The organism is Ensifer sp. 22521, assembly GCF_052044795.1.
In the GTDB taxonomy this organism is placed as follows: Bacteria; Pseudomonadota; Alphaproteobacteria; order Rhizobiales; family Rhizobiaceae; genus Ensifer.
In genome coordinates, this window is the sequence record NZ_JBQENM010000024.1 from 38,129 (window position 1) to 94,886 (window position 56,758).

A 56,758-nucleotide genomic window follows, 5' to 3' on the forward strand; every position below is an offset into this window, starting at 1 on the left:
CCGAAGCCGGGGATGGCCTCGAACTTTGCCGGTTCAGATATCGACAGGCCTTTTGCCTTAGCCGCCTGGACGATTGCCTCGGCGATCGGGTGCTCGGAGCGGGTTTCGACGGCGGCGACCAGTGCCAAAACGGTGTCACGATCGAAGCTTGCGGCGGTTTCAAGGTCGGTGAGCTCCGGCCGTCCCTTGGTCAAGGTACCGGTCTTGTCGACGGCGATGACGGCGGCATTGCGCAGCGTCTGCAGTGCCTCGCCCTTGCGGAAGAGCACGCCCATTTCGGCGGCGCGGCCGGTGCCGACCATGATGGAGGTCGGGGTGGCGAGGCCCATGGCGCAGGGGCAGGCGATGATCAGAACTGCGACGCCGTTGACCAGGGCGAAGGTCAGGGCCGGATCGGGGCCGAAGACCAGCCAGATGACGAAGGTCAAAAACGCAATGGCGATGACGGCGGGCACGAACCAGGCGGTGACGCGGTCGACCAACGATTGGATCGGCAGCTTCGCGCCCTGGGCCTGCTCGACCATGCGGATGATCTGCGCCAGCACCGTGTCGGCGCCGACCTTGGTTGCACGGAAGGTGAAGGAGCCGGTCTTGTTGATCGTGCCGCCGACCACCTCGCTGCCGGCGGTCTTTTCGACTGGAACCGGTTCGCCCGTGATCATCGATTCGTCGACATAGGAGTTGCCGTCGATGACGCTGCCGTCGACCGGTACCCGGTCGCCCGGGCGTACGAGTACGGTGTCGCCGGTGGTGACGTCGGAAAGCGAGACTTCGATCGTCTCGCCGTTACGGACGACGCGGGCGGTCTTTGCCTGCAGGCCCACCAGATGCTTGATCGCTTCTGATGTCCGGCCTTTGGCGCGCGCTTCGAGCAAGCGGCCGAGCAGGATCAGGGTGATGATGACGGCCGCCGCCTCGTAGTAGACGTTGGCAGTGCCGTCAGGCACCAGGTCCGGTGCAAAGGTTGCTACGACCGAATAGATCCAGGCGGCGGACGTGCCGATCGCGACCAGCGAATTCATGTCCGGCGCCAGGCGGAAAAGGGCGGGAACGCCCTTTTGGTAGAAGCGCAGGCCTGGGCCGAAGAGCACCAGCGTCGTCAGCACGAACTGCAGATACCAGCTTTCCTGCATGCCGATATTGTTCATGACAAAGTCATGCACGGCCGGGATGAGGTGCGAGCCCATCTCGAGCACGAAAATCGGCAGCGTCAGGACGCCGGCGATCAGCAGGGAGCGTGCGAGCTTGCGGGTCTCCTGTTCACGCTTCTCGCCCTCGCGGTCGACGCTTTCGTCACCGGTGATGTGCTTGGCAGCATAGCCGGCAACGCGGACCGCCTCTTCGAGCGCCGCGGCCGTGGCGATGCCCTTCGTCACGCGGACCGACGCGCGCTCGGTCGCCAGGTTGACATTGGCCTCCGTGACGCCCGGCACGGTCTTCAGCGCCTTCTCGATGCGCGCGACGCAGGAGGCACAGGTCATGCCTTCGATGGTGAGTTCGATCGTATCTTCGGCGGCGCCGTACCCTGCATTTTCGATCGCCTTGACGATGTCGGCGGGCTTGGCGCTGGCATCGAAGCGAACATCGGCGTGTTCCGTTGCGAGGTTGACCGAGGCTTCGGTGACACCGGGTACGGCGCGGATCGCCTTTTCAACGCGGGAGACGCAGGACGCACACGTCATGCCCTCGACGGGTATGCTCGCACTCAGCGCGGCGGCGGAAATCGCTTCAAGATTGTTCGTTCTAATGGGGGTCACAGATCCCATGATCGTGCTCCTTTCGTTGTCTTTTGTCACAAGATGGAGCTTCCAACGATGGGAAGGTCAAGGGCGCTGCCGAACTTTCTGTGCGATGAAGTGAGATGATGGGCCAAAACTAATTTGAAGCGGCGCCAAAAACACACGACACAAACCCAAAAAATCTTGGTGTTTCCGTTCGCGTATGTCCTTGATTTAAAATTGATAAGTCCGCTTCTGGCTAAATCGAGGCCTAGATCGGGTCGGGCGCCAAAGTCGGCGGCGGTCGAAGAGAGCCGTACTTGGCGAGCAACGTCACTACGGCTATTGCGAGTATAGGGCGCATCCGCGCGGTGATTGCAGGCCATTCCGACCTCGCGGGCCGCCGCTGGGTGCAAGGGCGCTAGTAAGACTTCGGGGTAAGAGAGGGATGGATCCCAGAGCGCTTCTTCGCTTGGGGCTGGGAGCGCGCTCTGGGATCACTAGCGCAAACGGTGGTTGGGCCAATGCCAGTTGATGCTTCAGTACCATGGCGGCGGAACGTAGATTCGGCAATGCAACTAGGACCTTTGTCACTCTACTTCAGACCAAAGCCCAGGTTGAATCGTCCTGCCGTCTCATTCCTTCCCATCGACGATAACCCGAAGGATCCGGATCATATCGGCCGCGTCGAGGAGCGCGGCTTTCACGTGGTCATCGGTTCGCCTTTCGATGCCCACCGCGGTGGTCTGCGGATCGATCACAGGATCGGCTGCTATGCGGCTCGGAGGGATTCCGACTTGGGCGAGCATCTGCCGCATGGTGACCACGGCACGCTCGATCAGCCGGCGCTTTTCCAGGGCGGTACCGCCCCGCCTGGCGCTCGGCAATTAGGCTTGCTTTGAGGGTGGCCAGATCGCGGGCCGATGCTCAAAGCAGAACCGATCACGTTCTGGGCTAAAAGGATTGCATAAGGCATCGTCATGAACTCTGATGGCGAAATTGGTTCGGGTCGCTTCCGCTGTGTTCAATGGAAGTCCCGATGCGGGCGCTTTTCTCGCACCTTCGAGAAGGAACCGTCTTGGCAATGCTTCAGACGTCCTTCCCTAGGGAGCCAGCAACAGCTTGCCGATGGTCCCCCGGTTTTCCAAGTCGGCATGCGCACGGGCGGCATCAGAAAGCGGGTAGGTTCCGCCGACGTGCAGCTTGAGAGACCCATCCTCAATCCACCGGAACAGTTGTCTGCTACGGGCGCGAAGAAGGTCCGGAGTGCTGATGTGATCGAAAAATGTCGCGTAACCGATCTTGATGCTCTTCGGCAGGCTCATGATGTCGAGCGGCCCCGGACCGCCAAGCACCGGTCCGTACCAGCAGAACGTGCCGGAGCGACGAAGCGCGGCGAGCGACCCCTGAAACGTCTTGGGGCCTGAACCGTCATAAACAACGCTTACACCTTGTCCGCCTGTGAGATGCAATACCTCATCGGCGAAGGCTCCCTCCATGTCGACGATAACGTGGCTCGCGCCAACTGCCTTTGCGATTTCAACCTTGTCGGTGGACGAAACGCGTCCAATCACCGTTCCGCCCCTCAGCCGGATGATCTGTGTCAGAAGCAAGCCGACACCACCGGCCGCCGCATGGACGAGCGCGGTGTCTCCAGGCTGGACCGAGTAGAAATCGGTGGCGAAGTGGCTCGCGGTCAGTCCTTGCATCATGACGGAGGCCGCCGTCTGGTCATCAATCGTGCCGGGAAGTCGTACGAGCGCGTCCGCTGAAATCAGGACGTGCGAAGCGTAGCTTCCAGGCGCGTAAACCCAGGCGACCCGGTCTCCGATGGCGAAATCACCTACCCCATCGCCAAGCGCAACGATGCGTCCCGCACCTTCGACGCCGAGGACTTTCGGGTTCGGCCTGTCTGTCCATGCCATACCCTCGCGTACTCCGATATCCATGAAGTTCACGCCTGCTGCGGCGACTTCGACCACCACATGGCCCGGTGTGGCGACCGGGTCGGGAAGATCGACAAATTCCATCACATCGGTGCCACCGATTCCATTCATAACCACGGCTTTCATGGTCTTCCTTTCTTGACTAATCATTCCAGAAATGAGCAAAAAATTTTGCCTTATGTCAGCGCCTGAAGCGCGAGGTGGGCGATGGTCTTGAGCGCTCCAGGGTCCGCGCCGCCGCGCGCTGCGATGCGCATACCGGCGATGTTCGCGAAGAGGAAATTGGCGGCTTCCCCCGTGGAAAGCGTCGCATTCAAATCCCCGTCCGCTTGAGCCTCGCTGATGCGTTGCTTGGCAGCATGCTTCAGTCGTCGGTCAGCGACCTGATGAATTGCTGTAAGATCAGGACGGCTCTGACCGAACTCGCAGATTGAGCTCACGCCAAGACACGGCTGGGAGGCATTCTCAGCCACTCGCTCCATCATCTCCCGGATTCCGTCTCGGGCACGCGGCGCGCCATGCAGCATCGCGATGTGGGCGTCCGTTTCCGCGGCGGCGTAGCGCTCCACGGCAAGGCAATAGAGCCTCCATTTGTCGCCGAACGTATCATAGAGACTCTGCCGGCCAATCTTCATTGCCCGTACGAGCATTTCGGTGGACGTGCCCTCGAAGCCATGTTCGCGAAACACCTGGATGGCGTCGTCCAGGGCCTGTGTCCTATCGAATTCCTTTGTCCTTGCCATGTGCGTGATTTAGGTATTCTGGAACGAGCTGTCAAGAAAAACATCGCGAACCGTCGAACCAATATGGGAGCTCAGTGAAGGGATGCTCCATTTGGGATAATCCTCAACATCAGGATGGAATGTTGCTCAATCGCTTTCGCCGGGGACGAGAGCCATGGGCCAGAGGATACGCGCCGACGTCGACGGGTAGATGTCTGCAAAGGCAGGCATCGTTGCGAGCAGAGACTCGGCAAGCGCGATCCCGACGTCGCGTAGCGACAGGCTGAAGGATGTCAGGCGGGGCGACAGGAATTGCGAATGCGGGCTTTGGCGGCCTATGATCGCCATGTCTCGCCCGGGTCTTATCCCGGCTTCCACAAGCCCCCGATAAAGGCCAACCGTGATCGCTTCGTTGATGAGCACGATTGCCGTTGGTCGGTTCGCAAGCGCGCTCAGTTGGCGCGCGATCTGGTATCCTCCCGCCTCGTTCGGGGTTGAACGAAAAACGTGACGCTCGTCGAGGTGAAGCCCGTGTCGGGCTAGGGTCACCCGGCACTGATCCTCGAAAACGTAGCCGAGATTCATGTCGTCGTGTGGTCGTGTAACGGCGATGTGCTTGTGGCCGCGGGAGACGAGCCGATCGATAGACGCCTCGGCCATGCCCTCGAAATCCAGATCGAGCCAGGGCTGACCAACATCGGTCAGGCTTCGTCCCAGTGTGATGAAAGGGATCTTGCGCTTGGCCAACAGTTCGAAGCGAGCGTCGTGGCGCCGGGTCGCCGAAAGGATAATGCCGTCGGCAAACCCACGCGCAACGACGCGTTTCAAATAGTCGTTCGGATCCTCCTCGGAGGAGCACAGCAGGGCGACAAGATCGAGCTTGTGACGGGCAAAGACGGTCTGAACACCGTCGAAGACGCTCATGAAGAACGTGTCGCCCTGACCGGTAATTTCGGAGCCGGTCTGCATCATGAAGCCGATGACGCCGGTCGCACCCTTCCTGAGCGCACGCCCCGATTGATTGGCGACATAACCAAGGAATTCTGCTGCTTCAAGAACCCTTTTTCTCGTCTCCTCGTTGACGTCGGGCTTGCCGTTCAGCGCGCGCGACACCGTACCGATCGAAATATCGAGGTGTTGGGCAAGTTCGCGAATTCCTTTCATTTTTCCGCGTTCCTCCCCAGACCCGCGACTGGTCATATTCACACCTCTTGACATAAAAACCCGTTGCTGCATAGTATCGTAAACGTTTACGGAAGCCAATTGAGGAGTTGGTACTTCCGCGTCTTGGAGGAAATCACGTGAGACACAGGGCCGTTTTGTGCGGGTGCGGAGCTATGGCCAAAGGCTGGCTGAGAGCTCTGACTGAGAGCAGTGTTCTTCGCGAGAAGGTAGAGATCGTCGGCCTTGTCGATCTTGATCAGGCGACCGCAGAAGCTCTCGCCGCCGAATTCAACCTTCGTAACATCCTGATCGGCACGGACCTGCCGGAGGTTCTTCGCGAAAGTCGGGCTGATTTGCTCTTCGACATCGTCGTTCCCGCGGCGCGGCGCGCGGTGGTGGCCGCCGGTCTTGCGCATGGTTGCCACGTTTTGAGCGAGAAGCCGATGGCCGCCACGCTCGATGAAGCGCGCGAATTGCGCGGACTTGCGACCGCGGCCTCACGCATTCATGCCATCGTGCAAAACCGCCGCTTCATCGGCGGTGTCCGCCGCATCCGTCGCCTCATCCAGTCAGGCGCTTTGGGTGAGCTGACAGCTTTGCATTGCGACTTCTTCCTCGGTCCGCATTTCGGAGGATTTCGCGAGCAGATGGACAATGTCCTGCTTTTGGACATGGCCATCCACACCTTTGACGCAGCGCGCTTCATGTCGGGTAAGGAAGCTCTCGCGGTCTATTGCCACGAATCCAATCCACAGGGCTCCTGGTATCGCCACGGCGCAGCCGCGAATGCGATCTTCGAATTTTCCGACAATGTGACCTTCACCTATCGCGGTTCCTGGTGCGCTGAGGGCGCCAACACGAGCTGGGAAAGCGCGTGGCGCATTATCGGTTCCGCCGGAACTTTGCTCTGGGATGGCGGCGATTGCTTTGTGGCCAATGTCGTCACCGGTCGCGAGGGTTTCCTTCGGTCCGTCGCGCCGATCGCGGTGCCTGAGGCCGAAGATCGTACGGATACGGACGGGCACGCGAGCGTCATCGAGCATTTCATCCGCGCGATCGACGCGGGAACCGTGCCGGAAACCGACGGCAGCGACAACATCAAGAGCCTTGCCATGGTCTTCGGCGCGATCGACAGCGCGCGCGACGGCAAACGCGTCACCATTGCAGCCTAGGGAGCCAATTTTGAAGAACCCCAGCAAATCCATCCGCATCGGCACGATGATCTCGGCCACCAAGGGCGGCGCAGACAGGCGTATCAGCCAGATCGCAGACATGGGCTTTGAAAGTTTCGAGCCCTTCTTCTGGCAGACGACCAACGGTCAGGATCTCGCGGAACTTGGCAAGCGTTGCGTGGAGGCGATTGGCGATCGCGACATCACCATCTCTACCCTCGGCATGTTCGGCAATCCGTTGGAGACGACGGAGCTTGACGAGCAGACCCTTAAGGGCTGGCGAGACTGCATCGACAACGCTCACCACTTCGGCGCCACCTGCGTCGCCGGTTTCACCGGCCGCCTTCGCGGCAAGCTTCTGACCGACAGCCTGCCGCGCTATCGGAAAATCTGGTCAGAGCTATCAAAGCGTGCAGCCGACAGGGGCGTGAAGATCGCGTTTGAGAACTGCGCCATGGACGGCAACTGGCAGAGCGGTGACTGGAATATCGCGCACAATCCGGACGCCTGGGAGCTGATCTTCAACGAGACGCCGGACGATCATATCGGGCTCGAATGGGAACCATGCCATCAGATGGTCTACCTGATCGATCCGCTGCCGCAGATCCGCAAATGGGCGAAGAAGATCTTCCACGTGCACGGCAAGGACGCCACCATCCGTTGGGACGTCATCCGCGAGCACGGGATCTTCGGCAAGGAGAAATTCGTCTTAATGCGCACGCCCGGCTTCGGCGACACCAATTGGACCGACGTGATTTCCGAACTTCGGCTGGCCGGCTGGTCCGGTTCGATCGATATCGAAGGCTGGCATGACCCGGTCTATCGCGACGATCTGGAGATGACCGGCCAGGTCCATGGCTTGAATTACCTCAAGACCTGCCGGGGCGGTGACTTTGTCATCGACCCGGCCTGAGACGTGCATGTCGGCCGGCATGGAGGATGCCGGCATGGGGATAACCAAAGGAGGAGAAAATGGCTATCCGCGGATCCGCAATCCTGGGCGCTCTCGCCCTTGCAGGTGTCTCTTTATTCGGACTTTCAGCCAAGGCGGAAGATGTCACGATCAACGTCTGGTCGCTCGATCGCGACATCCAGCCCGCACCCAACCTGATATCGGACTTCAACAAGCTGAACACGGGCATCAAGGTCGAATATCGCCAGATCCAGTTCGACGATGTCGTCAGTGAGGCGATGCGTGCCTATTCGACCGGGCAGGCACCCGATATCATCGCCATCGACAACCCGGAACATGCGCTCTTTTCGTCACGCGGCGCCTTCCTCGATCTGACCGACATGATCGCAAAGTCGAGCGTGGTGAAGATCTCGAGCTATTTTCCGGGACCTCTTGCCTCCACCATGTGGGACGGCAAGAACTATGGCCTTCCCAAGGCCACGAACACGATTGCGCTCTACTATAACAAGGACATGTTCAAGGCGAAGGGGCTCGATCCGAACAAGCCGCCGCAGACCTGGGATGAACTGGTTGATGCGGCCCGCAAGCTGACAGATCCTTCGGCGAACGTTTACGGGCTCGCCTTCTCGGCCAAGGCCAACGAGGAGGGAACATTCCAGTTTTTGCCCTGGGTCCAGATGGCCGGTGGCAGCTACGAGCACATCAATTCGGAAGGTGCCGTCAAGGCGCTCGACATCTGGAAAACCATCATTGCCGAGAAACTGGCCTCGCCGGATACGCTGACCCGCGGCCAGTGGGACTCGACCGGCACGTTCAATTCCGGCAACGCTGCCATGGCGATCTCCGGTCCGTGGGAACTCGACCGCATGGTGAGTGAAGCGAAGTTCGACTGGGGGGTCGCGCTGCTGCCGGTGCCCGAGGTCGGTGCAGAGCGCTCGTCGGCCATGGGCGATTTCAACTGGGCGATCTTTTCCAACACGCAGCATCCTGCCGAAGCGTTCAAGGTGCTGGAGTACTTCGCCTCCCAGGACGACCGCATGTTCAAGGATTTCGGACAACTGCCCGCTCGATCCGACATTGCGATCCCTGAGACTCGTGTGCCGCTGAAGGATGCGGCCCTCAAGGTCTTCATCGAGCAGCTCAAATTCGCAAAGCCGCGTGGACCTCATCCGGAATGGCCGAAGATCTCCAAGGCCATCCAGGACGCAATCCAGGCAGCCCTGACCGGACAGATGACGTCGAAAGATGCCCTCGACCAGGCGGCTGAAAAGATAAAGGCGGTCCTTGGCTAAGACCTATCGCAAGGCGGCTGACGCTAGCCGCCTTGCGATCAAGGGGTGCTGGTTCGCAGGCGCTAGAGCGGAAACCCGCGAAGCATGTCGGCACCTTTCCGGTCATTCTAATGTGCAGGCCGAACAGTGCGACACCCATGTGGCCGTCACCCCGGCGGCGGAGGAGCTCATGAAACGAATCTTGTCCAGCATGATCGACGGCCGTGGGTTCGATATCGGCCTTGTCGGGTTGCCGCTCGCGTTCCTGCTTACGCTTTCCGGTCTTCCGCTACTCTACAATATCGCCATGAGCCTCCAGGAGGTCGACATGTTCAGCCTCGGGAGCTTCTGGCGGCCATTCGTCGGCCTCAAGAACTACCGTGATCTGTTCGCTCAGCCGGAAACGTGGCCGATCCTGGCCAACACTGCGACCTTTGTCGTCGCCTCGATCGCCGGCCAGTTTCTCGTCGGTTTCGGCCTGGCATTGTTCTTCTGGACGAACTTTCCAGGCGCCTCATGGCTGCGGGGCCTTTTTCTGGTGTCGTGGGTGATGCCCGGGCTTGTGGTCGGTGCGATCTGGAACTGGATCCTCTCGGGCGACTTTGGCGTGCTCAACTTTATGCTGCGCGAAGCGGGCCTCATCGACGGCAACATCTTCTGGCGCTCAGACCCCGGCTTCTCGCTCTGGGCCGTGATCATCGCAAATATCTGGCTCGGCACATCCTTCAACATGATCCTTCTGTCCGTTGGCCTGTCGGCCATCCCACGGGATCTTTATGAGGCATCCGAACTGGACGGCGCCAATGTCTGGCAGCGCTTCTGGACGATAACCTTGCCGATGATGCGCTCGTCCATCGGGGCAATTATCGCACTCGGACTCATCTTCACGCTGCAGCAATTCGATCTTTTCGCCGCCATCACCTCGGGAGGGCCGAACAATGCTTCGAACGTCACGCAATACTGGGCCTGGGATTTGTCGTTCCGACAGTACGATTTCGCCAAGGGCGCGACGATTTCCGTGATCATGATCGTCTTCGTGATGATCGCTTCAGTCGTTTACGTGCGCTCCACACGGCACGAGGTGCGCGGATGAGCCATCAAACCCGCGACCGTCTGCTGCTCGCAATTGCGATCATTCTCGCCGGCATTTATCTGTTTCCCCTCTACTGGATGTACATAACCACGATCAAATCGGGATCGGAGATGTTTGCCACCCCGCCGACCTTCTGGCCGACCGATCCCCAATGGCAGATCTTTGGCAACGTCTGGCAAAGCCGCAACATGGGCCGGTACATCTGGAATTCTCTTGTCATCGCTTGCGGAGCGGTCAGTGTCATCACCGTACTCGGTGTCGGCTGCGCCTATGTGCTCGCGCGCTACCGTAACATCTGGGTCGATATCGGGCTCTTCCTCATTCTAATGTTGCAGGTGCTTCCGGCCTCACTGATGGTCACGCCGATCTTCGTCGGCTTTTCCCAGATCGGGCTGCTCAACTATCCCCGCCTTGCGGTGATCCTTGCGATTGCGGCCAAGAGCATGCCGTTCTTCGTCGTTCTGGTGCGTGCGACCTTTATGAGCGTGCCGCAGGAATTGGAGGAAGCAGCCCTTGTCGACGGCAACTCGAGGGTAGGCGCCTTCTTCAACATCGTCCTGCCGCTGGCACGAAACGGTATCCTTGTCAGCGCCATCCTGATCTTCATGCAGGCGTTCGGAGAGTTCGTCTATTCGAAGTCGATGATCCAGGCGGTGGAGCTGCAGCCGGCAAGCGTCGGACTGAATTCCTTCATGGGACCGAACACCAACGAATGGAACAACATCATGGCCTATGCGGCGATCTACGTGACGCCGATCCTCGCCATTTTCGTCCTCCTGCAACGTCGCATCGTCTCTGGCCTTACCTCGGGAGCGCTCAAATGACCGCCCAGATCCAACTGACCAACGTCAACAAGTATTATGGTGCCTATCATGCATTGAAGGACATCGAGCTTTCGATCCGCAAAGGCAGCTTCACGGCGCTTGTCGGTCCCTCCGGCTGTGGGAAGTCGACGCTGCTGCGGTCGCTAGCCGGCCTGGAGAGCATATCGTCCGGCACCCTGAGAATTGCCGGGGAGGTCATGAACGCTGTGCCCCCACGCAAACGTGACGTGGCGATGGTTTTCCAATCATACGCGCTCTATCCGCACATGACGGTCGAGGAGAACCTCACCTACAGCCTGCGGATCAAGGGTGTCCCAAAAGCTGAACGCAAGAAGGCGGCCAATGAGGTCGCCGCGGTGACCGGGCTTACGCCTCTGCTCGGCCGCTATCCGCGTGAGCTTTCCGGTGGACAGCGCCAGCGGGTGGCGATGAGCCGGGCGATCATCCGACATCCCAAGGCGTTTCTGTTCGACGAACCCCTTTCGAATCTCGATGCGGCACTTCGCGTTCATATGCGCAAGGAAATCCGTGCGTTGCACGACCGTTTGGGTGCCACTTCGGTCTATGTCACCCACGACCAGGTCGAGGCAATGACGATGGCGGACCATGTCGTCATCATGCGCGATGGCGTCATCGAACAGCAGGGCAGCCCGCTTGAGCTCTATGACCGGCCGGACAACAAGTTTGTGGCCGGGTTCATCGGATCTCCGGCCATGAATTTTCTGCCAGCAGTCGGCGGTCCGGATGGCCGGTCGATCATTCTCGATCTCGGTATGAAACAAACGGTCTCTCTCGAACGCGCCGTGCAGTCGGGGCGGGCCTTGATCGTTGGCTTGCGCCCGGAGAACATCGAACTTGCCCCGGCGGATGAGGGCGTCGTCTCGGCACAGGTGGCGCTGGTCGAATCGACCGGGGCGACATGCTTCTTGACCATGGCAACGACGCCTGAGCTTTCGGTGGTCTTCAACGGGCGATCGCAGGCGCAAGCCGGCGATCGTGTCGGACTGAACTTTGCACCCGCCAGCATTCATCTTTTCGACGCAGATACCGAACGGCGTTTGCCGGACTGAGGGCAGATACTGACCGCCCGACAGCGCGTGCGTTGCTTGGATATGCGACTTTCCGGCCCGCCTTTGCCTAGATAAATGGTCGCAGCGCTCGCAACAATTATCGATGGCGCATTGGTTTTGCTGCTGACTAGCGTCGGCCTCATCGCCGCCTCTGTCATCCGTGGGCGCGGCACGCAGATTACCCGCAGTTGGCTGTCAATCACTGCACTTCGTCGCGGTCCATATTGGCTGTGTCGGCGGACGGCAGATACCGGTTCCCGAAAGGACCTGATCCGAGCACGGACGATCGGAGGGAACTTGTACGCGAACAGGCCCTCTTCACCAGTCAGCAGGCCGCTTGTTGGCGTGAATTCATGTGCTTATGCAACGATTTGAGGAAACAACTTCGACGCATTTCCTCTTCGCGGTAGTCTTCAAACGACGTGTGCCTCAGGGACGCCCCAGCGCATTCCCGTCCGCTTCTTTGAGATAGCTAACAACGGCGTCGGCTATCATGGTCCGATGCCTGCCGATCGTATGTGGCTCTGAGAGGTCACGGCGAAAGATCGTGCCGAATGTGTAGCGGTTGGAAACCCGGAAGAAGCAGAAGGCACTGATCAGCATGTGCACGTCGATCGGGTCGGCCCTTCGCTTGAACACGCCTTCAGCGATACCGCGCTCCAGAATGCCGGCGATCGTCTCGATGACCGAGACATTCAGATCGCGGATCGCTTCCGAACGCAGCATATGTGCGGCGTGGTGGATGTTTTCGATGCTGACCAATCGCACGAAATCGGGATTGGCCTCGTCGTGGTCGAACGTACTGGAGATGAGGGTGCGCAGCGCCTCTTCCGGCGCAAGGCTTGCAAGCTTCAAATCCTCCTCAAGTGTGCGGATCTTGCGATAGGCGCGCTCCAGCACGGAGAGGTAAAGTCCCTCCTTGCCTCCGAAATAATAGTAGATCATGCGCTTGGAGGTTCGCGTCCGTTCTGCGATAGCATCGACGCGCGCGCCAGCCAGACCATGCGTCGAGAACTCCTCCGTGGCGACGACAAGGATGTCTTCCTTGGTCCGTTCTGGATCGTTCTTTCGACTTGCCTCAGCCCGCCCAGCCATTCTTTCGTCGCCACTCCTCCGGCGTTAACCGAAATTTACTCAATAAAACCAATTCGAAACGGGCGGGCCACAGGGACTCGTCATCTCGCCTCCGTTGAAAGTCATATTGAGGTTGCAGGGGTCTTTCAAGAGACTCCTCTTGACATACGTACTAGTTCGTACATTTTGTTGTGAGCGATTGCGCCTGGAGGAGGTCGTGGTCGCGCCGTGCCCCTGATGCGCATACCGAAGCCGATACAACGCTCGGGCGCGAAGACGGCACTCTGCTTTGGGAGGAGCGCATGACCCGCATCATCGATTTCTATTTCTTCGCGCTGAAGGTGGCGATTGCCCTGCTGCTCGCAGGCATGGTTGTCCTCGTCTTCGGCAATGTCGTTCTGCGCTATGCCTTTAATCAGGGGATTACGGTTTCCGAAGAGCTGTCACGCATCTTCTTCGTCTGGCTTACCTTTCTCGGTGCCGTCGTCGCCATGCGCGAACACGGTCATCTCGGCGTCGATACGCTCATCAAGCGCCTACCGCCGACCGCCGCAAAAGTCGCGGTTCTGCTCGGCCATGCTCTGATGCTTTATGCGACCTGGCTGATGATCAGCGGCAGTTGGGCGCAGACGATGATCAATCTCCACGTTGGCGCGCCGGCGACCGGGCTTTCGATGGGTTTCTTCTACGGCGCCGGTCTCGCCTTCGGCATTCCCGCTTTCCTGATCCTGCTTGCCGACGCGTTGGCGATTGCCACCGGTCGCATCGACGTGACCACGGCCGAACTCGTGCGCGAGAGCGAAGACGAGTTGGCCCTCGAAGATCTCCCAGAGCCGGTACTCGGCCCCGTTTCAGTGAAGCGTTGAGGAGCTGGCTATGACCGTTACGATCTTCCTCGGTTCACTTCTTGGACCCATGGCGCTCGGCGTGCCGATCGCCTTTGCACTCATCCTCAGCGGCGTGGCGCTGATGCTTTACCTCGGTCTCTTCGACGCACAAATTGTGGCGCAAAATGTCTTGAATGGTGCTGACAGTTTTCCGCTGATGGCCGTGCCCTTCTTCCTGCTCGCAGGCGAAGTCATGAACACAGGCGGGCTTTCCAGGCGCATCGTCACGCTGGCGATGGCGATGGTCGGCCATATTCGCGGCGGCCTCGGTTTCGTCGCGATCTTCGCCGCCTGCATTCTTTCCAGCCTCTCTGGCTCGGCCGTCGCGGACGCGGCTGCCCTCGGAGCGCTGCTTTTGCCGATGATGCTGAAGAGCGGTCATGACGCAGCGCGCGCTGGCGGGCTGCTCGCCTCCGCATCGGTGATCGGACCGATCATCCCGCCGTCGATCGGTTTCATCCTCTACGGCGTCGTTGGTGGCGTCTCGATCACCAAACTTTTTCTCGCCGGCATCTTCCCGGGGCTGATGATCGCGGCTGCGCTTTGCATCACCTGGCTGATCGTTGCCCGCAAGGAGCAGTTCGAGCTGCCGCCAAGGCAGAGTGGGGCCGTGCGGCTCAAGGCGCTCGTCGACAGCATCTGGGCGCTGATGCTGCCCGTGTTCATCATCGTCGGTTTGAAGTTTGGGGTCTTCACGCCAACCGAGGCCGGCGTTGTTGCCGCCGTCTATTCGCTTTTCGTCGCCATGGTCGTCTATCGCGAACTGCCGCCGGCACAGCTCTTTCACGTCTTTGTGTCGGCGGCAAGGATCACCTCCGTCGTCATGTTCCTGGTCGCCTGTGCCGCGGTCTCCGCCTGGCTGATCACGGTGGCCGACGTCCCCGGTGCGCTTGCCTCGCTCATCGAACCGCTGATGGACAACCAGACGCTTCTCTTGATTGCGATCATGGTTCTGATCGTGCTCGTCGGCACTGCGATGGACATGACGCCGACTATCCTCGTGATGACGCCGGTGCTGATGCCCATCATCAAGCAGGCGGGGATCGACCCGGTCTACTTCGGTGTCCTGTTCATCATCAACAACTCGATCGGTCTGATCACGCCGCCCGTCGGTACGGTTTTGAACGTCATCTGTGGCGTCTCGAAACTGTCGATGGAAGACCTGATGAAGGGTGTTTTGCCTTTCTTGGTCGCCGAGTTGATCGTCCTGTTCCTGCTCGTCCTGTTCCCCGCTTTGGTGACCGTTCCGGTCTCCTGGTTCGGGCACTGACCGAAACTTCAAGCTTCAACACGGCCGGCGGAACTGCCGGCCAAATCTGGGAGGAGAACATGTTGAAATTGACGAAACTGGCCTTGGGCCTTGCTCTGCCGCTCGCTTTGCTGACAGCAGGACCGACGCTTGCCGAGATCCGCGATCAGACGATCAAGTTCGCTTCGGCCAACAACAAGGGTCACCCGCAGGTGACCGGCATGGAGAAGTTTGCCGAACTCGTGAAGGACAAGAGCGGCGGCAAGATCGAGGTAAAGCTCTTCCCGGGCGGCACGCTCGGTGGGGACGTCCAGACTGTCTCTGCCCTGCAGGGCGGCGTCATCGAGATGACGGTGCTGAACGCCGGCATCCTCGCCAACAACGTAAAGCAGTTCGGCGCCGTCGACCTTCCCTTCCTCTTCGACAGTGGTGCGGAGGCGGACAAGGTCATGGACGGTGCTTTCGGCAACAGTCTCCTCAAGCTTCTGCCCGATACCGGCCTTATCGGTCTCGGCTACTGGGAGCTCGGCTTCCGCAATCTCACCAACAATCGCCATCCGGTGACGAAGCTCGAGGACATCAAGGGTCTGAAGATCCGCACGATCCAGTCGCCCATCCCGATCGAACTCTTCAACACGCTCGGCGCCAATGCCGTGCCGCTGCCCTACACCGAACTCTATACCGCGCTCGAGACAGGGACGGTCGACGGGCAGGAGAACCCGGCCGCAAACATCCTGAACGCCAAGTTCTACGAAGTGCAGAAGTACATGACGCTGACCCGTCACCAGTACAATCCGCAGATCGTGCTCGTCAGCAAGAAGTTCTGGGATGGGCTGAATGACGAGGAAAAGGCCGTCCTTGAGGCGGCCGCGACCGAAGCGCGCGACTACCAGCGCAAAGTGTCACGCGATGCGGACGCCGCGGCGCTGGAGGAAATTCGCAAGACCGGCATGGAGGTCAGCGAATTCAGTCCGGAGGAAACGCAGAAGCTGCGTGATGCCGTCAAGCCGGTGATCGAGAAGTTCAGTGCCGAGATTGGCGCTGAGACGGTTCAGGCCCTCTTCAAGGAGATCAGCGTCGCCCGAGGCCATTAACTATTGCGAACCTCCGGCCCGCCTTCAAGACAAAGGCGGGTCGGGCTGGGGCGGCAGCTCGGTGCTGCGGACAGAAAAATGGAAACGGAAACCATGACCGAAACGCTTGTAAGACCCTTGAAGGCCGGTCTGATCGGCGCGGGCATTCAGGCCTCGCTGACCCCGGCGATGCATGTGGCCGAGGGTGCCGCACAGGGGCTCCGCTATCAATATGAGCTGATCGATCTTCTCGAACTCGAAGCGACGCAGGACGACCTGCCGCGCCTGCTTGCCGATGCCGAGCAGGACGGGTTCGCGGGCCTCAACATCACTCACCCCTGCAAGCAGGCGGTGATCGCCCATCTCGATAATCTTGCTCCCGACGCGCAAAGGCTGGGTGCCGTCAACACGGTCGTTCTCAAGGACGGCCGACGCTACGGTCACAATACCGACTGGTGGGGTTTCGCGGAAGGTTTTCGGCGCGGCTTGCCGGATGCCGACCTTTCCTTCGCTGTTCAGCTTGGCGCTGGCGGCGCGGGTGTGGCGACGGCCTATGCCGCGCTCTCACTTGGACTGAAGAGCCTCATGGTCTTCGATCGGGAACCGGAACGGGCAGAGTCGCTCGCCTCGATGCTCTCCCGCTTCTTCCCTGAGGCGGAAATCGCGGCCGGCACGGATCTTCCGGCGGCGATGCGATTGGCGTCGGGCTTGATTCACGCCACACCGACCGGGATGGCGAAGTATCCCGGACTGCCACTCGACAGGGACCTTATCGACCCGCGTCATTGGGTTGCGGAGATTGTCTACTTCCCGCTCGAAACGGCGCTGCTTGCCGAAGCGAGGCGACGCGGCTGCCGCACGCTCGATGGGGGAGGAATGGCCGTATTTCAAGCGGTAGGCGCCTTTCGCCTGTTTACAGGGCTCGAACCCGACGCGGCGCGGATGCTGAACCATTTCAAGACGATGACCGGCTGACGCCGAAAACTCCAGCGAGGAACGAAGCATGAAGACCTCGATAGCAACGGTTTCGTTGAGCGGCGATCTCAAGGACAAGCTGCGCGCCATCGCCAAGGCCGGCTTTGCCGGTGTCGAAATCTTCGAGAACGATTTCCTTGCCTTCGACGAAAGCCCGCGTGACGTCGGCCGAATAGTGCGCGACTATGGCCTGGAGATCAGTCTGTTCCAGCCGTTCCGCGATTTCGAGGGGATGCCGGAACCACTCCGGACACGAACCTTCGACCGCGCCGAGCGCAAGTTCGACCTGATGCAGGAGCTCGGCACCGACCTCGTCCTCGTCTGCTCCAATGTCTCGCCGGCTGCCATCGGCGGCATCGATCGGGCGGCGGCCGATTTTCGCGAACTTGGCGAACGCGCGGCGAAACGCAACCTACGCGTTGGCTACGAGGCGCTCGCCTGGGGGCGCCATATCAGCGACCATCGCGATGCCTGGGAGATCGTCCGACGCGCCGACCACCCGAGCATAGGCCTGATCCTCGACAGCTTTCATACCCTGTCGCGCAAGATCGAGATCAATTCGATCCGCTCTATCCCGAAGGAGAAGATCTTCATCGTCCAGCTTGCGGATGCTCCGCTGATCGACATGGATCTGCTCTACTGGAGCCGGCACTTTCGCAACATGCCGGGCGAGGGTGACCTGCCGGTGACCGACTTTACCCGCGCGGTGGCGGCAACCGGCTATGATGGCTATCTGTCGCTTGAAATATTCAACGACCAGTTTCGCGGCGGCAATGCCAATGCCATCGCGGTCGATGGCTACCGCTCGCTGATCTATCTGGGGGACCAGGTTAAGCGCGCCGAGCCGGACGTCCGCCTGTCGGTTCCTGAGATGCCCGCGCGCGTCGACGTCAAGGGAGTGGCCTTCGTGGAGTTCAGCGCCTCGGAGGACGAGGCGGGCGAACTCGAAGCGCTGCTCGTCACCATCGGCTTCAGGAAAGCGGCTCAGCACCGGTCCAAGCAGGTGGTGGTCTACCGCCAAGGCTCCATCAATGTGGTGATCAACACCGAGCGGGAAGGCTTCGCCAACGCTTCCTATCTGGTGCACGGAACGTCCGCCTATGCGGTCGGCCTTACAGTGGACGACGCCACGGCGACTGCTGAGCGGGCGAGGGCGCTTGGCGCCGAACCCTTCGAGCAGGCTGTTGGACCGGAAGAACTGCTGGTACCGGCCATCCGCGGCGTTGGCGGTGGACTCGTCTATTTCCTCGACGAGAAATCCGAGCTCGCCAGGATCTGGGAGATTGAATTCGATCTGGTGCCCGACGAAGGCTTGGTGATGCCGGCCGGATTGACCACCATCGATCACATTGCCCAGACGGTCAAATATGAGGAGATGCTGACCTGGCTGCTGTTCTACACATCGCTGCTCGATGTGCGAAAGACGCCGATGATAGACATCGTCGATCCGGCCGGCATTGTTCGCAGCCAGGTCGTTGAGAATGATGCCGGCACGTTGCGCCTGACGTTGAACGGCGCGGAGAACCGCAACACGCTTGCGGGCCACTTCATCGCCGAGACCTTCGGCTCCGGTGTTCAGCATCTTGCCTTTGCCACCAACGACATCTTCGCAACGGCTGAGGTGCTGCGTGCAAACGGCTTCAACGCTTTGCCGATCTCACCGAACTACTACGATGACGTCGAGGCGCGCTTCGGCCTCGACGCCGAACTGATCGAGCGGCTGAAGTCCGAAAACATCCTCTATGATCGCGATGATGGGGGCGAGTATTTCCAGCTCTACAGCCCGACCTTTGGCGAAGGCTTTTTCTTTGAGATAACGGAAAGACGCGGCTATCGCGGCTACGGGGCCGCCAACGCCATCTTCCGCATCGCCGCGCTGAGAAAGTCCCTGAGGCCAGCGGGCCTGCCGAAAGACTGATCGCCGGGCGATAGCCTTGTGTCGGCGCCTGGGACCGCTCAGACAGCCGCAATTCCCGAAAGATCGCACGCAAAAGAGCACATCGACTTTGGCGCGATCCTTTTGTTCAGAGCGACCTCAACACGTCGCCAATTGCATCCAACAGCATGTCCGAGTTCTCGCGGGAGAAGACGAGGGGTGGCCGGATTTTTAGAACATTGGCATTGGGGCCGGAGGCGCTGATGAGGATGCGGCGCTCTCGCAGACCATTGACGATCCGGGTCGTCAGCGCGGCATCGGGGCTCTTGGCGGCAGGATCGGCGACGATCTCGACGCCGATGAAGAGACCGGAACCGCGCACGTCCCCGATGGCGTTGTAGCGATCGGAAAGGTTCTTGAGGCCGTCCATCAGGTAACAACCGACCTCCAGCGCATTTTGCTGCAGGCCTTCAATGCGGATCGTGTCGAGCACTGCCTTGCCGGCCGCGGCGGCGACCGGATTGCCGCCGAACGTGTTGAAATAGCGCGCCTTTGGGCCGAACTCGGCGATCACCTCGGGGCGCAGCACAATGCCCGCCATCGGATAGCCGTTGCCCATAGGCTTGCCGATCGTCACCATGTCGGGTGCAACGCCGTGGCGCTCGAAACCCCACATGGTGTCGCCCGTGCGGCCGAAGCCGGGCTGCACCTCGTCGGCGACGAAGAGGCCGCCAGCCTCGTGGATCGCGTCCACCGCCGGCTTGAGAAAACCTTTCGGGCCTTCGAAGATGCCGTCGCTGGAAAAGATGGTATCGGTGATCAGCATGGCCGGCTTGATGCCGTGACGCTTGAGATCGGCGATTGCGGCGCGCACGTCGCGGCCGAATTTTTCCATTATCTCGTCGGGCGAGTGACGGTAGCTGTCCGGCGCCGGCACAGTGCGCACATGCGGGCCGAGCGCCACGGTTTCGCCGAGCGAGGGCGAGAAGTCGGCAACCGCGCTCGTCAGGCCGTGATAGGCAAGGTCCGTCGCGATGATGCCTGTGCCCCCAGTGACGAAGCGGGCAATGCGCACGGCGAGATCGTTCGCCTCGCTGCCAGTGCAGGTGAACATGGCTTGGCTGAGCGCCTCAGGGAAGGTGGCCGTCAGCGTTTCGGCATAGTCGACGATGCCTTCGTGCAGGTAGCGTGTGTGGGTGTTGAGCACGGCCGTCTGCTTCGTGATCGCCTCCACCACGCGCGGATGGCAATGGCCGAGCGAGGCGACGTTGTTGTAGGCGTCGAGGTAGCGCTCGCCGGTCGCGTCGTAGAGAAAAACGCCTTCGCCGCGCACAAGATGCAGCGGCTTTTCGTAAAACAGGCGGTAGGCGGGACCGAGCACTTTTTCTCGGCGGGCGATAAGCGCCCGTTCGCTCTCGCCGAGCCGCTCGAAATCTGCATGCGAAAAAGCATTCACCATCGACATGATCAAGCCTCGGAAAGGTTGGGCGCGAGCCGTTTCAGCCCGGCCGGAGTGAGATCGACTATGTTCTGCAGGCCGCGGCATGCAGTAGCGTGGTTGCGCATGATATAGGTCCGGTTCTCAGGAAAACGTGCGGAACGCCACTCCGCGATGATGATGGACATGGCGAGGCGGGAACGGGCGAGAAGCGGTAGCAGCTCGATTTCGGCCGGCTCCAGCGCGCGCGCCGACAGGAAGCCTTCGAGGAAGGCACCGGTGCGGGCGGCCCAGTTGTCGGTCGCAAGGTGATAGGAGAGGGCGACGGCAAGGTCATTGATCAACGGCGCATGCACCATGTCGCCGAAGTCGATGATGCCAACGACCTTCGTCGGCTCTGCCGGATCGAGCAGGATGTTGTGCGGGTTGAAATCGTTATGGATGATCTGCCGGCGCTTGATCGTGGCGATCGCCGGCAGCGACCGCTCGAACTCGGCGAGAATGGCTTCCACCTGCGCTCGGCGCTCCATGCCGACATGTTTGACTAAGGCGACCAGATCGAGCGTATGGGAAATGTCCCACATCAACTTCCCGGCGGGCGGCCGGCCATCGTAGTCCTCGAGACCTAGTCCAAGTTCCGCGAGCGCCCGGCCGACGTTGCGGCTCTGCGTCTCTGAGGCCGAGGTGCGGTATTGCAGTTCGCCGCCGAGGAAGGTGAGCAGGCGCATGATGCGCGGGCCGTCGGCGCTGGAAAGCGTGTGGTTCGGCTCGCCGCCGAGCGTCCGCACGACTCGCGGGACGGGCACGGCGGGAGCGGTGGCTTCGAGATGTAGCAGGGCTCCGTCCTGGAATTTGAGCGCTGCCGGATCTTCGGCGGGGTTGGCGATCTTGAGGATGAATTGCGCACCGTCAGTGCGCGTAAAGAGAAAGGTCTCGTCGCGCTCGCTGGAAAGACGCTTCACCGCGCCGGCGAAACCATAGACGACCGCGACGGCGGACTCGGCTTCATCGGGCGACGTCACGCTCCACGTCGCCGACATGGAGTCCGGTTTCTCGGCGGCGGGCGACTGCTCCGTCATACTTGCTCCGTTGGCGCGGTTTTCCGCATTTCCTTCGATTGTCGTTGCCGCTTGCTGACCACGGCACCGACTGCATGCCCGGCAAGCCGTTTGGCGAATGATGCCCGAGACACGTCATACTTGAAACACAGTGAAAAAGATGCATCAAGTATCTTATTATTCCATTTTGCGGACCAGTTCCATGCCTCAATTCTCGTCACTGGATCATGAGAACCTCAGCAGCGCCGTTTACAGTGCGTTGTGCGATGCCCTTATCCAGGGACGGTTCCAGCCCGGCGACCGGCTGAAGATCCGTGATCTGGCGGAACAATTCGGCACGAGCGTCACACCGATCCGCGACGCCATCCTTCGGCTTGCTAATGACGAGGCGATCACCTTCCGCTCGCCGCGCGACATCCGCATCCCGGGTTTGAGCGAAAACCGCTACCGCGAGATCCGCGCGATACGGGTGCGCCTGGAGGGACTGGCGGCGGAAACTGCCGCCCAAGTGGCGACGAGCGCGGATATCGAGGCGCTGGAACGGATCTTGCGCGAAAACGAACAAGCAATCGAGGCTGGCGACCGGCTGAGGGGCACCCAACTCAACCAGGCCTTCCACTTCCTGCTGCCGCAGATCGCCGGGCTCCCGGTGCTGAACGGTATCCTGCGGCGGCTCTGGCTGCAGATGGGACCGCACATTTCCGATGCTTATATAGAGGGCGGACGTGCGATGATCGACCATCACTACCCGGTTGTCGAAGCCCTGAAACGGCACGATTCCGCCGCCGCCTCGATGGCGATCGTCGACGACATCCTGCTCGGTGGCAAGCCGATCCTCGAGCGCATCGAACGGGGCAGTGAGCGGGAGGCGCGCCCGGCCTGACACCGCTTGGAAGAGGAGGCTTGCAATTCATGGGCGGCCCATTACGATGTATCAAGCATCAAGAGGGAACGCTCGCATGACCGAAGAATGCCGCTACATGTTGTTGACGGGAGCGAGCCGCGGGATCGGGCATGCGACGGTCAAGCTCTTCCAATCGAAGGGCTGGCGCATTCTCACCGTATCCCGCCAGTCCTTTTCCGAGGAATGCGCCTGGCCGTCCGCCCGCGAGAGCCATATCCAGGCGGACCTTGCGGATCTCACGCAGATTGACCGCCTGGCAGCGACCGTGCGCGAGCGCCTGCCGAACGGTCGGCTTCACGCGCTCGTCAACAATGCCGGCATTTCTCCGAAGGGGCCGGGCAAGAGCCGCCTCGGTGTGCTGGATACGGATGCCGATGTCTGGACGCAGGTGCTTAACGTCAATCTTGTCTCGACCGCTTTGATCGCCCGCGCGCTCATGCCGGAACTGGAAGCGGCGAAGGGCTCGATCGTCAATGTTACGTCTATCGCCGGCTCTCGCGTTCACCCTTTCGCAGGCGTTGCCTATGCGGCGTCCAAGGCGGCGCTTGCCTCACTGACCCGCGAAATGGCGCACGAATTCGGCCAACGCGGCGTCAGGGCGAATGCCATCGCGCCGGGCGAGATCGAAACGTCGATCCTGTCGCCCGGAACGGATGAACTGGTGGCAGCGGAAGTGCCTATGCGAAGACTGGGCGAACCGCGCGAAGTTGCGGAGACCATCTATTTCCTCTGCACCGAGCCATCGTCCTACATCAACGGCGCGGAAATCCACATCAACGGAGGGCAGCACGTCTGACAACGGTCAAAACCGGGAGAACCCCGTTGACCGGCAATGACCAGAATGCATCCATCGGTCGAAACGCCCAGGGGAGAAAGGGCGCGAAGGCCGGTGAGGCCGCAGCCACCGCCGCAAACAGGCGGGGTCAACGGTCTGCATGGGATCGTCAACGGAGCCGCACAGGCTCGTTCATAAACGAAGAAAAGGGGAATGCCATGAAGACAATCTTTAGGTCAGGTGTCCTGGCGGCGGCGGCCGTCGTTCTGTCGGCGGGTCTTGTTGCGCCGGTTTTCGCGCGAGATCTGACAGTCGTTTCATGGGGCGGAAACTATCAGGATGCCCAGCGCAACATCTACTTCAAACCGTTTTCCGAAAAGATCGGCAAGCCGGTACTCGACGAAGCCTGGGACGGCGGGATCGGCGTCATCCAGTCGAAGGTGAAGGCCGGCGCACCGAATTGGGATGCCGTACAGGTGGAGGCCGAAGAACTGGCGCTCGGCTGTGCTGACGGCCTCTATGAAAAGATCGACTGGGACAAGATGGGCGGGAAGGACAAATACCTAGATTCCGCCGTTAATGACTGCGGTGTCGGCGCCATTGTCTGGTCCACGGCCATCGCCTATGACGGCGATAAGCTGAAGGAAGGCCCGACTTCCTGGGCGGACTTCTGGAACGTCGAAAAGTTCCCCGGCAAGCGCTCGCTGCGCAAAGGCCCAAAATACACGCTGGAATTCGCGCTGCTCGCCGATGGCGTCTCCAAGGATGAGATCTATGACGTTCTCGGCACGGAGGAGGGGGTTGCCCGCGCCTTCAAGAAGCTCGACGAATTGAAGCCGAACATCGTCTGGTGGGAATCCGGCGCACAGCCGTTGCAGTTTCTCGCATCGGGTGAAGTCGCCATGACTTCGGCCTATAACGGCCGCATCACCGGCATCAATCGGTCGGAAGGCAAGAACTTCAAGGTTGTCTTCCCCGGCAGCATTTATGCCGTCGATAGTTGGGTCGTGTTGAAGGATGCGGAGAACAAGGATGCTGCGCAGGACTTCATCGCTTTTGCGAGCCTGCCCGAAAACCAGGCGAAGCTGCCAGAATTCGTGGCATACGGTCTGCCGAACAAGGAGGCTGCGTCCAAAGTGCCGGCGGAATTCTCCAAGGACCTGCCAACCGATCCTGCCAACATGACGGATGCCATCCCGCTCAATGTTGACTTCTGGATCGACAATGCCGAAACGCTGACGCAGCGTTTCAACGCCTGGCTCGCCCAGTAAGAACATCCGTGGTGAGGGGCGCTCCGGCGGGGCGCCCTTTCCTGCATGGCCGGGTGCGTTTCTTAAGGACGCATCCTTCGCCTTTAGCGATGGAGTCTTCCGTGGCCGAATTCATTCGATTTGACCGCATCACGAAATTCTACGGCCCGCTCTGCGTGGTCGAAAATCTCGATCTCGGCATCGAGAAGGGTGAGTTCGTCAGCCTGCTCGGCCCGTCCGGCTCGGGCAAGACGACGCTTCTGATGATGCTCGCTGGCTTCGAGCAGCCTACCGCGGGCGAAATCCTGCTCGACGGAACTGCCATCAATGCGGTGCCCACCTACAAGCGGGACATGGGTGTTGTCTTCCAGAGCTATGCGCTCTTCCCGCATATGTCAGTCGGCGACAACATCGCTTTTCCCCTCCAGATGCGGGGCATTGGCAAGGCGGGGATCGACGAGCGCGTCAAGCGCGCACTCGACATGGTGCAACTTTCGACCCTTTCCGACCGACGGCCCTCGCAGCTCTCGGGTGGTCAGCAGCAGCGCGTGGCGCTTGCCCGGGCGCTCGTCTTCGAACCGCGTGTCGTGCTGATGGACGAGCCTCTCGGCGCGCTTGACAAGCAGCTGCGCGAGCAGATGCAGCTGGACATTCGCGATCTGCACCGCCGCCTCGGCCTAACAATCGTTTTCGTTACGCATGACCAGTCCGAAGCGCTTACGATGTCGGATCGCGTCGCCGTCTTCAACAAGGGCAAGATCGAACAGATCGGTACACCACGCCAGGTCTACGACGAACCGGCGACGCGCTTCGTCGCCGAATTCATCGGCGAGACCAATCTTGTCGAAGGTGTCGTGGAAACCGTGCAAGGCGCGGAAGCAACTGTACGTCTTGCTTCCGGGGCGCAAATCGTGTCGGCGGTTTCCGGCAGCATCGCTTCCGGCCAATCCGTCTTTCTCTCCATCCGTCCGGAACGGGTTGATCTCAGCGAGACGCGGAGTGAGGGGCGAAACGTCTTGGAAACGGAAGTTACGGATTCCGTTTATCAGGGCGATCATTTGCGCGTGCAGTTGCAGAACGCTACACACCCACTGATCGCCAAACTCGGCAGAAGGTCGCGCGAGTTTCCGCCGGGCACCAAAGTCTTTGCGGCGTTTTCGGCCGGTGATTGCCGGGTCATTGCGCCATGAGTGGAGTCTTCTCTCGCACTGGACGATCGCTGCTTCTTCTGGCGCCGTTGCTTTTCTTCCTCATCGGCTTCTTCGTCTGGCCGCTCTTCAGCATGATGGCGCAGTCCGTATCGGACCCGGCCGTGCTGCGGCTGCTGCCACGCAGCTCGGAAGTTCTGTCCGATTGGGACCGTAAGTCTCCACCCACCATACCCATGCAGATGGCGCTGATGGAGGACCTGAAAGCCGTCAACGACGATCAGGCACTTGGTGACATGGTGCGGCGCCTCAACAGCGCCCGCTCGGGTTTTCGCACGCTGATGGGGAAGACGACGAGTGCATTGAAGGAAACGGCCAACCCGCCCGTCGACCTCGTTTCCATCGACAAACGCTGGGAAAAGCCGGAATTCTGGCTGGCAATCGCAGATGCACTCTCGCCCTATACCGACCGCAACCTGCTCGCCGCCGTCGATCTGGGCCGCAATGCGGCTGGTGATATCGAGCATCTGCCGCCCGACCAATCCGTCAACGGCGTGATCCTCATGCGCACCTTCTGGATCGCCGCGCTCGTCACCTTCGCCTGTGTTTGTATAGGCTTTCCCTATGCCCTCATCGCCGCCTCGCTCGACGGTTGGAAGCGTGATTTGATGCTTGGCGCCGTACTTTTGCCGCTGTGGACGTCGCTTCTGGTGCGCACCGCGGCCTGGTTCATCCTGTTGCAGGAGCAGGGTCTCATCAACGATCTATTGCGCGCCATCGGCCTCATCGATGCGCCGCTGGCGCTGATCTTCAACCGCACCGGCGTCATCATCGCCATGACCCATGTGCTATTGCCTTTCATGGTGCTGCCGATCTATTCCGTGCTCATCACCATACCGAATAACCTTATGCCGGCCGCCGCCTCACTCGGCGCGCACCCGCTGCGCGCTTTCCTGCGTGTGCTGCTGCCGCTGAGCCTCAGGGGTGTGGCATCCGGCGCTCTGCTGGTCTTCATCTCTGCGATCGGCTACTACATAACGCCGGCGCTGATCGGCGGACCGGGCGACCAGATGATATCCTCGATCATCGCCTTTTACGCTACGGGCTCGGCAAATTGGGGCATGGCTGGTGCGCTAGGGGTCGTACTGCTGATCGCAACACTACTGCTCTACAGCGTCTACGCGCGCCTCTCCAGCGACGAAGTTGGGGGGCGCTGACCATGCCGATGAAAGTAGCCAAAGCCACCTTCGCCACGCTGACGATCCTCTTCCTCGTCGCGCCGCTCATTGCCATCCTGCCGCTCGCCTTCACCTCGAGCGTGATCCTCACCTATCCAATCCCGTCGTGGTCCCTGCGCTGGTTCGAGGAACTCTTCTTCGCGGACGCCTGGCGACGGGCGATTTTCAACAGCCTGATCATCGGCACGGGCACGACGTTGCTCGCAACCGCGCTTGGCACGGCCGCGTCGCTGGGCCTGCGCAACCGCCTCCTTTTCTTTCGCGGCTCAATGCGCACACTCTTCCTGCTGCCCATGGTGGTGCCGGCCGTCGTGCTGGGTGTCGGCATGCAAGTGCTGCTGGCGGGCTTTGGCCTCACCAACAGTTACATCGGCGTGATCATCGCCCACACAGTCGTGGCGGTGCCCTTTGTGGTGGTGAGCGTCACCGGTGCGCTGGCCGGCATCGACGAACGCGTCGAGCTTGCGGCCCAGAGTCTCGGAGCTTCGCCGACCACGGTGTTCCGTCGTGTCACCCTGCCGCTCGCCATGCCGGGCGTACTCTCTGGCGCTGTGCTCGCCTTTGCGACGTCGTTGGACGAAGTCGTCCTCACTCTGTTCGTCGCAGGCCCGAACCAACGGACGTTGGCGCGGCAGATGTTTTCCAGCATCCGTGAAAACATCAGCCCAGCGATCGCGGCAGCGGCCTTTCTCTTCATCGCAGGGACGGCCTTGATCGGCCTCGTTGTCGTTGTGTCGCGCTTGATGATTGCGAAGCGGCGCTAAGCGACGGGGAGCACAGCGCCGGCGGCTCCTAACATCACGCCGCAGCCGGCGGCGAACATCTGCAGGATTGCCGCTGCTGCAAGTGAGATCATTGATCCTGTCGTGAAGCCACAATTAAACTTACCCCTCAAGCATCCCACTAACTTGCCCGCAACACGTAAAACGCGCCGTTGGCGCCGCGCACCAGCGACCACAAGCTGTCTGGACCGTTCGCGAAAGTCGATCGGATGACTGCCAGGAACACCTTTGCGATCCTAGTGACCTCAGCGCGCGCGCATGATCACGTTGCCAATGACCAACTCGATCATCGCTTCACCAGTAGGTCGCGACTACTCGCAAGGCGCCACAACTTGCGACAAGATCGATGCGTCCCTGGCTTCCTCGTACTCTGTTTTCATTGTTCTTATCTCACCGCTCTTCGCGGTGGAGGGTCTGATGTCCAACAATGAATTTTTTGCGCTGCAACTCATCGAAAATATACCAAGTCACGTTTGGTCGACGGATCCCGGCGGTCGCTTCACCTATGTGAATCCGAGTATGCAGGTTCGGATTAGCGATCCTGATTGTGCTCAGGGGCACCTGAACTCGAGCGCGGCTCATATGTCAGGTGAGGTTTCGCCTGCGGAGCGCGGATGGCATGTCGTTCTCGGTCCGATCCGTCCGTGGGCTGCAGCATCTTGCGAAATTCATCCCGTTTCTCGTGAATGGATGCAATCACCACGCCCATCGGGATGCCGATGCCAACGAGTACTGCCTGTGAGAGCTGGAGGCTGGCTTCGATGGTCTCCGGCACTGCGTCGGTGACTTTCAGCTCGTACAATTCCGTTGCATGCACTGCGTCGCGCGCGCGGGCGACAATGGTAAGATCCGACCGCTCCGATCGCGCCGCGCGGACGATAGATTCAACCGCGTCGGGTTTGTCCAAGGTCACCACAAGCGCGCGGGCGCTCTGGATGCCACAACGTCGAAGCAACTCGATCCGGGTGGCATCGCCATAGTAGACTGTAGGACCGCGGGCTCGCTCATTGGCGACTAGCACGGGATCGGCATCGATTGCCAGGAACCTAAGCTCGTGCCGTGAAAGCATCTCGGCAACCAATTGTCCGACACGCCCGTATCCGACAACGATCACGCGCTCCAGACCGTCGTCATGTTGGGGTGTCAATCCTGCGAACGCAGCTTCATCGATATCGGCATTCCCTCTGGCACCGCCCAGTAGCCGGATCAGAAGGGGGATACCAACCATCGTCAACGTCGCCGCGACCGTGGCAGTGGCGCTGGCTTCGTCAGGGACGACGTTGCCCGCCACAGCTGCGCCGATGAGGATCAATGCGAACTCGCCGCCGGGGCCTAGTACAACTGCCAACTCGCCCGCCCCCCGGTTCGGCAGGCCCATTTGGCGCGCGATGGGGAACATGATCACTGCCTTTAGGGCGAATAGACCGATCGCGACGCCCACTGTAACGAACGGGTTGGCAATGATCTCCGACAGATCAAGACGGGCTCCAACCGAAACGAAGAAGAGGCCGAGAAGCAGACCCTGGAAGGGCTGGATCGTGACCTCGATCTGTCGGCGATACTCGGTTTCAGCCAGCAGGAGCCCGGCGACGAAGGCGCCCAGAGCCATGGACTGACCACTGAGCTCGGTGACAAGACCAGCGCCAATGACCACCAATAAGCAGGCAGCGACGAACAATTCGCTACTCTTTGTTGTGGCGACCAGCTTGAAAAGGGGCCTAAGAATTAGGCGACCCAGCCCGGCCATCGCAAACAACACAACTGCGGCAGGCGCTAGCGCATACAACAAGCCGGCGCCGAGTCCCGTTCCTTCACGTGCACCCAACACCGTTACCATGAACAGCAGAGGCGCCACCGCAAGGTCCTGGAAGAGCAACACGGCGAAACTTGCTCGTCCAACCGTGGTGTTAAGCAGTTTGCGTTCGACAAGCGACGGCAGAATGATAGCCGTCGATGACATCGCGAGCGCGCTTCCAAGCACCACCGCTGAAGCTGGAGTTTGACCTAGCAAGCCAGCGACGGCCGCAAGGACAGCTGTCGAGGCGAGAACCTGCAAGCCGCCTAGGCCGAAGACGAGTTTGCGCATCAGCAGGAGGCGATTCCACGACAGCTCGAGCGCAATCATGAAGAGAAGGAATGCCACGCCGAATTCAGCCAGATACGCGATCTGCCCAACATCTGTTATGGAGATTGCGGAGAGCCACGGCAAATCTCGCGCGAGAGCTCCGAGACCGAAGGGGCCAAGCATCATGCCGGCAGCGAGGAATCCAAAGACCGGACTCAATTTCAAGCGCCCAAACAGAGGCACAATTATGCCGGCCGTCGCCAGAAACAGTAGAAGCTCCTTATAGTTTTCTGGTCCTGGCGTCATTGACAACTCCGACCGGAGCGCAAAACGCGCGCCGGGTTGCTACTCCGAACCGATGCCGTCCCCTCTCACGGACTACTCCCATTTCAGATGATAGTGTCTCCGGTGAGATAACATCAAGGACGAGGAGTCTCGACCTGCTGGCTCTGGCCGACCCGTTCAAGGCGACTCGGTCCGCCTGGCGTTGGGAAGTCCCATCTCGCGATTGCGCTTGGAAGAAAGGTCATCCGTCAAAACTACACGGTGTTGTTCACAACGGCGCAGGCATTGGTCGCAACGCTCGTGAGAGCACATGGCGAAGGACGCTTGGAAGAACGACTTGGGTTTCTCGCCAAGACCAAGCTGCTCATCATCGACGTGCTTGGCTATCTTCCGCCTGAGCCCAATGCAGCCCATTTATTTTTCCAGCTCGTATCGAGGCGCTATGAGCGGGGTGCAATGCTCGTCACCTCCAACTGCAATGTCGGAGAATGGGGAACAGTGTTCGGCGACTCCGTCGTGGCAACTGCTATCTTTGATCGGTTGCTGCACCACAGCCACGTCATCACAATCCGTGGCGGCAGCTACAGGCTACGAGAAAAGCGCCGTAGCGGGCTTCTACAGAAGTCCACTACGGCAGCCGGTATGGAGAGTAACTAACACCCTTGGCGGACCAGCGTGTCGCCCAAGGACCAGTTCACGATGACGCTTGATAAGATCATTCGGAACACCGAACGCGCAAGCCATTCTCCATTCGGAAATCCGAACATTGTCCAACGGCTCGGCAAACCGGAACGTTTGACTTCAATGACTTAGCGGCACGGCTCGGGCCTGCTCGAATTGGCACGCGTGTTGCTCTCTTCAGGTGACACTCGCTCGGCAGCGGGTGGATGGAGAGGAGTAAAACGCCCGATGACTGTTGCCTTAAGCCGTACAGAGCATGACCTGCTCGGGAACCGTGAGGTTCCCACGGACGCCTACTATGGCGTTCACACCCTGCGTGCCGTCGAGAACTTTGCGGTGACCGGCATTCCGATTTCACACTATCCGGATCTGATCCGCGCGCTCGCGCAGATCAAGATGGCGGCGGCGCGGGCGAACATGGAGCTGGGACAGCTCGATGCCGAGAGGGCCGAGGCGATTGTTGCCGCCTGCCGCGAAATCGAGGCCGGTGCGCTCAACGATCAGTTCGTGGTGGACGTGATCCAGGGAGGAGCCGGTACGTCCACCAACATGAATGCCAACGAGGTCATCGCCAACCGGGCGCTCGAGGTCCTGGGCCACGCCCGCGGCGACTACCGGCGACTGCACCCGAACGAACATGTCAATCTCGGCCAGTCAACCAACGACGTCTATCCGACGGCGCTGAAGCTTGCGACCTACAGCGGGATCTTCCGCCTGATCGATGCAATGGCCTATCTCCGCGCAGCCTTCGAACGCAAGGCAGACGAATTCCACGACATCCTAAAGATGGGGCGGACCCAACTGCAGGATGCAGTGCCGATGACGCTGGGGCAGGAGTTCTCCACCTATGCGGTGATGCTGGGCGAGGACGAGCAGCGGCTGCGCGAGGCCGCACTGCTGATCCGCGAGATCAATCTCGGCGCGACTGCCATCGGCACGGGCATCACTGCCCATCCCGATTATGCGGCTCTGGTTTGCCAGTTGCTCGCGGAGGATAGCGGCGTGCCCGTGATCACTGCGCCCAATCTCATCGAAGCCACGCAGGATTGCGGTAGCTTCGTTCAGCTTTCGGGCGTCTTGAAGCGCGCCGCGGTCAAGCTTTCCAAAGTCTGCAACGATCTTCGCCTGCTCTCCAGCGGACCGCGGGCGGGCTTCGGGGAGATCAACCTGCCGCCGCGCCAGGCTGGCTCCTCAATCATGCCCGGCAAGGTCAATCCGGTCATCCCTGAACTCGTCAACCAGATCGCCTACGAGGTGATCGGCAACGACCTGACGGTGACCTTTGCGGCCGAGGCAGGCCAGCTCCAGCTTAACGCCTTCGAACCAATCATCGCCCACAGCCTGTTCAAGAGCATCGGCCACCTCAGTCGGGGATGCCTGATCCTCGCCGACAAGTGCGTCGACGGCATCACCGCGAACCGCGAGCGCCTGGAGGCGAGCGTGCTGGGTTCGATCGGCATCGTCACCGCGCTCAACCCCATCATCGGCTACGCCAATGCGACCGAAGTCGCGGCGGAGGCGCACCGAACCGGAAAGGGCGTCGCCGAACTCGTGGAGGCGCGCGGGCTGATGACCGCCGAAGCGCTCGCCGAAGTCCTGCGCCCCGAGGCGCTGACCCAACCGCGCCCGATCACGGCGTGCAGCTGAACCACCCATCTGTTGACTGAAAAACCGTCCGGATGAACCGGGCGGGGGAGGAAGGAGATTATCATGAAGATAAACAAGCAGACGACCTGGATCGTCATCGCAATGATACTGGGCGTTTTCGTCGGCTACGGCTGCAACGTGCTTTCGGGCAGCCCGGCCGTGGCAAAGGATATCGCCGGCTATTTCGCGATGGTGACCGACATTTTCTTGCGGCTGATCAAGATGATCATAGCGCCGCTGATTTTCACGACCCTCGTCGCCGGCATGGCTGGCATGGGCGATGCCCGGACCGTCGGCCGTATCGGCGGCAAGGCGCTCGGCTGGTTCCTGATGGCGTCGCTCGCGTCGCTGGCAATCGGCCTCGTCTTCGCCAATCTTTTCCAGCCCGGCGCCAATGTTGGCGTGCCGTTGCCCGATGTCTCGGCCTCGGCCGATCTGAAGACTTCCTCGCTTAATCTCAAGGACTTCATCACCCACGTCTTTCCCCGCAATATCTTCGAGGCGATGGCGAATAACGAGATCCTCCAGATTCTCGTCTTCTCGGTATTCTTCGGTCTCGCCCTCGGCAGTTTGAAGGACACGAAGGCTCGCGCCCTGATCGAGGTCATCGAAGGCGCCGTCCCGGTCATGCTGAAGGTGACGGATTATGTGATGCGTTTCGCACCGGTCGGCGTCTTTGCCGCCGTCGCCAACGTGGTCACCGTCCAGGGCCTCGGCATCCTGATGGTCTACGGCAAGTTCGTCGGCAGCTTCTACGCAACGCTCGTCGTGCTTTGGGCCGTGCTGATCGGCGCAGGCTTCCTGGTGCTCGGCGCAAACGTGTTCCGACTAGTCAGGGAAGTGCGCCAGCCGATGCTTGTCGGTTTTTCCACCGCTTCCAGCGAAGCGGCCTACCCGCGCGTTATGGAGAAGCTGGAAGACTTCGGCGTGAAGGAGCGTGTCATCGGCTTCGTTCTGCCGCTTGGCTATTCGTTCAACCTTGACGGCTCGATGATCTATACGGCCTTTGCCGCTCTGTTCATTTCGCAGGCCTACGGCCTGCCGCTCACCATGGAGCAGCAGATCGTCATGCTGCTGGTCCTCATGGTTTCGAGCAAGGGCATCGCCGGTGTGCCGCGCTCCGCGCTGGTTGTTGTCGCCGCCGTTCTACCGATGTTCAACCTGCCGGAGGCGGGCGTGCTGTTGATCATGGGTATCGACCATTTCCTCGACATGGGGCGCACCGCCACCAACGTGCTCGGAAATGCGATTGCCACCACGGTCGTCGCCAAGTGGGAAAACGCGCTCGACATTCCTGAAGACGCGAAAGAGCGCACACGCGAAAGACTGGTCGCGGCTGAATAGGCGGATGCCCGAAAACAAACTGCCCGCTTTCACTTAAGAAGGCGGGCAGTTTCCCGCCCGCCCGCTCGCTCGGTCTCATCGGATGTGGTAGGGAGCCGGATCAACAACACTGTTACGGCGTGCGCATCCGTTTCCATTCGTTCCCATGTCGATCGCCTCTTTCATTCGCAAATACGGTTTGTTGCTGCCCGGCCTTGTCGCTGTAGCGCTCGCCGCCGGCATTGCCGGCTTTCGCGTCAGCGAGAACCTGGGGCTCGCTGAGTTGCAAAGAACGGGAACCCAACGCCTCGAAGTCTACGCCACCAGCCTGAACAGGCAGATCGACAAATACGCCTACTTCCCGGCGACGCTTGGCCTGGAGCGGGACGTAATCGACCTGGTCGCGCGCGGAAAACCGCTCACCGACACCGTCAACCGCTACCTCGAGCAGCTCAACCACCGGGCGGGCACGCTGTCTATCTATCTGCTCGACCGGCAAGGGCATGTGGTAGCTGCCAGCAACTGGAACCGATCTGACAGCTTTATCGGAGAGGACCTGTCCTACCGCTCCTACTTCACAGATGGCATGCGGGGCCGGCCCGGCCGGCTCTTTGGCATCGGCATCACCCGCGGCGAGCCGGGCTACTATCTCTCTTCGCCTTTGCTCGCGAATGGCGAGGTTGTAGGCGTTGCCGTGGTCAAAGTCAGTCTTGAACAATTGGAGCAGTCCTGGGCGACCGTCGAAGTGCCCGTCATCGTCACTGATCAGAACGGTGTTGTCATCCTCGCGTCCGTGTCATCCTGGAAATTCACGACGCTGCGCCCGTTGCCGGATCAAGAAAGGCGGCGGCTGGAGCGCAGCCTGCAATATAACGCCCGCCCGCTTCCCTCGCTCGGCCTGACGCGTGAGGAGGCTTTCGATGAAAATGCTGTCCTCGTGCGCCTTGCTCCGCCGGCGGACGTCGACGGCGGCTCCAAGTTGTCCGGCAATTTTCTGGCGCAGACTGCTCCCATGGGCGACACTGGCTGGTCGCTGACCGTGCTCTCGCCCGCCGGCGAGGTCAGGGCTATCGCCTGGACGCGCGCCGCGCTGGCGGCGATCGCCAGTGCCTTCGTCGGCATCGTGCTGGTGCTGCTCGACCAGCGGCGCCGGCATCTGCGCGACCGGCTACGGGCGCGAGAGGCGTTGCAGCGCGCCCATGACGAACTGGAGCGCAAGGTGGAGGAGCGGACACGGACGTTGCGCGCGGCGCAGGACGAGCTTGTCCATGCTGCCAAGCTGGCAACGATCGGCCAGATTTCCGCAGGCCTTGCCCATGAAATAAATCAGCCTCTCGCAGCGTTGCGCACGCTTTCCGGCAATGCGGTCAAGTTCCTCCGTCGCGGCGACCTAGCGACCGCCGAGCACAATCTGGACCGGATCGGCAGCATCGTCGATGGTATGGGCACGCTGACCAACCAGCTCAAGTCCTTCGCCCGCAAATCCTCCGGCATGCCGGGCCCGGTCGACGTCCGACGCGCCGTCGACAACGCGCTGTTCCTGCTCGACCAGCGCTGGCGCCGCGCAAACGTGACCGTAACCACCGAGATGGGGGCGGACGAAATGACGGCGCTCTGCGACGCCAACCGCCTGGAGCAGGTCATGGTCAACCTGATTGCCAATGCGCTGGATGCGATCGAGGGCATTGCGACACCCATGCTGCGCCTTCGCGGCCGGCGCGAAGCGACGCGCGTGATCGTGGAGGTCCATGACAATGGGCCGGGTCTGCCGGAAGACGTGCGCGAGCACCTCTTCGAGCCATTCTTCACGACCAAGGAAAGCAACAGGGGATTGGGGCTCGGCTTGGCCATTTCATTGGAAATCGTGCACCATTTCAGTGGAACGCTGTCGGGGGCGAACCATCCCGAGGGCGGCGCGGTTTTCACCGTCGCTCTTCCCGCAGCCGATATCGGAGAAACGCCATGGGCGACAACCTCAAGGTCCTGATCGTCGAGGACGAACCGAACGTCCGGCTCGGGTGCCAGCAGACGCTGGAGCTCGAAGGCATGGAGGTCGAGGCGGTCGAAAGCGCCGAAAAGGCACGGCAGCTCGTTGCTGCGGATTTTCCGGGTGTCGTCGTTACCGACATCCGCCTGCCGGGCGATGACGGCATGGCCCTGATGCATGACCTGCTACGGCAGGATCGCGACCTGCCGGTGGTCCTGATGACTGGTCATGGTGATGTTTCTCTGGCGGTCCAGGCAATGAAGGACGGAGCGCACGACTTCATTGAGAAGCCGTTCTCGCCCGATTATTTCGTCGAGATCGTGCGGCGGGCGCTGGAAAAACGCACGCTGACGCTGGAGGTGCGCGAACTGCGCGCGCGACTTGAGAACAGGCAATCGACCGCCAGCCGCATCATCGGGGATTCTGCTGCCATCGAGCGCGTACGCCATCTCATCGGCGAGCTTGGAAATAGCGCAGCCGACGTGCTGATTCAGGGCGAGACCGGGACCGGAAAGGAGCTCGTCGCGCGCTGCCTACATGATGCGAGCCCAAGGCGTAGCGGCAATTTCGTCGCCATCAATTGCGGCGGCGTGCCTGAGAACCTGTTCGACAGCGAAATCTTCGGCCATGAGCCTGGAGCCTTCACCGGCGCCGCCAAGCGCCGGATCGGCAAGATCGAGCACGCCAATGGCGGCACGCTGTTTCTCGACGAGATCGAAAGCATGCCAATGGCCATGCAGGTCAAGCTGCTCAGGGTGCTGCAGGAGCGCACGCTCGAGCGCCTCGGGTCAAACACCCCGATCCTCGTCAACTGCCGTGTCATCGCGGCGACCAAAGTCGATCTGGCAGTGCTTGCCGAAAAAGGTGAATTCCGTGCTGATCTCTATTATCGCCTGAACGTCGCGACACTGCCCCTGCCGCCCCTGCGCGAAAGGCGCGAGGACGTCGGTCTCCTGTTCGAGCATTTTGCTCTACAGGCTGCATCACGCCACGAGCGCCCCGTGCTCGCGCCTGACGCCGAACGCACGCGACGTCTGCTCGCTTACAACTGGCCCGGCAACGTGCGCGAGTTGCGCAATGTCGCCGAGCGCTGCGTGCTGGGGATCGCAGCCGGCTTCCCGCCCTTTGGTGGGGCTACAGGCACCGCTCCTCGGCCGCTGGCGCGAACCGTCGAAGCCTTTGAGCGTGCCCTCATCGCCGAAGCCCTCTCCCGTAACAGCAACAGCCTGGCCCGCGTCAGCGAGGAATTGCTGGTGCCGAAGGCGACCCTGCACGACAAGATCCGTAAATATGGCTTGTCGTGATGCTGGGTCCATCGGTGTTGGGTTTCGGTGTGGCTATATCGTTCTCGCTTCAAATAGACTCCGCCGGCATGCCGCCGGGAGGTGCTGCGTCTTGACTACGGCGATGCGGAAGATCGCGTTTGCCGCGCCATAGCCGCGGTAGCTGTCGCGATGCACGATTTCGAAGAAGAAGCCTTCGCCCCGCAGGGGGGGCGACGCCGATATTATCCCCTTGCCCTACGCTGAGAGCGACTCGGATGCTTCCGTTCTGGCTAAAAAAAGCGAAACGTTCGGTCCGCGCCGCTGCTTTACGGCTTCAACAGCGCGCACACCACCGAGGTCTAGATATTGTCGATCCGGTACTCGGGCAGGGCACCCAACTCCGGCCAGGGGCCAAATAGTTAGATGCGAACCTTTGGGCCTGATGAGCTTACCCACTCGGGGGATGGACTATTCGCCGGTACTCGTCAGAGAGAAAGAGCGCCTGATCCAGTCGGCGAAGGGTCTGTCAGTCATTGCTGCCTTGCGCCAGAAATTGTACGAGCGCCGAAACAAGGGCTTCTGCGCTGTAGTAATCCAAAGGGACTTCGATGTTCGCGCCCGTGAATGAGGTCAGTTCAAGTGTCCCAAGAAGCGGCTCCCGTGAGACGATACTGATTTCGAAACCCTGAAACTCCGCGGTTATTGTGGTCCGATCGTCTTCCATCTCTATCCCCTCCAGGCAAATACGCTGGCAATAGAGCGCTGAAAGGTTGGCACATCTCACCGCACTCCCTCGTATATAAGCTATACGTAATATAACTCACCTTCAAGGCCGACGAAAGCCGTCCCCCCCTAGGCCAGAAGAGCCGCGTCTCATTAAAGGCGGAGATTGCGGGTGCGATTGTGGGGGTCGACGTCCGTTCTGACGATCTCAAGACGCTGGTTCTGGACGAAAACCTGTCAGGCAGCCGATGCCGCTCGCCTATGCGCAGCCGATGACGTTGGCCCCACAACGGCAGCGGGACTAACGGGTGCGCCCTTGACCCGTTGGGAACTCACAACCTGGCAGCGACGATTTCCCAACCTTCCAGATTGGCAACTGCACGATTTTCGCCGGACCGGACAGGCTTTTTCAATGAAGCGAGGCTACGATTCTTCGGCGGTTCAGTCCTGCAGGCAAACCATGCATTCAAATGGCTATTGTCGCGCTGGTTTCGCCGTTTAGCAGTCGCCTCAGGTGGAAGCTCGCAAGCCGATCATCGGAGTTTCGACCAACGAGGGCTGCAAATGACGCGATCGCATGGGGATTACCCGCCTCCAACTCTTCGAAAGCTTGCAAATACGCCTGCGTGTCTGGACTGGCGTATTGCGCCGGCTCAAGCGGCTCGAAAGCGTGGATCGGCTCGACTCTGCCTCGAAGTAACAAGTTGCCAACCGGGCGACCACAGAACGCCTGCACCCGTGCAGCCAGGCTGCTGCTGACGCAGATACGTGTGCCGATCGTTTTGTTGGCCGCCTCCAATCGCGCGGCGACATTGATGGTGTCGCCATAAGCACTATAGTCGAAAAACCGCCCTCCGCCGAAGTTGCCGACGACAGCGGTGCCCGCGTGTGCACCGATCCGAGTATAACCAAGCGCTATTCCCTTTCTGCGCCATTGCTCGCGGAAGGACGACGCGAACACATCGAGATCGAGACAACAGGCGACGGCGCGACCGGCGTGGTCCGGCTGATCGGCCGGCGCTCCGAAAAGCACGTGCAACGCATCGCCGATGATCTTGGCTACCGTACCGTCATGGGCGAACACGATGTCGGTCATACCGACGATGTAGTCGTTGAGTAGTTGTCCCAGCACGTCCGGCTCGATTGTTTCCACCAGCGCTGTGAAGCCGGTTAGGTCGGTAAAGAGCGAAGCGACCTCTCGACGTGCGCCGCCGAGGTCAAGTGTCTCAGAGCAGTTTGCGAGGCGCTCGGCGAGGTTGGGCGAGAAGTAGCGGGAAAGCGACGCATGCGCCCGTTCGGCCGCGCTCTGCCGACGCTGTGCTTCGCGCAGCGTTTCCACATGGTGGATCGTCTTGCCAATCGTCGCCTCCAGATCGGCAAAATCGATCGGCTTCGTTACGAAGTCGTAGGCGCCGCGGTTCATCGCGGTGCGGATATTGGCCATGTCGCTGTAGGCGGAAACGATTATCGTCGATAGATCCTCGTCCCTCTGCTGAAGCTTCGCCAGCAGCGACAGGCCATCCATACGCGGCATGTTGATGTCGCTCAGCACAATATCCACGTCGTGGTTGGCAGCAAGTACGGCCAAGGCTTCAACTCCGTCGTGGGCGAACAGGAAACGCAGTGACCCGTCACGGATCTGCTTCCTGAATTTCTGGACAAGAAGCATCTCCAGGTCCGGCTCGTCGTCCACAACGAGTATGCTTGTATTCATGTGGCGCGCCCAACTCGACTGTTGATTTCTTCTCGCAACGCGATGAAGTCGATCGGCTTGGTCAGCAACGCTTCTGCGCCACATTCCATGGCTCTTCGCCTCGTGTCCGGATCGCCATAGGCAGTGACCACTATCACCGGCACGTCGGGCCTCATGCTCCTCGCCTTTGGCACCAGTTCAAGCCCGCTCATCCCCGGCATGTTGACGTCGGACAGGATGAGAATGAGCGTAACGTCGCCTGCATCGGCGATCCGCTTGAGTGCGGCTGAAGCTGATCGCGCGAACTCCATGCCGAAGCGGCCAGCGCGCAGGTCATGGCGGAACTGTTGTTTGAAAAGCAACTCGACATCGGGCTCGTCATCGACCACCAGAATGAGGAGGCTCATGATCTGCCCTCCGGAGCTGACATCGCCGGGGTGTTCCGCGGCAGTCGGATGCGAAACTCGGTGTAACGACCAGGTTCTGTATCAACCTCGATGGAACCTGCATGCTGCTTGACGATGATGTCATGGCTGAGCGACAGGCCGAGGCCAGTCCCCTCGCCAGCAGGCTTGGTTGTGAAGAAAGGATTGAACATCTTCTCCCGCACCTCTGGCGGGATTCCGACGCCATTATCGCGGATAGTGATCTCAACGCTGTCTCCGAGGTTCCTGGTCACCGCCGCGAGCGTCGGCTCATAACTGTCGCCGGGCCCTGATGCCGTGCGTTTACTCGTCGCATAGAAGCCGTTCGAGATAAGGTTGAGAAGCGCGCGTGTGATCTCCTGCGGGTACAGGTCGACCTCTCCGGCCAGCGGGTCGAACGATTTCTCCAGCGTGATCGTGAACCCTTGCTTCTCGGCCCGAGCTCCATGATATGCGAGATTCAGGCTCTCCTCGACGATGACGTTGATATTGGTTCGCCTGCGCTCGCCCGCCCCCTGACGCGAATGCATAAGCATGTTCTTGACGATTGAATCGGCGCGTTTGCCATGCTGTATGATCTTTTCAAGATTACCCTTTATCGTCTCGGCGAGCGTGTCGATTTCGCAGCGCATTGCACCGTCGGCTACCGCGCCGTCGAGCGCCTCCTGTAGTTCTTCGAGCAACTCGGCCGACAGTGCCGAGAAATTATTCACGAAGTTCAACGGGTTCTTGATCTCGTGCGCAATTCCGGCAGTCAGTTGTCCGAGCGAGGCAAGCTTTTCCGTCTGGATCAATCGGTCCTGCGTAGCCTTTAGTTCTTCGAGGGAGTGCGACAGTTCCTCGGTTCTTGCTCGCACTTCCTGAAAAAGACGCACATTCTCGATGGCAATCACGGCCTGGTCGGCAAAGGTAGATGCCAACTCGATCTGCTTGTCCGTGAATGGCCGCACCGTGGAACGTGTCAATGCGAGCACGCCGATCGGGCTTCCCTCGCGCAGGAGCGGCACGCCAAGTACGGTACGAAACCCTCCAAGTCTTTGCGCTTCCGGCATGGCGTAATCGGGATCGTCGAGGACGTCGGCCACCTGAACCGGCCGGATCTCAAGCAGGGTTCGCCCGACTATGCTTCCGCGCCCCGGCTCCAGCGGGAGCGCTCGGAAGTATTGGTCGAATTCCTGCGAGAAGCCATAGCTGGAGACTGGATAATGCGCGTCACCCATTGGCCGGGTCATCGTCGCCATGTCCGCCTCGCAAAGACGGGTAGCGGAGGCCACCAGAGTATCCAAAACCGATTGCAGGTCGAACGCGGAGCGGCTGATGACCTTCAGGACGTTAGCCGTCGCGGTTTGCTGTTCTAGCGCCTCGGCCAGTTCGGCCTTCCGCGCCTTCACCTCGTCGAAAAGCCGCACGTTCTCAATCGCTATGACCGCTTGGTCGGCAAAGGTCTGGAGAAGGTCGATCTGCTTTTCGGAAAATGGCTTGACTTCAGCTCGGCGTATGACGAGCCCACCAATAGCTTCCTGCTGTCGCAACAAGGGCGCGGCTAAAATCGTGCGATGCCCCATCCGCACCGCCATGCTCTGGCCTTCCGGGTATTCATCGGCGTCAGCCGTCAGGTCAGGCACGTGAACAGGTTTTCTGTCAACGACGGCCCGTCCGGTCACCCAGCCCCGTGACACTGGCCAGCCGACGAAATCGATCGGAATAGGCCCGTGATGCGCCCTCAAGTAGAGAGTGTCTCCATCCTTTAGGAAGATGGCCGCATCATAGGCCTCGCAAAGCCGCACGGCCGATTCGACAAGCGTATCAAGTACCGTCTGGAGATCGAAGGCGGACCGACTGATGACCTTCAGAACATCGGCTGTCGCAGTTTGTTGCTGCAGGGCCTCCTTGAGGTCGAGATTCCGTTCTTCCAAATCGGAAAACAGTCGAACATTCTCGATTGCAGTTTGACCTGTTGTCTGAGACTGACGCTTGAGTCATCCGCCTCGCGCCCCTCCACTGCAGTGTCCCCCATGCAATCAGCTTGCGTCGAGTGCTACCGTCCCCACCACGGGGTACGCCACGGCCGGTACGGCTGCGAGGATGCATAGAATACTCTATCTGATCGGTGGTGACGAGGTTACTGCCATGCTCTTTCGAAAATGCGATACTCACCGCTTTTGCTCTCGAACACCTCGATCTCGACGCTTGAGCCGGAGCAATTCCTGGAGCCGAGGGTCTGTGTCATATCTCGGCCTTCGCGGCCAGTTAAAGCCGACGAAACGAGACCGCCCATAGGGCGGGCTAGCTGACAGGGTGGAGCAATCGCACATGATCAAGCTCGAGAAGATGCGCGACCTCAACATAGATGCGAGCACCCGTTCGCGCTGCTCACACTTAAGCGCCGCAAGCGGGCTCGTATGCGTTGATGCGGCGCTATACGTGATCGCGGATGATGATCTGCACCTCGGTGTGTTTCCTGCTCGCGGATCAGGACCGGGTCACTTGATCCGGTTGTTTGACGGCGATTTGCCCGATGCGACTGTCGATCGAAAGGCAATGAAGCCGGACCTGGAGGCACTGATCCACGTTCCTCCGTCCCGCGGGTTTTCGTTTGGAGCTCTCTTTGCAATTGGCTCAGGATCTCGGCCGAACCGCAAGCGAGGTGTCTTGCTGGATCTGCGCTCGCGGCGGCATAGCCACTCCTCCGAAAAGCGTCGATCTGTCGTTTATTCTTGATCCGATCGCGGCAGAGTTTGGTCAGCTCAATATCGAAGGCGCAGTCGCGGTTGGACGGGAGCTGCGATTGTTTCAGCGGGGTAATAAACGGCACAACGACAATGCCATCGTTCGCTCCCCGCTGCCTCCGGTCCTGGACGCGCTTGAGAAGGGACGAGGTGAGGGGTTGACACCCGTCGGGATCGAACGTTTCGATCTCGGCGCCATCCGAGGAACTCCGTTCGGCTTCACCGATGCCGCGGCGCTGCCCAATGGAGATATGATTTTCAGCGCCGTCGCGGAGAATACAGACGATGCGTACCTCGACGGTCCATGTCTCGGTGCAGGCATTGGAATTATCGACGACCTGGAAATCTCGTTGCGTTTGACCATCTAGAATACCCGCACAAGATCGAGGGCATTCACGCATGCCGAGAAGGCGAGACCGTGGAGTTGCTGTTGGTGACTGATGCCGACAATCCCGGTATCCCCGCGGGGCTGTTTTCTGCGCGGATCGTCCCGTAGGGCATCCGCGGATCCGACCTCGTGGCGTCTGTTACCTCGAGCGAGGCCGCCCGAAGGTCCGGTCTACGAAATTCTTGAGTGCACGATCCGAGACGGCGAGCTTCTCGCTGCGCTCGCGGCTAACTTCGTGCGTCATTTGCCGTGCGATCAATCAGAGCAACAAATGACGCACTGTTCCCGGGCGTATCGATGCAATGGGTCTCGGCCGCGGGATTTAGCCCCGGTTTCAGGCGGCCATCAGCGCTGAACGGCCAAGCTTTGGCGAGACACTTACGTGGATCAGTTCGCTAACGAGCTCGACGAGCGTCTGCGTTATTATGATTGCGGGAAGCATGGGGGAACGGCAAGGCTAGCGGCCCTGGTAAGCAGGTATCGCCGTCGGTCTCCCAGCCGAGACTGCGCTTTTGGGAGGCAGACGGTTGGCCGCGCCTCGGCTCTCGCCAGCACCGGCGCATTTACCCGGTCGCAGCTGCGCCAGCAGGTGCCAGCCCGTACCGCACAACTGCTGCAGCGCTTGAGTGGTCTGGCGGCTTTGGTGAAGGGGCATCGCTGCCGGACAGCCGCGGCAAAGCTCCGACTGCGGACAGAAGCAAGCACTCGGCGAGGGATTGAGCGCACAAGGGATTGACGCAACGCCCGTTACAGAAGATCGCATAATGTATCGCCGGGAACCACGATGGCGATATTGTAAGGGTCGCCTCTGCTGTGGAGACGGCTGAAGTCCATTCTCGCGGTTTGGCGGGCGACCGGTGAGACCCTATGCTGCTTCGGTTTCGGCTTCGTAGTGCGCGAGGATTTCCGCGCCGGTGGCGATCCAGACGTCGTCACGCGCGGCGATCTCGCTGAGGAAATCCCGCAGTATCCGCCACCGCATCGGCCGGCCGGAAACCTGCGGATGCAGGACAAGCGTGCTCACGCCGCCCCACTCGTGGGTTCCGACAAACTCCTCGCGCCAGATGGGTAGGATAGCGTCCCGCCCGAAGAGCGGGCGCGCATCCAGCCGACCGGTGATGCCGAAATTCCAGTCGTCGAAGGCGTAGTTGACCGGAATTTCCACCGGGCCCGGGCGGCCGTCCGCCAGACGGTGCCGATAGGGGCGGATATCGTCGCGGAACGATGAGGAATAGCGCAGGCCCCGTTCGCAAAGATAGGCGAGAAGCTCGGGAAAATTCTCGCCGGATGGCGCACGATAGCCGACGGGTGTGATGCCGAGCCGGGATTTCAGCGCTTCGAGGCCGCGGTCGATCTCCTCCTTTGCTTCGTCCAGCTTGTTGCGATCCGGGCATTTGTGCAGGTAGCCGTGATGGGCGATCTCGTGTCCGGCAGCGACAATCGGTTCACACGCGGCTGTATGGGCCTCGACCGTCCAGCCGGGAATAAAGAAGGTCGCCTTGAGGTGCAGCGTATCCAGCAGTTCGAGGATCTTTGTGATTCCGACCCGGGCGTCGTAGCCGCCGAGTGAGGTCGTCACCATCCGGTCGACATTGGCGTGGTTGTTGCCGATCCAGGCAGTCTCGGCATCGACATCGAAACCGATAAAGAGGGCGCTCTTCTTGCCGTAGGGCCAGTCAAAAACCGGGGCTGGTGACGCCGGGTTGAGTGGGCGAGGGCTGAGATCGTAGGTCATGAAACTTCCTTCTCAAATGAAGACCGGCGCTTCGGGTTCGTCCGCGACCAGCAGGTCAGAAAGGCCCCGGCAGTCCGCGCGTTCCTCCAGCACGCCCACGAAATCGGCGAGTTCCGCGATACGAGCCGCAGGCAATGCCATCGACGCGAGGCTGTCGAATTTGGCACGGATGGCGGTGTCGCTCATCGGCCGCTCGCTGGAGCCGGTGGCGCGGGGCACCATCGCCGTCCTGCTTTCGCCATCAGCGAAGATGACGGTCACCTCCGGCTCGGCCATCTGCGGCATCTGCGCATCGGGATGAAAGCGGAAGCGGCCGAGAACATCGGCGATGCGCGAATCGCCGCGGGCGGCGGCGGAATACTGTTCGAGGTCGACGCGGCCGAAGACCAGGAGCGCCGCCAGCGCATAGCCGAGGCTCATTTGTGCGCCCGCTAGTGTTTCCAGCCGCGCCCGGCCGCACATGTCCATCAGGAAGGAGCTGAGGCGGACGTCAACCCGCGCGATATCCGCGGCAGTGCGGCCGGTCTCGGCAAGGATGTCGCCGACAGCGTCGATGGCGGAATGCGCGCCGCGGCAAGCAGCGTAGGGCTTGAGCGAGGCCCGTTCAATCTTCCAGTTCGTGCCCAGCCCGGCGGAGAGTTCGGCGGCATGCCCGACATCCCGGACATAGGTGCGGAAGTAACCGCCCCAGACATCGTCGAACACCTGCGAGGGACCGGAAAAGCCGGCGCCGGCGAGATCGGCGGCGAGAAGTCCGCCTTCAGCCGCCCGGCCCGCGTGGACCTTCTTCGCTTGGCTGCCATCATGATTGAAGGCCCACAGGCCAGAGGAAAAGCTGGTGGCCAGCGTCAGGGCGTGGCGAAAGACGGCGCTGTCATAGCCGCGCAGCCGGGCGACCGCTGCCGCGGCCGCGAGCGTGCCACAGGTGCCGGTGGAGTGCCAACCGGCACCATTGTGCACGCCGTAGCCGCCGGATGCATCCAGCACCCGGCGGCCGACCTCGTAACCCGCCGTCAGCGCGCAAATGAGATCGCCGCCGGAAATCGGGGCCTCGCAGGACGGAAGAGCTGCCAGTAGCGCGGGCAGAACGACGGCGCCTGTATGATCGCAGCCGCCGGAATCGTCGAGTTCAAAGACATGGGTGGCCACCCCGTTGGCGAGGGCCGCGTCGCGCGGCCCGGTTCGCTGTGGCGAGGCCAGAAGCGGTGTTGTTCCCCCTGGTGCGACAAGCGCACGTACCTTGCGGAATTCGATGGAGCGAGTGCCAGCGAGTGCTGCGCCGAGCGTATCCAGAAAATGGGATTTGGTACGGGCGGCGATCCGGGCCGGTAGATCGGCAGGTGCAAGTCGGGCGCAGAAATCGGAAAGCGCCTCGACATGTGTCAACGCTTGCACGCCGCTTCGGGCTACATCGGGCATCCTGGTATCCTCGTTCGGGCAGGCGAGGGGAGCGGCCCGGCAGACCCGCCGGGCCGTCCCGTGATTATTTTGCGGCTTCGCCGTTGATCATCACGCCGTCGAGCGTGCTGGCGGCGAGACCATATTTTTCGAAGATCGCCTTGTATTCGCCGGAGGCCATGAGGGCTTTCAGGGCGCCGGCAATCGCGTCACGCAGCTCGGGCGTCTGCTTGGAGAAGCCGATGCCCTGGTAGACTTCCGTAAAGGGCTCGCCGACGATGGTGTAGGTGTCCTTTTCAAGCTGCAACAGGTAGGGCAGGGTTTCCGAGCCCTGGACCGCGCCATCAAGGCGGCCCTGCTTCAACTGGGCGCGGGCGTCGGCCGAGCCTTCCGTACCAACGATAACAAGCGCCGGCTTGCCGTTGGCTTCGCAATTGGCGGCGCTCCACTTCTTGGCCTCATCCGGGAAGGAGGTGCGACGGCTCATGCCCACTGTCTTGCCACAGAAGTCGGTGAGTTCCTTGAATTCTTTGCGTTTGGCCGAGGTATAAAACTGCGCGCCGGAGCTCATATAGTCGACGAAGTCCATGGTCTCGCGCCGTTTGGGCAGGTCGCTCATGCCGCTCAAAACAAGGTCGGCGCGGCCGGTGTTCAACGAAGACACCATTTGCTCGAAACCGATCTCGGACCATTCGATCTCGGTGCCGAGCTGCTTGGCCAGCGCCTTGCCAAGCTCGATGTCGACGCCCATCAGTTCGTTCGTCGCCGGGTCGCGATATTCCATCGGCGGATAATTCGGCGTGTTGGCCACTACAAGCTTGCCCGCGGATTTGTATTTCTCCGGCAGATCCTGTGCGTGGGCGGTAAAGGCGAGCAGGCACGCCGAAGCGGCCAGAGTTGCTTTTTTCATCGTAGTTCCCATCCTGTCGGTTTTTTACGGTTATCGTTGCACAGCCTTGAGAAAATCGGCGGTGCGGGGGTTGTCGGGTTGGGTCAGGACCCGCGCCGAAGGGCCGTGCTCAATCAGCCGCCCGCCGTCCATGAAGGCGACGGTGTTGCTGACGTTGCGGGCAAAGCCCATTTCGTGGGTGACGACGATCATCGTCATGCCGGAGGCGGCGAGATCGTTCATCACATCGAGCACCTCGGCCACCAGTTCGGGGTCGAGTGCGGAGGTCGGCTCGTCGAACAGGATGAGCGAGGGACGCATGCCCATCGCTCGGGCGATGGCGACGCGCTGCTGCTGGCCGCCAGAAAGCTCCGAGGGATAGTTGCCGGCCTTGTCGGCAAGGCCGACGCGTTTCAGGAGTTCCATCGCGTGTTCGCGGGCGGCCTTCGGGCTTTCGCCCAAAACCTGTACCGGCCCTTCGATCACGTTTTCCAACGAAGTCTTGTGCGGGAACAAGTTGAAGCGCTGGAAGACCATGCCGATGCCACGGCGCTGGCGGGCGATTTCCACGTCGCTCAGCTCATAGAGCCTGTTGCCGTCGCGGCGGTAGCCGATCAGTTCGCCATTGGCCCAGATCGCGCCGGAGTCGATGCGTTCCAGAAGGTTGATGCAGCGCAGGAACGTGCTCTTGCCAGAGCCCGAGGGGCCAATGATGCAGCTCACCTCGCCCTTACGCACTTCCAGACCCACCTCATTGAGCGCCTTGAATGTGCCGAAGCTCTTGCAGACGTCAACGGCCTTGACCAGGATTTCGCTTGTCATGTGCTCCCCCTTCAGATCGTCGTGCGGCCGCGGGTGCCGCGGGCGTAGTAGCGTTCGATCCGGGATTGGATCAGGGAGAGGACGGTGACGATCGCGAGATACCAGAAGCTTGCGACCATCAGCAGCTCCAGCACGCGGGTATTGGCGTAGTAGATCACCTGCGCATTGTGCAGGATCTCCGAATACTGGATCACCGAGGCGAGCGAGGTGAGCTTGACCATGCTGATCACCTCGTTCCCAACAGGCGGAACCATGACGCGCATGGCTTGCGGCAACACGATGCGGCGCAGCGTCTGCATTCCCGTCATGCCGATCGTCCGAGCGGCTTCGTACTGGCCGGCGTCCACGGACAGGAGGCCGCTTCGCACGACTTCCGAGGTATAGGCGCCCTGCTGGATGCCCAGGCCGAGCATGGCGGCGACGAAGGGCGTCATCACCTCGACGGTGTTGAATTCGAACAGGCCGGGAATGCCCATCGTCGGGAAGATCAGCGCGAGGTTGAACCAGAGCAGCAGTTGCAGTAGCGCCGGCGCGCCACGGAAGATCCAGACATAGACGAGCGCGATGTATTCGAGCACCGGATTGCCGGAAATGCGCATGATCGCGATGAGGACGCCGAGTGCGATGCCGAGCGACATCGCCGCGACCGTCATCAGCAGCGTGTTCCAGATGCCCTGGATGATCACGGGGGCGAACAGGAATTGGCCGACGACCGGCCATTCGATCTGGCCGACGACGAAGGCGCGGATCAGGAGCGCCACCAGCAGCAGCACGATGGCGGCGAAGACCTTGCGCCCCACATGCCTGCGCGGGACGAGTTCAAGATGGGCGATGTCATGGGCATCGCGGCTGGATTGCGGAAGGGGCGTGTCGGTCATGCTTCCTCTCCCGTTAAGGGGACAAGGGCAACACCCGAGAGATCCAGTTCGGCCCAGGCACGCTGCTCTTTGCAGGTGTCGGCAAAGGCCGCGATCTGCTCGCGCACGCGGGCGGGAGCGGTTCCCCCCTGGCCGAAACGTTCCGCGAGCGCCCGGGCTGGGTCGATCACCTTAAGCACATCCGGGGTCAATGCATCATCGATGTTCGGCAGGTCGGTCTCGGTCAGCCCGTCAAGGTCCATGCCGCGCTCTTCGCAGTAACGTACGGTGGCGCCTGAGATCTCATGCGCGTGCGAGAAAGGAATGCCCTGCCGCACCAGCCAGTCCGCCACCTCGGTTGCCAACGTGAAGCCGCGTGGTGCGTCGGCGGCCATGCGTTTGGTGTCGAAGGACAACGTCGCGACCATGCCGGCGAAGGCAGGCAGGATCAGGTCGAGAAGATCGATCGTCTCAAAAAGCGCGCGCTTGTCCTCGGCGAGATCGCGGTTGTAGGCGAGCGGCATCGCCTTAAGAGTGGCGAGCATGCCCGCAAGATTACCAATCATGGTGCCCGACATGCCACGCGTCAGTTCGGCGATGTCGGGATTCTTCTTCTGCGGCATGATCGACGAGCCGGTCGAGTAGGAATCGTGCAGCTTCACCCAGGCGAACTGGCGCGACGCCCAGATGCAAATCTCCTCCGACAGACGCGAGAGGTTCACGCCCAGCATCGCGGTCACGAACAGGAATTCCGAGACCACGTCACGGCTCGCGACGGCATCAATTGAATTCTCGCAGGGACGGGCGTAGCCGAGATCACGCGAAGAGCTTTCGGTGTCGCGGGCGAAAGCCGAGCCGGCCAGCGCGGCGGCGCCGAGCGGCGAGCGGTCGAAGCGGCGGTCCCAGTCGATGAAGCGCTCGACGTCGCGGCTGAGCGACTGTGCGTGCGCCATCAGGTGATGGCCGAGCGATATCGGCTGAGCGGGCTGAAGGTGGGTGAAGCCCGGCATGACCGTCTCGATATGCTCATTCGCCTGGGTGGCGAGTGCGTCCTGCACCGCAAGGACCAGCTTCACCAGTCGCCTCGCCGTGCGGCGAAGGTAGAGGCGGGTGTTGTTGGCGGTCTGGTCGTTGCGCGAGCGGCCGGCACGCAGCTTGCCGCCGAGGGCACCCAGCCGCTCGATCAGCAGGCGCTCGTGGAAGGTGTGAAGATCCTCATCCGAGGCTTTCGGCTTTTCGCGGCCGGCCGCGACATCGGCCGCGATCGTATCGAGCGTTTGTAGCATCCGCGGCAGTTCGTCCTCGCTCAGTACGCCAGCGCGCGCAAGTTCGCGCGCATGGGCGCGAGACCCAGCGATGTCTTCGGGGGACAGGCGGAAAAAGCTTGGACTGCTTCGCGAGAGCGCCGCGAGTTCCGGAGAGGGACCGCTTGAAAATCGGCCTCCCCAAAGCGATGTCGCTTGTTCTGTCATGACAGTCTCCCATTTCGGTAATTATGTTCCCGAGATGAGGTTGCCTTTTAGGGAACGCTTGCACAAACGCGAAAAAGCGATACCGTTATGACGAAACCGACTAGCCCGTTGCCAGAGAATGCCCTTGGTTCATACCTCCATACCACTGCCTTCCATGACTGCCCTTCGCGTGATGCTGGCGATTGCGGAGCGAGGCTCGACGACGGCGGCTGCGGAAAGCATCAACCTGTCGCAAAGCGCCGTCAGCAAGCAGTTGCTGACCCTCGAAAACCTTCTCGGCGCGCAGATGTTCACGCGAAAGCCGTCGGGCATGGTGCCGACAGACCTCGGCCACATCTATTTGGAACAAGCGCAGGTGGCGATCAAGGCGATGGAGGAGGCCGCTTTCCGCGCGGCAAGCCTGCAGCCCGATTCCCATACGCTTCGGCTGAAGGTGTTGCCCATCCTCGGCGACCGCTGGCTCCTGCCGCGCTTTTCCGACTTCAATCAGAAACACCCGGATATCGACGTCCAGTACACCACCTTCGCGACTGACAACCCGGCGGCTCAGCCGGACGCAGTGTTCCGCTTCGGCCGTGGGCCATTCGCGAACGAACACTCGGTCTACCTCTTCGGCGAGGATGTCCGGCTCGTTTGCGCACCCGCTTATCTCGCGCGGCTCGGCATTTGTGAGACCCTGGAGGATGCGGCGCGCGGCGTCATCATCGAGCATCCGGGAACTCCGCTGCGCTGGATCGACATGGTGGGGGAGCATGGGAGACCGGACCTCGAGCCACAGGGCGTCATGCGCTTCGACTATTATACTCTGGTCCTTCGCGCCGCGATCTCCGGGCAGGGCATGGCCCTCGTTCCACCACAGCTGGTCGAGGAGGAACTGAGGGCCGGAAGCCTCGTCAATCCCGGGGGGATTGGCTACGCATCCAAGGTCGCCTACTGGTTCACCACCCCAACGGACCGCAAGCCTTCATCGGCGCTCAAGGCGTTCCAACGTTGGCTAATGACGCAGGTGGAATAGGGGAGCGGGCGATGGAAAAGGTGACGATACGGCAAGCAGCCCCGGCCGACGCGGATGCAATCGCGGATTTCCACGTGCGGGCCTGGCGACAAACCTATCGCGACCTTGCTCCACCCGAGATTTGCACCGCGCTCGATGAAACCCGTCGCCGCAGCACCTGGCGCGAAAGGCTCACAGCGAACGATCCCGACCAGATCGTGCTTCTGGCCGAATTGGAGGGAAGGCCGGTCGCGATCGGCGCCGCCGGCGCGCCCTCAGCCGGGATCTTTGGCGATCTCGGCGAGATCAAAAACCTCTACGTCGATCCGGATGTCAAACGCCAAGGCATCGGCCGCCTATTGTTCTCCAGGCTTGCTTTGCATTTGCGGGAGAGAGGATTTCCCGGAGTTGGGCTGGGCGTGGTCGACGGCAACGAACCTGCGATCGCTTTCTACCACGCGCTCGGCGGCAAGCGGGCCGGGGAATACATGGATGCCGGGCCGATCTGGCGCTCGCGAAATATCGTCTTTGTGTGGGCTGACAGTTTGGTGCTCTGAACGTCTCTGGCAGTCAACAGCTCGCTTCCAAAGGCGGGGGATGTGTCTCGGATTCCGGTCCAAAGCGGACCTTCAGCCTCACAACATCCGCCAACCTATTCCTAGCGCGGCTGACAAGGCATGTTCATCCAAAAATCCGGCGTCTAATCCTGGCCGGGAGGCGGTGCGGTTCTATCTGATCATGCAGGTGCCGAAGAGACCGAAGGACCACCACTGATCGTATCAGACCGACCAGCCAGTTCGACGAAGCCCCAGCAGGGAGTTTTCGATGCCTCTGTTCATTGTGCGCCATCGGCACTCACCCGAAACCTGTCCCGCACGCGATCCGGCCAAGGGCGCGATGCTGTTGAGTCATTTGAGCCGGCCGAGCGCTGCCCGCCACGGTGTGCTGATCAAGGGGGAAGCTGTTGCGCAGGGCTCGCATTCACTGTTCCTCATTGCCGAGGCAGCGGATGAGGCAGTGCTTCAGGCTTTTTTGACGCCTCTCCGTCAAGCCGGCGAGGTCGAAGTGACGGCAGCGATGACCTGCGCTGCGATGGTTTCGAGCGGCGGCTGTGATGGGCGCCCGGTGGACGTGTCTGCAGAGGTGGTCAACCCCGCAGATGCGTGCCAGGATGCCATCGAGGCTGGCCTTCTCATTCACAGCGTTAATCCGTTGAATGGCGAGACCTCGGTGCCGGACCTTGCAGGCGGTGCCGTGATGCCGAACGGTCGCTTCTACTTGCGTAACCACTTCGATATTCCCAACCTTGGCGGTGATAACTACCGGCTGTCGATCGGCGGGCTGGTCGAACGGCCACTGAAACTGAGCATGAGGGAGCTTCACAACCTTCATGCGGAGAGCCTCGTGGTGACACTGGAATGCGCCGGCAACGGCCGCAGCCTATTCGATCCGGCCGTACCCGGCGAAGCCTGGGGTCTGGGCGCCGTCAGCACCGCCGAGTGGACCGGGGTTCGCCTGATGGAAGTGCTTGAGCGCGCGGGCCTGCGACCCGGGGCGACGGAACTCACCTTCCGCGGTGCCGACAGCGGGGTCGTCGACGGGCACGGCGCGCCGGTTCGTTTCGAACGTGGCTTAAGCTTGGGCCAGATCGGTGAAACGGATGCGCTTCTTGCCTACGAGATGAACGGCGAGCCACTGTCACCACCTCATGGCTATCCATTGCGGCTGATCGTGCCCGGTTGGTATGCGGTGGCGTCCGTCAAGTGGCTGACCGAGATCGTCGTTACCGACAAGCCTTGCGAAGCGTACTATCAAGCGGAGAAGTACTGGTACCATTGGGTGCGCAACGGGTATGACGAGCGCGCGCCGGTGAAGCTGATGAATGTGCGAGCGCTGGTATCTTCGCCTGATAAGGGGGAGACCCTGCCGCGCGGCGAGACCGCGATCCGGGGTGTCGCATGGTCGGGCGCCGGGAGCATATCCAGGGTCGATGTAAGCCTGAACGACGGACCTTGGTGCGAGGCACGGCTCGTTGGCGAACGACGACGGGCTGCCTGGCAATGGTGGGAGTTGATCACACGACTTGAGGAGACGGGGCCACTCACCGTGCGGGCACGCGCCACCGACACGGCGGGCCGGACTCAACCTGAGCACGCGGATTGGAATCGTCTGGGCTATGGCAACAACTCGATCCACTCTGTAACAGCACAGATAATCTGAAGCGGGAAAGCAGGTGTTTTCAAACCAGAGTCGTTACATGTGCGGTGCAAAGGCTCTTTTGATTTCAGCGATGACCGCCCGAGGCGCGCCATCGCCGCCACCTTCGAGCGGCGCGAGACGCCGATCCCCAACGACCCACCAGATGCCTTGACGGACGCCTTTGCCCGGGACGAGCAAAAGCAGCGGCAATGGCGGCGCTGTTGGACGGCTGGGTTTGGGCGCCGCCAACCGTTAATGGATGAAGCATCGCGCTAGACCCGCGGTTAGAGTGAATGAATGTGGGCACGTTCATGCGCGAGGTTGACGTGGGTTACTACTGGTGTTCGCGAAATGTGCTTCGAAAATCGCATGGTGTATCGTCTGGAAACGACGGCGTGGGATTTTCGATAGCCGTCGTTCCATGACGTGAGGTAGATCAGTCGTCTGCGCGGACGGGCAATCGAGATCTCCGATCGGCGGCGTCGCGCGCAGGACGTCGATCGGCCGGCTGGTATATTGGCACTTTCAATGGCAGACAAATGGAACTATATAGCTAGACAGTCTAGCTAACTTGGAGCGAAAACTATGGAATGGCAACTCCAGGACGCCAAGAACCAATTCTCGAAGGTGGTGCAGAAGGCGCGCCATGAAGGGCCGCAGATTGTCACGCTGCGCGGTGAGCGCACGGCCGTCGTGCTGTCCGCTCATGACTACGACGCTCTGCGCGCCGGCCGACCAACCCTGGTCGATGATCTGCTTGGCGGTCCCGCTTGGGACGATCAGCTCGCTGATGCGGTGAATGTACGCGTCAAGACGTCAAGCCGCGACGTGTCCTTCTGATGTATCTGGTTGACACCAACATCGTCTCAGAGGCGCGACGCGGCACGCCGCAGGCGGTGTCCTGGCTGCGCGCTGTCGATCCGCTCAGCATCCACCTGAGTGCGCTCACCCTCGGCGAAATCATGCGCGGCATTGCCCTGAAACAGAGGTCGGATCCGAAGGCTGCCGCGCACCTCACCGAATGGCTGCGCAAGCTGCGCCACGACCATGGCGACCGCATTTTGCCGATAACCGACCAAATCGCGGTCGAATGGGGCCGCATCGCGGCAAACCGCCCCCGCGGCGATATCGACGGGTTGATCGCCGCGACCGCGATCGTCCACGATCTCATCCTTGTCACACGCAACGTCAAGGATTTCGAAGGCACAGACGCCTCCGTGATCAACCCTTGGGAGACGTCGGCGTGAGCCGCTCGGCGTCGAACACCCGCTGTATGCTGGCATTCAATGTGTCCATTCGACGGAAGTGCGGGTTCCTGTTTTAGAGCTCTGAAGTTGCCGAATGTATCGAGCGGAACTCAGTTGGTGCCACGCTTGGGCGCTAGGGCGCTTGCGTGCGCCGCGCTGGAGCGTTCACCGCGGAAGCCCAAACTCCCCACTGAAGTTGACAAGATGTTGATGAAGCCTTTCGATCACCGCTGCACGGGGTGTCGTGCGCCGCTCGATCAGGCCGATCTGGCGAAAGATCTGCGGGTCGCCGAATGGCACGGCCACCACTTCTGCTGAGGCTTCTTTCACGGCACTCCAGGGCGCGATCGATGCGCCAAGGGGCGCGGGGCAGCAGCGATAGGGCACTTGAGCGAACCGAGCCGATTGTGAACGTGCCACCGACCGCGCGACCTGAAATCGAGTCGACGATATCGTTGGCGGAGCGCACGAGCCCATGGGCGGCTTCCAGCATCTGGGGGCCTTGGCTGTTCAGCGTAATTGGCCTCGTGGAGCGGTCGAACAATTCGGCCCGCACCTCGGATTCCAGCGCTTGAATCTGTTGGCTGACCGCGTTGTTTCCAGTCGAGGTACGCATGAAACTCGAGCATTCCCTGGCGACTTCATCAAGAAAGCTGTCAGCGTCGTCGGCCAGGCCGCGAAGTCGCCCATCGGCCAGGCGATCGGCGGCGTGCTGACCCAGGGGTCAAGGTTCTGGGCGTCGCGCTCACCGATGATGAGAGCTGGGTTGTTTCCGCTGAAGGACCAGCTTATTGGCGTTTTTCCCGATTGCGGACGGCGGAGCCGAAATCGGCATGGTTGGCTCACCCGCAGCCTTCAGGATCTGCCGGTTCAGGGCAAGGCTTTCACGGTGAAGCTACCGACGAAAGCAAATCCTTTGCCGAGCTCCAAAATGAGAGAGCGTAGGTGCTCAAGCCGGCCTTGCTCGAGTTCGCGCGCGGACATCGCCGGGCCGAGAGCGAGAAAATCGAAGCTGCAGGGGTCTCAACTCCTGCGCCAAGTCGGGCTGAGGTGCCGGCAATGTCCGACCAAAGTTGGCCAGCGCCTTTCCCTGTCGCTAATACAGACCACTCATCGATCTGATGCACGAGAACGTTGCGGCTCCACCCATGTTCTACGGCTCGGCGCGCATACCATGGCCTCTCTTCCTCGCTTTTCAGGGCTTCGACGAGCTTGACGTTATGACCCCAAGGCAATCGTGCAACAAGTTGTTGCACGATTTGTTCGTCAGGGAACAGAAAAGGCGCGCATATATTTGAGGTTTCGTGGCGAAAGTCCCGTCATCTCAGGGAAATCGCGCCGAAGATCCACGGCGAGCCAATCGATGACCCCGTGCCCCATCCCTCGACGTTTGACGCGCCATGCGTGAGTCTTTAGCAGACCGGGATCGCAAAGCTCTACTGATCACAATTGCGAGGCGCACCACTTTTCATGTGACGACAGCAGGCGCGGGGCATCGGTTCGGTTCCGTAGAAGGCGAAGAAGCTGGTCCGACATCGTGCTCATGCCAACTGCGGTCCACGCTCAACGACGGCTTTGCGCCGTCGCGCTCATTCTGGAATGGTCGGTGGGGTCAGTTCCCAAGAGCATGTGTTCCCCGAAGCGAGTTTCCCGACCCACGCTACTCGCCTTTGCTGGAAAGCAATTCGTCGAGCTGCTCCAGCTGTTCCGGCAATGCGGCCGCCGAGCCCTGTAGTGCTTCCTCAAGCGCCTCCTTGGACGGATAAATTTCGTGGAAAGTCAGCAGCGTCTTCCCGCCCTGGTCCTCGAAGGTTACGGTCGTGACCGCGCCCGCTTCGCCCTCGTCGTTGGTCCAGACGATGCGCTCGTTCGGCACCACCTCAAGATACTTGCCGTAGAAGGCCATGGTGTCCGAACCGCCGACGCCGAATTCCAGCCGATATTTGCCGCCGGTACGGACGTCCATATCGCACGATACGAGCGACAAGCCGGATGCCGATCTTGGCACCCACCAGCGCTGGAACAGCTCGGGCTGGCTCCACGCCCTGTAAACCGTGCTCGGCGGAGCATTGAATGTCCGCGTTACGACAAGTTCGCGATTCCCTCTGCGCTCGACTGACATACGGCTCTTCTCACCACCTGGGTTAACTTGCTGATTCATCGCTTCCTTCCTTTTTCATTTCGCTGATGATTTCGTCCAATGCTTCGAAGCGGGCCTCGAAGAGCTTGCGATGCGCTTCGATCCACTCGGCCTCTGCCTTGAGGCCGCGTTTCCCAAGCTTGCAGGTTCTCACCCGTCCGACCTTCTGCGTGA

At 60.9% G+C, this 56,758-nt stretch carries 51 protein-coding genes and 4 pseudogenes (1 of these 55 only partly in view); 30 read left to right on the plus strand and 25 right to left on the minus strand.

The window, feature by feature from the left end; translation table 11 throughout:
• From ACTJKE_RS28110 to ACTJKE_RS28130, 5 genes are all read right to left on the minus strand, one after another.
• The coding region (locus tag ACTJKE_RS28110) for a heavy metal translocating P-type ATPase (RefSeq protein ID WP_440693125.1) at window positions 1-1,766 on the minus strand (1,766 nt) is incomplete at its 3' end.
• A gap of 587 nt (window positions 1,767-2,353) precedes the next feature.
• Window positions 2,354-2,605, minus strand: a complete 252-nt coding sequence (locus ACTJKE_RS28115) for a hypothetical protein (RefSeq protein ID WP_440693127.1) — start codon at window positions 2,603-2,605, stop codon at window positions 2,354-2,356.
• A 216-nt stretch (window positions 2,606-2,821) separates the two neighbouring features.
• Entirely contained in the window at window positions 2,822-3,790 is a 969-nt protein-coding gene (locus ACTJKE_RS28120) for a quinone oxidoreductase family protein (protein WP_440693168.1), read from the minus strand.
• Window positions 3,791-3,840: 50 nt separating this feature from the next.
• Window positions 3,841-4,407, minus strand: coding sequence for a TetR/AcrR family transcriptional regulator (locus tag ACTJKE_RS28125; RefSeq protein WP_440693129.1), 567 nt, complete (start codon window positions 4,405-4,407; stop codon window positions 3,841-3,843).
• A gap of 126 nt (window positions 4,408-4,533) precedes the next feature.
• Window positions 4,534-5,550 (minus strand): LacI family DNA-binding transcriptional regulator, encoded by a 1,017-nt coding sequence (locus tag ACTJKE_RS28130; protein WP_440693131.1) that lies wholly within the window; start codon window positions 5,548-5,550, stop codon window positions 4,534-4,536.
• A gap of 137 nt (window positions 5,551-5,687) precedes the next feature.
• Here ACTJKE_RS28130 and ACTJKE_RS28135 point away from each other — a divergent pair, with 137 nt between their 5' ends.
• From ACTJKE_RS28135 to ACTJKE_RS28160, 6 genes are all read left to right on the plus strand, one after another.
• The gene (locus ACTJKE_RS28135) at window positions 5,688-6,722 is read left to right on the plus strand and encodes a Gfo/Idh/MocA family protein (RefSeq protein ID WP_082663577.1); all 1,035 of its coding nucleotides are present in this window, start codon (window positions 5,688-5,690) and stop codon (window positions 6,720-6,722) included.
• Window positions 6,723-6,732: 10 nt separating this feature from the next.
• The gene (locus tag ACTJKE_RS28140; protein ID WP_440693133.1) at window positions 6,733-7,635 is read left to right on the plus strand and encodes a sugar phosphate isomerase/epimerase family protein; all 903 of its coding nucleotides are present in this window, start codon (window positions 6,733-6,735) and stop codon (window positions 7,633-7,635) included.
• 59 nt (window positions 7,636-7,694) lie between these two features.
• A complete protein-coding gene (locus tag ACTJKE_RS28145) occupies window positions 7,695-8,927 on the plus strand; it encodes an ABC transporter substrate-binding protein (protein ID WP_440661186.1) in 1,233 nt (410 codons plus the stop codon).
• 169 nt (window positions 8,928-9,096) lie between these two features.
• On the plus strand, window positions 9,097-9,999 hold the full coding sequence (locus ACTJKE_RS28150) for a carbohydrate ABC transporter permease (RefSeq protein ID WP_058327945.1): 903 nt from the start codon (window positions 9,097-9,099) through the stop codon (window positions 9,997-9,999).
• The gene (locus ACTJKE_RS28155) at window positions 9,996-10,823 is read left to right on the plus strand and encodes a carbohydrate ABC transporter permease (protein WP_058327944.1); all 828 of its coding nucleotides are present in this window, start codon (window positions 9,996-9,998) and stop codon (window positions 10,821-10,823) included. Before ACTJKE_RS28150 ends, ACTJKE_RS28155 begins: the two co-directional genes overlap by 4 nt.
• Window positions 10,820-11,893, plus strand: coding sequence for an ABC transporter ATP-binding protein (locus tag ACTJKE_RS28160; RefSeq protein ID WP_058327943.1), 1,074 nt, complete (start codon window positions 10,820-10,822; stop codon window positions 11,891-11,893). The genes ACTJKE_RS28155 and ACTJKE_RS28160 overlap by 4 nt, the downstream gene beginning before the upstream one ends.
• Window positions 11,894-12,322: 429 nt before the next feature.
• On the opposite strand, the gene ACTJKE_RS28165 is transcribed toward ACTJKE_RS28160, so the two are convergent.
• Window positions 12,323-12,988, minus strand: a complete 666-nt coding sequence (locus tag ACTJKE_RS28165) for a TetR/AcrR family transcriptional regulator (protein WP_058327942.1) — start codon at window positions 12,986-12,988, stop codon at window positions 12,323-12,325.
• A gap of 281 nt (window positions 12,989-13,269) precedes the next feature.
• Here ACTJKE_RS28165 and ACTJKE_RS28170 point away from each other — a divergent pair, with 281 nt between their 5' ends.
• From ACTJKE_RS28170 to ACTJKE_RS28190, 5 genes are all read left to right on the plus strand, one after another.
• Window positions 13,270-13,833 carry a TRAP transporter small permease gene (locus tag ACTJKE_RS28170; protein WP_440693135.1) on the plus strand — a complete coding sequence of 188 codons (564 nt, stop codon included), beginning with the start codon at window positions 13,270-13,272 and terminating at the stop codon, window positions 13,831-13,833.
• Window positions 13,834-13,843: 10 nt separating this feature from the next.
• Entirely contained in the window at window positions 13,844-15,124 is a 1,281-nt protein-coding gene (locus ACTJKE_RS28175) for a TRAP transporter large permease (RefSeq protein ID WP_058327940.1), read from the plus strand.
• Window positions 15,125-15,183: 59 nt separating this feature from the next.
• On the plus strand, window positions 15,184-16,197 hold the full coding sequence (locus ACTJKE_RS28180) for a TRAP transporter substrate-binding protein (protein ID WP_058327939.1): 1,014 nt from the start codon (window positions 15,184-15,186) through the stop codon (window positions 16,195-16,197).
• 93 nt (window positions 16,198-16,290) lie between these two features.
• A complete protein-coding gene (locus ACTJKE_RS28185) occupies window positions 16,291-17,151 on the plus strand; it encodes a shikimate dehydrogenase (protein WP_058327959.1) in 861 nt (286 codons plus the stop codon).
• Between the two features lie 28 nt (window positions 17,152-17,179).
• Window positions 17,180-19,069, plus strand: a complete 1,890-nt coding sequence (locus tag ACTJKE_RS28190; protein ID WP_113512551.1) for a sugar phosphate isomerase/epimerase and 4-hydroxyphenylpyruvate domain-containing protein — start codon at window positions 17,180-17,182, stop codon at window positions 19,067-19,069.
• Window positions 19,070-19,175: 106 nt separating this feature from the next.
• Here the strand turns inward: ACTJKE_RS28190 and ACTJKE_RS28195 are convergent, their stop codons facing one another.
• Together ACTJKE_RS28195 and ACTJKE_RS28200 are read right to left on the minus strand one after the other, a co-directional pair.
• A complete protein-coding gene (locus ACTJKE_RS28195) occupies window positions 19,176-20,492 on the minus strand; it encodes an aspartate aminotransferase family protein (protein ID WP_440693137.1) in 1,317 nt (438 codons plus the stop codon).
• 2 nt (window positions 20,493-20,494) lie between these two features.
• Complete coding sequence (locus ACTJKE_RS28200) at window positions 20,495-21,544, minus strand: phosphotransferase (RefSeq protein WP_058327937.1); 1,050 nt, start codon at window positions 21,542-21,544, stop codon at window positions 20,495-20,497.
• Between the two features lie 181 nt (window positions 21,545-21,725).
• Here ACTJKE_RS28200 and ACTJKE_RS28205 point away from each other — a divergent pair, with 181 nt between their 5' ends.
• The 6 genes from ACTJKE_RS28205 (at window position 21,726) to ACTJKE_RS28230 (ending at window position 27,602) form a co-directional block, all read left to right on the plus strand.
• Entirely contained in the window at window positions 21,726-22,406 is a 681-nt protein-coding gene (locus ACTJKE_RS28205; protein WP_058327936.1) for a GntR family transcriptional regulator, read from the plus strand.
• Window positions 22,407-22,482: 76 nt separating this feature from the next.
• Window positions 22,483-23,223: an SDR family NAD(P)-dependent oxidoreductase gene (locus tag ACTJKE_RS28210; protein ID WP_053248532.1), complete on the plus strand. Its 741-nt coding sequence runs from the start codon at window positions 22,483-22,485 to the stop codon at window positions 23,221-23,223.
• Window positions 23,224-23,420: 197 nt separating this feature from the next.
• A complete protein-coding gene (locus tag ACTJKE_RS28215; RefSeq protein ID WP_082663576.1) occupies window positions 23,421-24,473 on the plus strand; it encodes an ABC transporter substrate-binding protein in 1,053 nt (350 codons plus the stop codon).
• An 89-nt stretch (window positions 24,474-24,562) separates the two neighbouring features.
• On the plus strand, window positions 24,563-25,642 hold the full coding sequence (locus tag ACTJKE_RS28220; protein WP_440693139.1) for an ABC transporter ATP-binding protein: 1,080 nt from the start codon (window positions 24,563-24,565) through the stop codon (window positions 25,640-25,642).
• Entirely contained in the window at window positions 25,639-26,817 is a 1,179-nt protein-coding gene (locus tag ACTJKE_RS28225) for an ABC transporter permease (protein ID WP_058327934.1), read from the plus strand. The genes ACTJKE_RS28220 and ACTJKE_RS28225 overlap by 4 nt, the downstream gene beginning before the upstream one ends.
• A 2-nt stretch (window positions 26,818-26,819) precedes the next feature.
• Window positions 26,820-27,602, plus strand: coding sequence for an ABC transporter permease (locus ACTJKE_RS28230; RefSeq protein WP_058327933.1), 783 nt, complete (start codon window positions 26,820-26,822; stop codon window positions 27,600-27,602).
• 550 nt (window positions 27,603-28,152) lie between these two features.
• On the opposite strand, the gene ACTJKE_RS28235 is transcribed toward ACTJKE_RS28230, so the two are convergent.
• Complete coding sequence (locus ACTJKE_RS28235) at window positions 28,153-29,991, minus strand: cation:proton antiporter domain-containing protein (RefSeq protein ID WP_440637667.1); 1,839 nt, start codon at window positions 29,989-29,991, stop codon at window positions 28,153-28,155.
• Window positions 29,992-30,156: 165 nt separating this feature from the next.
• On the opposite strand from ACTJKE_RS28235, the pseudogene ACTJKE_RS28240 reads away from it, so the two are divergent.
• The 5 genes and pseudogenes from ACTJKE_RS28240 to ACTJKE_RS28260 all read left to right on the plus strand — a co-directional run.
• Window positions 30,157-30,627 (plus strand): annotated as a pseudogene (locus tag ACTJKE_RS28240) (ATP-binding protein); the annotation flags it as partial.
• Between the two features lie 252 nt (window positions 30,628-30,879).
• Complete coding sequence (gene aspA / locus ACTJKE_RS28245) at window positions 30,880-32,298, plus strand: aspartate ammonia-lyase (RefSeq protein ID WP_058327930.1); 1,419 nt, start codon at window positions 30,880-30,882, stop codon at window positions 32,296-32,298.
• Between the two features lie 63 nt (window positions 32,299-32,361).
• On the plus strand, window positions 32,362-33,642 hold the full coding sequence (locus tag ACTJKE_RS28250) for a dicarboxylate/amino acid:cation symporter (protein WP_058327929.1): 1,281 nt from the start codon (window positions 32,362-32,364) through the stop codon (window positions 33,640-33,642).
• A gap of 145 nt (window positions 33,643-33,787) precedes the next feature.
• Window positions 33,788-35,608, plus strand: a complete 1,821-nt coding sequence (locus ACTJKE_RS28255; RefSeq protein WP_440661189.1) for a sensor histidine kinase — start codon at window positions 33,788-33,790, stop codon at window positions 35,606-35,608.
• Complete coding sequence (locus tag ACTJKE_RS28260) at window positions 35,584-36,912, plus strand: sigma-54-dependent transcriptional regulator (RefSeq protein WP_440661191.1); 1,329 nt, start codon at window positions 35,584-35,586, stop codon at window positions 36,910-36,912. The genes ACTJKE_RS28255 and ACTJKE_RS28260 overlap by 25 nt, the downstream gene beginning before the upstream one ends.
• A gap of 487 nt (window positions 36,913-37,399) precedes the next feature.
• Here the strand turns inward: ACTJKE_RS28260 and ACTJKE_RS28265 are convergent, their stop codons facing one another.
• The 4 genes from ACTJKE_RS28265 to ACTJKE_RS28280 all read right to left on the minus strand — a co-directional run bounded on the left by ACTJKE_RS28265 (window position 37,400) and on the right by ACTJKE_RS28280 (window position 41,630).
• A complete protein-coding gene (locus ACTJKE_RS28265) occupies window positions 37,400-37,597 on the minus strand; it encodes a hypothetical protein (RefSeq protein ID WP_057255141.1) in 198 nt (65 codons plus the stop codon).
• 465 nt (window positions 37,598-38,062) lie between these two features.
• Window positions 38,063-39,310, minus strand: a complete 1,248-nt coding sequence (locus tag ACTJKE_RS28270) for an adenylate/guanylate cyclase domain-containing protein (protein WP_058327926.1) — start codon at window positions 39,308-39,310, stop codon at window positions 38,063-38,065.
• Complete coding sequence (locus ACTJKE_RS28275) at window positions 39,307-39,696, minus strand: response regulator (protein WP_058327925.1); 390 nt, start codon at window positions 39,694-39,696, stop codon at window positions 39,307-39,309. The genes ACTJKE_RS28270 and ACTJKE_RS28275 overlap by 4 nt, the downstream gene beginning before the upstream one ends.
• Window positions 39,693-41,630, minus strand: a complete 1,938-nt coding sequence (locus ACTJKE_RS28280) for a GAF domain-containing protein (protein ID WP_440693142.1) — start codon at window positions 41,628-41,630, stop codon at window positions 39,693-39,695. The genes ACTJKE_RS28275 and ACTJKE_RS28280 overlap by 4 nt, the downstream gene beginning before the upstream one ends.
• Window positions 41,631-42,045: 415 nt before the next feature.
• Here ACTJKE_RS28280 and ACTJKE_RS28285 point away from each other — a divergent pair, with 415 nt between their 5' ends.
• Both ACTJKE_RS28285 and ACTJKE_RS28290 read left to right on the plus strand, forming a co-directional pair.
• Window positions 42,046-42,435, plus strand: coding sequence for a DUF6929 family protein (locus ACTJKE_RS28285; RefSeq protein WP_440693170.1), 390 nt, complete (start codon window positions 42,046-42,048; stop codon window positions 42,433-42,435).
• Entirely contained in the window at window positions 42,329-42,811 is a 483-nt protein-coding gene (locus tag ACTJKE_RS28290; protein WP_440637657.1) for a DUF6910 family protein, read from the plus strand. The genes ACTJKE_RS28285 and ACTJKE_RS28290 overlap by 107 nt, the downstream gene beginning before the upstream one ends.
• 885 nt (window positions 42,812-43,696) lie before the next feature.
• On the opposite strand, the gene ACTJKE_RS28295 is transcribed toward ACTJKE_RS28290, so the two are convergent.
• From ACTJKE_RS28295 to argH, 6 genes are all read right to left on the minus strand, one after another.
• Complete coding sequence (locus tag ACTJKE_RS28295) at window positions 43,697-44,566, minus strand: polysaccharide deacetylase family protein (protein ID WP_058327923.1); 870 nt, start codon at window positions 44,564-44,566, stop codon at window positions 43,697-43,699.
• Window positions 44,567-44,578: 12 nt separating this feature from the next.
• The gene (locus ACTJKE_RS28300) at window positions 44,579-45,985 is read right to left on the minus strand and encodes an MmgE/PrpD family protein (RefSeq protein WP_440637655.1); all 1,407 of its coding nucleotides are present in this window, start codon (window positions 45,983-45,985) and stop codon (window positions 44,579-44,581) included.
• A 64-nt stretch (window positions 45,986-46,049) separates the two neighbouring features.
• Window positions 46,050-46,874: an ABC transporter substrate-binding protein gene (locus ACTJKE_RS28305; RefSeq protein ID WP_058327921.1), complete on the minus strand. Its 825-nt coding sequence runs from the start codon at window positions 46,872-46,874 to the stop codon at window positions 46,050-46,052.
• A gap of 30 nt (window positions 46,875-46,904) precedes the next feature.
• On the minus strand, window positions 46,905-47,675 hold the full coding sequence (locus ACTJKE_RS28310) for an amino acid ABC transporter ATP-binding protein (RefSeq protein WP_058327920.1): 771 nt from the start codon (window positions 47,673-47,675) through the stop codon (window positions 46,905-46,907).
• A gap of 11 nt (window positions 47,676-47,686) precedes the next feature.
• The gene (locus ACTJKE_RS28315) at window positions 47,687-48,553 is read right to left on the minus strand and encodes an amino acid ABC transporter permease (RefSeq protein WP_058327919.1); all 867 of its coding nucleotides are present in this window, start codon (window positions 48,551-48,553) and stop codon (window positions 47,687-47,689) included.
• The gene (gene argH / locus ACTJKE_RS28320; RefSeq protein ID WP_058327918.1) at window positions 48,550-50,004 is read right to left on the minus strand and encodes an argininosuccinate lyase; all 1,455 of its coding nucleotides are present in this window, start codon (window positions 50,002-50,004) and stop codon (window positions 48,550-48,552) included. The genes ACTJKE_RS28315 and argH overlap by 4 nt, the downstream gene beginning before the upstream one ends.
• 154 nt (window positions 50,005-50,158) lie before the next feature.
• On the opposite strand from argH, the gene ACTJKE_RS28325 reads away from it, so the two are divergent.
• From ACTJKE_RS28325 to ACTJKE_RS28345, 5 genes are all read left to right on the plus strand, one after another.
• Window positions 50,159-51,019, plus strand: a complete 861-nt coding sequence (locus ACTJKE_RS28325) for a LysR substrate-binding domain-containing protein (protein WP_440637650.1) — start codon at window positions 50,159-50,161, stop codon at window positions 51,017-51,019.
• Window positions 51,020-51,030: 11 nt separating this feature from the next.
• Window positions 51,031-51,555, plus strand: a complete 525-nt coding sequence (locus ACTJKE_RS28330; protein ID WP_440693144.1) for an N-acetyltransferase family protein — start codon at window positions 51,031-51,033, stop codon at window positions 51,553-51,555.
• Between the two features lie 268 nt (window positions 51,556-51,823).
• The gene (locus tag ACTJKE_RS28335; protein WP_440693146.1) at window positions 51,824-53,218 is read left to right on the plus strand and encodes a molybdopterin-dependent oxidoreductase; all 1,395 of its coding nucleotides are present in this window, start codon (window positions 51,824-51,826) and stop codon (window positions 53,216-53,218) included.
• 564 nt (window positions 53,219-53,782) lie between these two features.
• Entirely contained in the window at window positions 53,783-54,037 is a 255-nt protein-coding gene (locus ACTJKE_RS28340; protein WP_440637646.1) for a type II toxin-antitoxin system Phd/YefM family antitoxin, read from the plus strand.
• Complete coding sequence (locus tag ACTJKE_RS28345; protein WP_440637644.1) at window positions 54,037-54,444, plus strand: type II toxin-antitoxin system VapC family toxin; 408 nt, start codon at window positions 54,037-54,039, stop codon at window positions 54,442-54,444. Before ACTJKE_RS28340 ends, ACTJKE_RS28345 begins: the two co-directional genes overlap by 1 nt.
• Window positions 54,445-54,609: 165 nt before the next feature.
• Here ACTJKE_RS28345 and ACTJKE_RS28350 read toward each other — a convergent pair whose 3' ends face one another.
• Entirely contained in the window at window positions 54,610-54,774 is a 165-nt protein-coding gene (locus ACTJKE_RS28350) for a hypothetical protein (RefSeq protein ID WP_440693176.1), read from the minus strand.
• Between the two features lie 214 nt (window positions 54,775-54,988).
• A pseudogene (locus ACTJKE_RS28355) lies at window positions 54,989-55,060 on the minus strand (hypothetical protein); the annotation flags it as partial.
• Between the two features lie 116 nt (window positions 55,061-55,176).
• Here ACTJKE_RS28355 and ACTJKE_RS28360 point away from each other — a divergent pair.
• Window positions 55,177-55,342, plus strand: a pseudogene (locus ACTJKE_RS28360) (ISL3 family transposase); the annotation flags it as partial.
• Here the strand turns inward: ACTJKE_RS28360 and ACTJKE_RS28365 are convergent.
• From ACTJKE_RS28365 to ACTJKE_RS28380, 4 genes and pseudogenes are all read right to left on the minus strand, one after another.
• The gene (locus ACTJKE_RS28365) at window positions 55,315-55,428 is read right to left on the minus strand and encodes a DUF1016 domain-containing protein (protein WP_245296154.1); all 114 of its coding nucleotides are present in this window, start codon (window positions 55,426-55,428) and stop codon (window positions 55,315-55,317) included. The pseudogene ACTJKE_RS28360 and the gene ACTJKE_RS28365 sit on opposite strands and share 28 nt — an antisense overlap.
• A 185-nt stretch (window positions 55,429-55,613) precedes the next feature.
• Window positions 55,614-55,700: pseudogene (locus ACTJKE_RS28370) on the minus strand (hypothetical protein); the annotation flags it as partial.
• A gap of 404 nt (window positions 55,701-56,104) precedes the next feature.
• Window positions 56,105-56,605 carry an SRPBCC family protein gene (locus tag ACTJKE_RS28375; RefSeq protein ID WP_440693148.1) on the minus strand — a complete coding sequence of 167 codons (501 nt, stop codon included), beginning with the start codon at window positions 56,603-56,605 and terminating at the stop codon, window positions 56,105-56,107.
• Window positions 56,589-56,758, minus strand: partial view of an ArsR/SmtB family transcription factor gene (locus ACTJKE_RS28380; protein WP_440693172.1) — the end only. The gene runs 184 nt beyond the window's last position; the window shows 170 of its 354 coding nt (coding positions 185-354); its start codon lies off the right edge, out of view — the gene reads right to left on this strand; its stop codon occupies window positions 56,589-56,591. The genes ACTJKE_RS28375 and ACTJKE_RS28380 overlap by 17 nt, the downstream gene beginning before the upstream one ends.

Excerpts from the sequence above, each read along its gene's own strand:
- ACTJKE_RS28120 (WP_440693168.1), bottom strand. The coding sequence starts at position 3,790 with ATGAAAGCCGTGGTTATGAATGGAATCGGTGGCACCGATGTGATGGAA.
- ACTJKE_RS28125 (WP_440693129.1), bottom strand. The coding sequence starts at position 4,407 with ATGGCAAGGACAAAGGAATTCGATAGGACACAGGCCCTGGACGACGCC.
- ACTJKE_RS28130 (WP_440693131.1), bottom strand. The coding sequence starts at position 5,550 with ATGAAAGGAATTCGCGAACTTGCCCAACACCTCGATATTTCGATCGGT.
- ACTJKE_RS28145 (WP_440661186.1), top strand. The coding sequence starts at position 7,695 with ATGGCTATCCGCGGATCCGCAATCCTGGGCGCTCTCGCCCTTGCAGGT.
- ACTJKE_RS28150 (WP_058327945.1), top strand. The coding sequence starts at position 9,097 with ATGAAACGAATCTTGTCCAGCATGATCGACGGCCGTGGGTTCGATATC.
- ACTJKE_RS28155 (WP_058327944.1), top strand. The coding sequence starts at position 9,996 with ATGAGCCATCAAACCCGCGACCGTCTGCTGCTCGCAATTGCGATCATT.
- ACTJKE_RS28160 (WP_058327943.1), top strand. The coding sequence starts at position 10,820 with ATGACCGCCCAGATCCAACTGACCAACGTCAACAAGTATTATGGTGCC.
- ACTJKE_RS28165 (WP_058327942.1), bottom strand. The coding sequence starts at position 12,988 with ATGGCTGGGCGGGCTGAGGCAAGTCGAAAGAACGATCCAGAACGGACC.
- ACTJKE_RS28170 (WP_440693135.1), top strand. The coding sequence starts at position 13,270 with ATGACCCGCATCATCGATTTCTATTTCTTCGCGCTGAAGGTGGCGATT.
- ACTJKE_RS28175 (WP_058327940.1), top strand. The coding sequence starts at position 13,844 with ATGACCGTTACGATCTTCCTCGGTTCACTTCTTGGACCCATGGCGCTC.
- ACTJKE_RS28180 (WP_058327939.1), top strand. The coding sequence starts at position 15,184 with ATGTTGAAATTGACGAAACTGGCCTTGGGCCTTGCTCTGCCGCTCGCT.
- ACTJKE_RS28185 (WP_058327959.1), top strand. The coding sequence starts at position 16,291 with ATGACCGAAACGCTTGTAAGACCCTTGAAGGCCGGTCTGATCGGCGCG.
- ACTJKE_RS28190 (WP_113512551.1), top strand. The coding sequence starts at position 17,180 with ATGAAGACCTCGATAGCAACGGTTTCGTTGAGCGGCGATCTCAAGGAC.
- ACTJKE_RS28195 (WP_440693137.1), bottom strand. The coding sequence starts at position 20,492 with ATGTCGATGGTGAATGCTTTTTCGCATGCAGATTTCGAGCGGCTCGGC.
- ACTJKE_RS28200 (WP_058327937.1), bottom strand. The coding sequence starts at position 21,544 with ATGACGGAGCAGTCGCCCGCCGCCGAGAAACCGGACTCCATGTCGGCG.
- ACTJKE_RS28205 (WP_058327936.1), top strand. The coding sequence starts at position 21,726 with ATGCCTCAATTCTCGTCACTGGATCATGAGAACCTCAGCAGCGCCGTT.
- ACTJKE_RS28210 (WP_053248532.1), top strand. The coding sequence starts at position 22,483 with ATGACCGAAGAATGCCGCTACATGTTGTTGACGGGAGCGAGCCGCGGG.
- ACTJKE_RS28215 (WP_082663576.1), top strand. The coding sequence starts at position 23,421 with ATGAAGACAATCTTTAGGTCAGGTGTCCTGGCGGCGGCGGCCGTCGTT.
- ACTJKE_RS28220 (WP_440693139.1), top strand. The coding sequence starts at position 24,563 with ATGGAGTCTTCCGTGGCCGAATTCATTCGATTTGACCGCATCACGAAA.
- ACTJKE_RS28225 (WP_058327934.1), top strand. The coding sequence starts at position 25,639 with ATGAGTGGAGTCTTCTCTCGCACTGGACGATCGCTGCTTCTTCTGGCG.
- ACTJKE_RS28230 (WP_058327933.1), top strand. The coding sequence starts at position 26,820 with ATGCCGATGAAAGTAGCCAAAGCCACCTTCGCCACGCTGACGATCCTC.
- ACTJKE_RS28235 (WP_440637667.1), bottom strand. The coding sequence starts at position 29,991 with ATGACGCCAGGACCAGAAAACTATAAGGAGCTTCTACTGTTTCTGGCG.
- aspA (WP_058327930.1), top strand. The coding sequence starts at position 30,880 with ATGACTGTTGCCTTAAGCCGTACAGAGCATGACCTGCTCGGGAACCGT.
- ACTJKE_RS28250 (WP_058327929.1), top strand. The coding sequence starts at position 32,362 with ATGAAGATAAACAAGCAGACGACCTGGATCGTCATCGCAATGATACTG.
- ACTJKE_RS28255 (WP_440661189.1), top strand. The coding sequence starts at position 33,788 with ATGTCGATCGCCTCTTTCATTCGCAAATACGGTTTGTTGCTGCCCGGC.
- ACTJKE_RS28260 (WP_440661191.1), top strand. The coding sequence starts at position 35,584 with ATGGGCGACAACCTCAAGGTCCTGATCGTCGAGGACGAACCGAACGTC.
- ACTJKE_RS28265 (WP_057255141.1), bottom strand. The coding sequence starts at position 37,597 with ATGGAAGACGATCGGACCACAATAACCGCGGAGTTTCAGGGTTTCGAA.
- ACTJKE_RS28270 (WP_058327926.1), bottom strand. The coding sequence starts at position 39,310 with ATGAATACAAGCATACTCGTTGTGGACGACGAGCCGGACCTGGAGATG.
- ACTJKE_RS28275 (WP_058327925.1), bottom strand. The coding sequence starts at position 39,696 with ATGAGCCTCCTCATTCTGGTGGTCGATGACGAGCCCGATGTCGAGTTG.
- ACTJKE_RS28285 (WP_440693170.1), top strand. The coding sequence starts at position 42,046 with ATGCGCGACCTCAACATAGATGCGAGCACCCGTTCGCGCTGCTCACAC.
- ACTJKE_RS28295 (WP_058327923.1), bottom strand. The coding sequence starts at position 44,566 with ATGACCTACGATCTCAGCCCTCGCCCACTCAACCCGGCGTCACCAGCC.
- ACTJKE_RS28300 (WP_440637655.1), bottom strand. The coding sequence starts at position 45,985 with ATGCCCGATGTAGCCCGAAGCGGCGTGCAAGCGTTGACACATGTCGAG.
- ACTJKE_RS28305 (WP_058327921.1), bottom strand. The coding sequence starts at position 46,874 with ATGAAAAAAGCAACTCTGGCCGCTTCGGCGTGCCTGCTCGCCTTTACC.
- ACTJKE_RS28310 (WP_058327920.1), bottom strand. The coding sequence starts at position 47,675 with ATGACAAGCGAAATCCTGGTCAAGGCCGTTGACGTCTGCAAGAGCTTC.
- ACTJKE_RS28315 (WP_058327919.1), bottom strand. The coding sequence starts at position 48,553 with ATGACCGACACGCCCCTTCCGCAATCCAGCCGCGATGCCCATGACATC.
- argH (WP_058327918.1), bottom strand. The coding sequence starts at position 50,004 with ATGACAGAACAAGCGACATCGCTTTGGGGAGGCCGATTTTCAAGCGGT.
- ACTJKE_RS28325 (WP_440637650.1), top strand. The coding sequence starts at position 50,159 with ATGACTGCCCTTCGCGTGATGCTGGCGATTGCGGAGCGAGGCTCGACG.
- ACTJKE_RS28330 (WP_440693144.1), top strand. The coding sequence starts at position 51,031 with ATGGAAAAGGTGACGATACGGCAAGCAGCCCCGGCCGACGCGGATGCA.
- ACTJKE_RS28335 (WP_440693146.1), top strand. The coding sequence starts at position 51,824 with ATGCCTCTGTTCATTGTGCGCCATCGGCACTCACCCGAAACCTGTCCC.
- ACTJKE_RS28340 (WP_440637646.1), top strand. The coding sequence starts at position 53,783 with ATGGAATGGCAACTCCAGGACGCCAAGAACCAATTCTCGAAGGTGGTG.
- ACTJKE_RS28345 (WP_440637644.1), top strand. The coding sequence starts at position 54,037 with ATGTATCTGGTTGACACCAACATCGTCTCAGAGGCGCGACGCGGCACG.
- ACTJKE_RS28365 (WP_245296154.1), bottom strand. The coding sequence starts at position 55,428 with ATGTCCGCGCGCGAACTCGAGCAAGGCCGGCTTGAGCACCTACGCTCT.
- ACTJKE_RS28375 (WP_440693148.1), bottom strand. The coding sequence starts at position 56,605 with ATGAATCAGCAAGTTAACCCAGGTGGTGAGAAGAGCCGTATGTCAGTC.